This is a genomic window from Streptomyces misionensis (genome assembly GCF_007896895.1).
Lineage (GTDB): Bacteria > Actinomycetota > Actinomycetes > Streptomycetales > Streptomycetaceae > Streptomyces > Streptomyces misionensis_A.
In genome coordinates, this window is sequence record NZ_VOGW01000191.1 from 50,442 (window position 1) to 102,156 (window position 51,715).

Annotated in this window: 47 protein-coding genes; 10 read left to right on the plus strand and 37 right to left on the minus strand. The window is 72.7% G+C overall.

The genetic code is table 11. From position 1 onward, the window contains the following. Positions 1 to 153 precede the first annotated feature (153 nt). From rpsD to FRZ03_RS34755, 5 genes are all read right to left on the minus strand, one after another. A complete protein-coding gene (rpsD, locus tag FRZ03_RS34735) occupies positions 154 to 768 on the minus strand; it encodes a 30S ribosomal protein S4 (RefSeq protein WP_146469036.1) in 615 nt (204 codons plus the stop codon). A 305-nt stretch (positions 769 to 1,073) separates the two neighbouring features. Then, the gene (locus tag FRZ03_RS34740) at positions 1,074 to 2,429 is read right to left on the minus strand and encodes a replication-associated recombination protein A (RefSeq protein WP_146469037.1); all 1,356 of its coding nucleotides are present in this window, start codon (positions 2,427 to 2,429) and stop codon (positions 1,074 to 1,076) included. Positions 2,430 to 2,514: 85 nt separating this feature from the next. Further along, a complete protein-coding gene (locus FRZ03_RS34745; RefSeq protein ID WP_146469038.1) occupies positions 2,515 to 3,171 on the minus strand; it encodes a vitamin K epoxide reductase family protein in 657 nt (218 codons plus the stop codon). 543 nt (positions 3,172 to 3,714) lie between these two features. Beyond that, the gene (gene hisS / locus FRZ03_RS34750; RefSeq protein ID WP_146469039.1) at positions 3,715 to 4,977 is read right to left on the minus strand and encodes a histidine--tRNA ligase; all 1,263 of its coding nucleotides are present in this window, start codon (positions 4,975 to 4,977) and stop codon (positions 3,715 to 3,717) included. Positions 4,978 to 4,990: 13 nt separating this feature from the next. Then, positions 4,991 to 5,698: an MBL fold metallo-hydrolase gene (locus FRZ03_RS34755; RefSeq protein WP_146469040.1), complete on the minus strand. Its 708-nt coding sequence runs from the start codon at positions 5,696 to 5,698 to the stop codon at positions 4,991 to 4,993. A gap of 181 nt (positions 5,699 to 5,879) precedes the next feature. Between FRZ03_RS34755 and FRZ03_RS34760 the strand changes: the two genes are divergently transcribed. Both FRZ03_RS34760 and FRZ03_RS34765 read left to right on the plus strand, forming a co-directional pair. Then, positions 5,880 to 6,704: a peptidylprolyl isomerase gene (locus FRZ03_RS34760; protein ID WP_146469041.1), complete on the plus strand. Its 825-nt coding sequence runs from the start codon at positions 5,880 to 5,882 to the stop codon at positions 6,702 to 6,704. A gap of 142 nt (positions 6,705 to 6,846) precedes the next feature. After that, positions 6,847 to 8,076 (plus strand): DUF349 domain-containing protein, encoded by a 1,230-nt coding sequence (locus tag FRZ03_RS34765; RefSeq protein ID WP_146469042.1) that lies wholly within the window; start codon positions 6,847 to 6,849, stop codon positions 8,074 to 8,076. A 69-nt stretch (positions 8,077 to 8,145) separates the two neighbouring features. Here FRZ03_RS34765 and relA read toward each other — a convergent pair whose 3' ends face one another. The 15 genes from relA to pgsA form a co-directional block, all read right to left on the minus strand. Further along, positions 8,146 to 10,683: a GTP pyrophosphokinase gene (gene relA, locus FRZ03_RS34770; protein WP_146469043.1), complete on the minus strand. Its 2,538-nt coding sequence runs from the start codon at positions 10,681 to 10,683 to the stop codon at positions 8,146 to 8,148. A 251-nt stretch (positions 10,684 to 10,934) separates the two neighbouring features. Next, positions 10,935 to 11,474, minus strand: coding sequence for an adenine phosphoribosyltransferase (locus tag FRZ03_RS34780; RefSeq protein WP_146469045.1), 540 nt, complete (start codon positions 11,472 to 11,474; stop codon positions 10,935 to 10,937). Beyond that, a complete protein-coding gene (gene secF, locus FRZ03_RS34785; RefSeq protein ID WP_146469046.1) occupies positions 11,471 to 12,568 on the minus strand; it encodes a protein translocase subunit SecF in 1,098 nt (365 codons plus the stop codon). Before secF ends, FRZ03_RS34780 begins: the two co-directional genes overlap by 4 nt. 3 nt (positions 12,569 to 12,571) lie before the next feature. Beyond that, complete coding sequence (secD, locus tag FRZ03_RS34790) at positions 12,572 to 14,371, minus strand: protein translocase subunit SecD (protein ID WP_186785789.1); 1,800 nt, start codon at positions 14,369 to 14,371, stop codon at positions 12,572 to 12,574. Positions 14,372 to 14,516: 145 nt separating this feature from the next. Next, positions 14,517 to 15,023 carry a preprotein translocase subunit YajC gene (yajC, locus tag FRZ03_RS34800; protein ID WP_146469049.1) on the minus strand — a complete coding sequence of 169 codons (507 nt, stop codon included), beginning with the start codon at positions 15,021 to 15,023 and terminating at the stop codon, positions 14,517 to 14,519. A 193-nt stretch (positions 15,024 to 15,216) separates the two neighbouring features. Beyond that, on the minus strand, positions 15,217 to 16,284 hold the full coding sequence (ruvB, locus tag FRZ03_RS34805; protein WP_146469050.1) for a Holliday junction branch migration DNA helicase RuvB: 1,068 nt from the start codon (positions 16,282 to 16,284) through the stop codon (positions 15,217 to 15,219). A gap of 26 nt (positions 16,285 to 16,310) precedes the next feature. Continuing rightward, a complete protein-coding gene (gene ruvA, locus FRZ03_RS34810; RefSeq protein WP_146469051.1) occupies positions 16,311 to 16,919 on the minus strand; it encodes a Holliday junction branch migration protein RuvA in 609 nt (202 codons plus the stop codon). Next, positions 16,916 to 17,455 carry a crossover junction endodeoxyribonuclease RuvC gene (gene ruvC / locus FRZ03_RS34815; RefSeq protein ID WP_146469052.1) on the minus strand — a complete coding sequence of 180 codons (540 nt, stop codon included), beginning with the start codon at positions 17,453 to 17,455 and terminating at the stop codon, positions 16,916 to 16,918. Before ruvC ends, ruvA begins: the two co-directional genes overlap by 4 nt. A gap of 136 nt (positions 17,456 to 17,591) precedes the next feature. Continuing rightward, the gene (locus tag FRZ03_RS34820; RefSeq protein WP_070030082.1) at positions 17,592 to 18,344 is read right to left on the minus strand and encodes a YebC/PmpR family DNA-binding transcriptional regulator; all 753 of its coding nucleotides are present in this window, start codon (positions 18,342 to 18,344) and stop codon (positions 17,592 to 17,594) included. Between the two features lie 48 nt (positions 18,345 to 18,392). Then, positions 18,393 to 18,998, minus strand: coding sequence for a pyridoxal 5'-phosphate synthase glutaminase subunit PdxT (gene pdxT, locus FRZ03_RS34825; protein WP_146469053.1), 606 nt, complete (start codon positions 18,996 to 18,998; stop codon positions 18,393 to 18,395). Between the two features lie 43 nt (positions 18,999 to 19,041). Further along, positions 19,042 to 19,947, minus strand: coding sequence for a pyridoxal 5'-phosphate synthase lyase subunit PdxS (gene pdxS, locus FRZ03_RS34830; RefSeq protein ID WP_146469054.1), 906 nt, complete (start codon positions 19,945 to 19,947; stop codon positions 19,042 to 19,044). A gap of 126 nt (positions 19,948 to 20,073) precedes the next feature. Further along, on the minus strand, positions 20,074 to 20,616 hold the full coding sequence (locus tag FRZ03_RS34835) for a LemA family protein (protein ID WP_146469055.1): 543 nt from the start codon (positions 20,614 to 20,616) through the stop codon (positions 20,074 to 20,076). A gap of 127 nt (positions 20,617 to 20,743) precedes the next feature. Further along, on the minus strand, positions 20,744 to 21,907 hold the full coding sequence (locus tag FRZ03_RS34840) for a glycosyltransferase family 4 protein (RefSeq protein ID WP_146469056.1): 1,164 nt from the start codon (positions 21,905 to 21,907) through the stop codon (positions 20,744 to 20,746). Further along, the gene (locus tag FRZ03_RS34845) at positions 21,904 to 22,812 is read right to left on the minus strand and encodes a phosphatidylinositol mannoside acyltransferase (protein WP_146469057.1); all 909 of its coding nucleotides are present in this window, start codon (positions 22,810 to 22,812) and stop codon (positions 21,904 to 21,906) included. The genes FRZ03_RS34840 and FRZ03_RS34845 overlap by 4 nt, the downstream gene beginning before the upstream one ends. Continuing rightward, positions 22,809 to 23,528 carry a phosphatidylinositol phosphate synthase gene (pgsA, locus tag FRZ03_RS34850; RefSeq protein ID WP_146469058.1) on the minus strand — a complete coding sequence of 240 codons (720 nt, stop codon included), beginning with the start codon at positions 23,526 to 23,528 and terminating at the stop codon, positions 22,809 to 22,811. The genes FRZ03_RS34845 and pgsA overlap by 4 nt, the downstream gene beginning before the upstream one ends. A 216-nt stretch (positions 23,529 to 23,744) precedes the next feature. On the opposite strand from pgsA, the gene FRZ03_RS34855 reads away from it, so the two are divergent. Together FRZ03_RS34855 and FRZ03_RS34860 are read left to right on the plus strand one after the other, a co-directional pair. Next, complete coding sequence (locus FRZ03_RS34855) at positions 23,745 to 25,943, plus strand: elongation factor G-like protein EF-G2 (protein ID WP_146469059.1); 2,199 nt, start codon at positions 23,745 to 23,747, stop codon at positions 25,941 to 25,943. Between the two features lie 338 nt (positions 25,944 to 26,281). Continuing rightward, positions 26,282 to 27,928 carry a hypothetical protein gene (locus FRZ03_RS34860; RefSeq protein ID WP_146469060.1) on the plus strand — a complete coding sequence of 549 codons (1,647 nt, stop codon included), beginning with the start codon at positions 26,282 to 26,284 and terminating at the stop codon, positions 27,926 to 27,928. A gap of 75 nt (positions 27,929 to 28,003) precedes the next feature. Here FRZ03_RS34860 and FRZ03_RS34865 read toward each other — a convergent pair whose 3' ends face one another. From FRZ03_RS34865 to FRZ03_RS34885, 5 genes are all read right to left on the minus strand, one after another. After that, positions 28,004 to 28,564, minus strand: coding sequence for an HIT family protein (locus tag FRZ03_RS34865; RefSeq protein ID WP_146469061.1), 561 nt, complete (start codon positions 28,562 to 28,564; stop codon positions 28,004 to 28,006). 73 nt (positions 28,565 to 28,637) lie between these two features. After that, positions 28,638 to 30,614, minus strand: a complete 1,977-nt coding sequence (thrS, locus tag FRZ03_RS34870) for a threonine--tRNA ligase (RefSeq protein WP_146469062.1) — start codon at positions 30,612 to 30,614, stop codon at positions 28,638 to 28,640. Between the two features lie 113 nt (positions 30,615 to 30,727). Next, a complete protein-coding gene (locus FRZ03_RS34875; RefSeq protein WP_398661901.1) occupies positions 30,728 to 31,882 on the minus strand; it encodes a hypothetical protein in 1,155 nt (384 codons plus the stop codon). Positions 31,883 to 31,950: 68 nt separating this feature from the next. Next, positions 31,951 to 32,748, minus strand: coding sequence for a COG4705 family protein (locus tag FRZ03_RS34880; protein WP_146469063.1), 798 nt, complete (start codon positions 32,746 to 32,748; stop codon positions 31,951 to 31,953). Positions 32,749 to 32,915: 167 nt separating this feature from the next. Further along, the gene (locus FRZ03_RS34885; protein ID WP_146469064.1) at positions 32,916 to 33,353 is read right to left on the minus strand and encodes a hypothetical protein; all 438 of its coding nucleotides are present in this window, start codon (positions 33,351 to 33,353) and stop codon (positions 32,916 to 32,918) included. Positions 33,354 to 33,536: 183 nt separating this feature from the next. On the opposite strand from FRZ03_RS34885, the gene FRZ03_RS34890 reads away from it, so the two are divergent. Next, complete coding sequence (locus tag FRZ03_RS34890) at positions 33,537 to 35,651, plus strand: ATP-binding protein (protein ID WP_146469065.1); 2,115 nt, start codon at positions 33,537 to 33,539, stop codon at positions 35,649 to 35,651. On the opposite strand, the gene FRZ03_RS34895 is transcribed toward FRZ03_RS34890, so the two are convergent. The 6 genes from FRZ03_RS34895 to FRZ03_RS34920 all read right to left on the minus strand — a co-directional run bounded on the left by FRZ03_RS34895 (position 35,609) and on the right by FRZ03_RS34920 (position 41,493). Next, positions 35,609 to 36,151, minus strand: a complete 543-nt coding sequence (locus FRZ03_RS34895; RefSeq protein ID WP_146469066.1) for a hypothetical protein — start codon at positions 36,149 to 36,151, stop codon at positions 35,609 to 35,611. The genes FRZ03_RS34890 and FRZ03_RS34895 overlap by 43 nt on opposite strands. Next, a complete protein-coding gene (locus FRZ03_RS34900) occupies positions 36,148 to 37,368 on the minus strand; it encodes a hypothetical protein (protein WP_186785790.1) in 1,221 nt (406 codons plus the stop codon). Before FRZ03_RS34900 ends, FRZ03_RS34895 begins: the two co-directional genes overlap by 4 nt. A gap of 156 nt (positions 37,369 to 37,524) precedes the next feature. After that, positions 37,525 to 38,052, minus strand: coding sequence for an NUDIX hydrolase family protein (locus FRZ03_RS34905; protein WP_070029604.1), 528 nt, complete (start codon positions 38,050 to 38,052; stop codon positions 37,525 to 37,527). 16 nt (positions 38,053 to 38,068) lie between these two features. Then, on the minus strand, positions 38,069 to 39,244 hold the full coding sequence (locus FRZ03_RS34910; protein WP_146469067.1) for an amidohydrolase family protein: 1,176 nt from the start codon (positions 39,242 to 39,244) through the stop codon (positions 38,069 to 38,071). Between the two features lie 2 nt (positions 39,245 to 39,246). Beyond that, a complete protein-coding gene (locus FRZ03_RS34915) occupies positions 39,247 to 40,650 on the minus strand; it encodes a type I glutamate--ammonia ligase (RefSeq protein WP_146469068.1) in 1,404 nt (467 codons plus the stop codon). A gap of 33 nt (positions 40,651 to 40,683) precedes the next feature. Next, a complete protein-coding gene (locus FRZ03_RS34920; protein WP_261399474.1) occupies positions 40,684 to 41,493 on the minus strand; it encodes an SAM-dependent methyltransferase in 810 nt (269 codons plus the stop codon). A 164-nt stretch (positions 41,494 to 41,657) separates the two neighbouring features. Here FRZ03_RS34920 and FRZ03_RS34925 point away from each other — a divergent pair, with 164 nt between their 5' ends. Continuing rightward, positions 41,658 to 42,515 (plus strand): Cof-type HAD-IIB family hydrolase, encoded by an 858-nt coding sequence (locus FRZ03_RS34925; protein WP_146469084.1) that lies wholly within the window; start codon positions 41,658 to 41,660, stop codon positions 42,513 to 42,515. Positions 42,516 to 42,566: 51 nt separating this feature from the next. Here FRZ03_RS34925 and FRZ03_RS34930 read toward each other — a convergent pair whose 3' ends face one another. From FRZ03_RS34930 to FRZ03_RS34945, 4 genes are all read right to left on the minus strand, one after another. Further along, positions 42,567 to 43,214: an endonuclease gene (locus FRZ03_RS34930; RefSeq protein ID WP_146469070.1), complete on the minus strand. Its 648-nt coding sequence runs from the start codon at positions 43,212 to 43,214 to the stop codon at positions 42,567 to 42,569. Beyond that, positions 43,211 to 43,561, minus strand: coding sequence for a DUF3140 domain-containing protein (locus FRZ03_RS34935; protein WP_146469071.1), 351 nt, complete (start codon positions 43,559 to 43,561; stop codon positions 43,211 to 43,213). Before FRZ03_RS34935 ends, FRZ03_RS34930 begins: the two co-directional genes overlap by 4 nt. A gap of 42 nt (positions 43,562 to 43,603) precedes the next feature. Next, a complete protein-coding gene (locus FRZ03_RS34940; RefSeq protein ID WP_146469072.1) occupies positions 43,604 to 44,080 on the minus strand; it encodes a Dps family protein in 477 nt (158 codons plus the stop codon). Between the two features lie 105 nt (positions 44,081 to 44,185). Further along, on the minus strand, positions 44,186 to 44,995 hold the full coding sequence (locus FRZ03_RS34945; protein ID WP_146469073.1) for an alpha/beta hydrolase: 810 nt from the start codon (positions 44,993 to 44,995) through the stop codon (positions 44,186 to 44,188). Positions 44,996 to 45,137: 142 nt separating this feature from the next. On the opposite strand from FRZ03_RS34945, the gene FRZ03_RS34950 reads away from it, so the two are divergent. The 3 genes from FRZ03_RS34950 (at position 45,138) to FRZ03_RS34960 (ending at position 48,817) form a co-directional block, all read left to right on the plus strand. Continuing rightward, positions 45,138 to 46,325: a thiolase family protein gene (locus tag FRZ03_RS34950; protein ID WP_146469074.1), complete on the plus strand. Its 1,188-nt coding sequence runs from the start codon at positions 45,138 to 45,140 to the stop codon at positions 46,323 to 46,325. 139 nt (positions 46,326 to 46,464) lie between these two features. Beyond that, entirely contained in the window at positions 46,465 to 47,973 is a 1,509-nt protein-coding gene (locus FRZ03_RS34955; RefSeq protein WP_146469075.1) for a long-chain-fatty-acid--CoA ligase, read from the plus strand. Between the two features lie 64 nt (positions 47,974 to 48,037). Next, complete coding sequence (locus tag FRZ03_RS34960; RefSeq protein WP_146469076.1) at positions 48,038 to 48,817, plus strand: sulfite exporter TauE/SafE family protein; 780 nt, start codon at positions 48,038 to 48,040, stop codon at positions 48,815 to 48,817. Between the two features lie 126 nt (positions 48,818 to 48,943). Here the strand turns inward: FRZ03_RS34960 and FRZ03_RS34965 are convergent, their stop codons facing one another. Continuing rightward, entirely contained in the window at positions 48,944 to 49,786 is an 843-nt protein-coding gene (locus FRZ03_RS34965; protein ID WP_186785791.1) for an HAD-IIA family hydrolase, read from the minus strand. A gap of 196 nt (positions 49,787 to 49,982) precedes the next feature. Here FRZ03_RS34965 and FRZ03_RS34970 point away from each other — a divergent pair, with 196 nt between their 5' ends. Beyond that, a complete protein-coding gene (locus tag FRZ03_RS34970) occupies positions 49,983 to 50,819 on the plus strand; it encodes a cobalt-precorrin-6A reductase (RefSeq protein ID WP_146469077.1) in 837 nt (278 codons plus the stop codon). 9 nt (positions 50,820 to 50,828) lie between these two features. Here FRZ03_RS34970 and cobF read toward each other — a convergent pair whose 3' ends face one another. Then, entirely contained in the window at positions 50,829 to 51,602 is a 774-nt protein-coding gene (cobF, locus tag FRZ03_RS34975; RefSeq protein WP_146469078.1) for a precorrin-6A synthase (deacetylating), read from the minus strand. Positions 51,603 to 51,715 lie beyond the last annotated feature (113 nt).

Here is a 51,715-nt window from a genome sequence, read left to right on the forward strand (position 1 = left end):
CCCCGCAGCGGAGCGCGGTGGGCACGAGACGGCGCGAGGGCGGCCGGTAGGCCGCGGGCGCCCGGACCCGGGAAACACGGGACCCGCCGGCTCGCCCGCCCGGAAGGGCGGGGAGACGGCGGGTCCGAGTGCGGTGTTACGCGCGCGCCGGGATCAGCGGGCGTAGTACTCGACGACGAGCTGCTCGTCGCAGATCACCGGGATCTCCTTGCGGTTCGGCTCGCGGTCCAGGCGGAACGCCAGGGCCTTGAGGTTCACCTGGAGGTAGCGCGGGGTCTCGCCGTCCGCGGCGAAGCCACCCTCGCGGGCGATCTGGAAGAGCGTCTTGTCCTTGGAGCGGTCGCGGACCTGCACGACGTCGTCCGGACGGACGCGGAAGGACGGCTTGTCGACCTTCTGGCCGTTGACCTGGATGTGGCCGTGGACGACCATCTGGCGGGCCTGGTAGATCGTGCGGGCGAGACCCGAGCGCAGGACCAGCGCGTCGAGGCGGCGCTCCAGCTCCACGATCAGGGCCTCACCGGTCTTGCCCTGGACCTTGGAGGCACGCTCGTAGGCGCGCACCAGCTGGCGCTCGGAGACGTCGTACTGAGCGCGCAGGCGCTGCTTCTCCAGCAGACGGACCTTGTAGTCCGAGTTCTGCTTGCGGCCGCGGCCGTGCTCACCCGGCGGGTAGGGGCGGGCCTCGAAGTACTTGACGGCCTTCGGGGTCAGCGCGATGCCGAGGGCACGCGACTTCTTGACCTTGGGGCGGGACTGGTTCGCCACTGTCTCAATCTCGTTTCGTAGTGTTCGGCTTGCCAGGGTTTCGGGAGGTCGCATCCGCAGCCGGGAAAACCCGCCGGTCCACGAGGAACCTGCCGGGCAGCCGCTTCCCTGGTCTGGGCACATACGTGCAGCACGCGAGTGGCCCACCGACCGCTCCCGGGCTCCGGGGTGGTGGTGGGCTGCCCGCGACACCGATCGACGGTGCGCGACGCTCCTGGAGGCCGTCCGCGAGGGACGGTACCTCCGGCCCGCTGTCCCGCTCTGACGGCACGGGACTGGGCGCTTCGCAGCAGTCTACAGGCTGCTCAGCTCCGCCTGCGACCGAGGTGCTTGCGGGTCCATTCGACCGCGTCCGCGTACCGCGCCTCGGCGCCGTGCCTTCCCGGTGTGTAGTACTCGCGGTCCTTGAGGGCGTCCGGGGCGTACTGCTGCCGGGCGATGCCCTCGGGCAGGTCGTGCGGGTACACGTACCCCTGGGCGTGGCCGAGCTTGGCGGCGCCCTTGTAGTGGCCGTCGCGCAGATGCGGCGGCACCGCCCCCGCCAGGCCCTTGCGCACGTCCTCCAGAGCGGCGCCTATCGCGGTCGTCGCGGAGTTGGACTTGGGGGCGAGCGCGAGCGCGATGGTGGCGTGGCTGAGGGTCAGGGCCGCCTCGGGGAAGCCGATCATGGCGACGGCCTGGGCGGCGGCGACCGCGATGGGCAGCGCGTTGGGGTCGGCCAGGCCGATGTCCTCGCTGGCGGAGATCATCAGCCGGCGGGCGATGAAGCGGGGGTCCTCGCCGGCCTCGATCATGCGGGCCAGGTAGTGCAGGGCGGCGTCGACGTCGGAGCCGCGGATGGACTTGATGAGGGCGCTGGCGACGTCGTAGTGCTGGTCGCCGTCGCGGTCGTACTTCACCGCCGCCCGGTCGACGGTCTGCTCCAGGGTGGCGAGGGTGATCTCGCCCTCGCCCTGGTCGAGGGCGGCCCCGGCGGCGGCCTCCAGGGCGGTCAGGGCGCGGCGGGCGTCGCCGCCGGCGATGCGCAGCAGGTGTTCCTCGGTGTCCTCGGGGAGGGCGACCGCGCCCTTGAGGCCGCGTTCGTCGGCGAGGGCGCGGCGCAGCAGGCCGCGGACGTCGTCGTCGGTGAGGGGTTCGAGGGTGAGCAGCAGCGAGCGGGACAGCAGCGGGGAGATCACCGAGAAGTAGGGGTTCTCGGTGGTGGCCGCGATCAGGGTCACCCAGCGGTTCTCGACCGCGGGGAGCAGGGAGTCCTGCTGGGCCTTGCTGAAACGGTGGATCTCGTCCAGGAACAGGACGGTCTCGGTGCCGAAGCCGCCGGCGGCGCGGCGGGCGCCGTCGATGACCGCGCGCACCTCCTTGACGCCCGCGGTGATCGCGGACAGCTCCACGAAGCGCTTGTTGGTGGCCCTGGAGACGACGTAGGCGAGGGTGGTCTTGCCGGTGCCGGGCGGGCCCCACAGGATCACCGAGGAGACACCGGCGGGGCCGCCGGAGCCCTCGCCGACCAGGCGGCGCAGGGGCGAGCCGGGCTTGAGCAGGTGCTGCTGGCCCACGACCTCGTCGAGCGTGCGCGGGCGCATGCGCACCGCCAGGGGGCTGGCCGACGGGTCCTTCTCCTGGCGTTCTTCTGCTGCGGCGGTGAAGAGGTCGGGTTCCACCCTGAAACCCTAAGACACGCCGCTGACAAAGCCGCCCGGCCCCGGTCCGGGGCGGGCGGCAGGCGGGCGGTGTGCGGGGGGGGGCTCAGGCCCAGAGCTGGCTGCCCCAGCGGGTGAGGATCAGCATGGCGATGATGCCGCAGTGGGTGACCGGCAGCACCCAGGTGAACTCGCCGAAGAAGGAGCGCAGCCAGCGCGGGGCGGGCAGGAACCCGTTGCGGACGTTGGACGAGGTGACGTACCAGAACATGGTGATCGTGGCGACCCAGGCCAGCGAGCACCACAGGCACAGCGCGTTGATCCGGTACAGGGACTCGAACTGGAGCCAGGTGACGAAGCAGACGCCGAAGAGGGTGCCGAAGTTGAAGGTCAGCCAATACCAGCGCGGGAAGCGGACCCGGGTCAGCAGGCTCATGCCGACGCAGATCACGATGCCGTAGCAGACCAGGCCCAGCATCGGGTTGGGGAAGCCGAAGACGGCGGCCTGCTTGCTCTCCATCACGCTGCCGCAGGAGACCACCGGGTTGACGCTGCACCCGGGGGTGAACGTCTTGCCCGCGACCTTGGCTTCGAGGATCTTGAACTTGTCGAGCGTGATCACCCAGGCCGCCAGCAGCCCGGCCGCGCCGGTGATCACCAGCAGCAGGGCGAAGGCCCGGCTGCCGCCCACCGTGCGGGGCGCGTCGGCCGGGTGGTCGGGACCGGACACCGCGGAGACGTCGTTGACTGTCGTCTTGCTCATCACGCCGATTCCGTCACTTGAGAGTTGGACCATCTTCGGGCACCGGCCATTGTGCCGCACCCCGCTGTGTGTCCACCGTCCGACGGAGACAAGCGGCTCCGCCCGGCGATCACGGACCGTACGGTTCTGGCCGCGGGTCCGGGTCCATCACAGCACACGCGGCCGAAGCTCGCGCCGGGCGATCGGGGACGCGCCCGCGGCCGGCGGCCTCGGCACCGGCTTCCGGGGCGACGAGGCGTCCGGCCTGCTCGGACCCGATGGCGCGGCGGGCGCACCGCGGCGGGGGCACGCCTGGGATCGCGGTCCCGGTCGACGGCGGGGCCTCGCCCCCGGCACGGGCGCGGCGCCGGGCAACCGCACGCGAAGACCCCGTACCGGAAACGCCCGACGGGACGAACCGGCACCCGCCGGGTTGACGCATCTGGCCGGTTCCGTGCACCGGCGCCGGCGGTCCGGGCGGTGGTCCGGGCCGGACGGCGCGGACCGGAAGCAGGGAAAAGGGCGCCGGGTGTTGCTCCCCGGCGCCCTCCTGAGCCTCACCGGCTAGCCCAGCCGGGACTCCAGCTCGGCCACGATCTCGTTGACGCCGATCGCGGTCTGCTCGCCGGACTCCATGTCCTTGAGCTGGACGACGCCCTCGGCGAGGTCGCGCTCACCGGCGACCAGCGCGTACCGCGCGCCCGAGCGGTTGGCGTTCTTCATCGCGCCCTTGAGGCCCTTGCCCCCGTACGAGAAGTCCGCCGCGATGCCGACCTTGCGCAGCTCGGTGATCTTGGCGAACAGCACGCGGCGCGCCTCCTCGCCGAGCGGGACGGCGTAGACGGAGGTGGTGGCGGGCAGATCCAGCCGGATACTCTCCGCCTCCAGCGCGAGGACCGTGCGGTCCACGCCGAGGGCCCAGCCGACCGAGGGCAGTGCGGGGCCGCCGATCATCTCGGACAGGCCGTCGTACCGGCCGCCGCCGCCCACCGCGGACTGCGAGCCGAGGCCGTCGTGCACGAACTCGAAGGTGGTGCGGGTGTAGTAGTCCAGGCCGCGCACCAGCTTCGGGTCGTCCTCGAAGACCACGCCCGCCGCCGTGATCAGGTCGCGCACCTCCTCGTGGTACGCCTTGCAGCCGTCGCACAGGTAGTCGCGCAGCAGCGGGGCACCGGTCAGCTGCGCCTGGACCGACTCGCGCTTGTCGTCCAGGACGCGCAGCGGGTTGATCTCGGCACGCCGGCGCGTGTCCTCGTCCAGGTCCAGGCCGCGCAGGAAGTCCTGGAGCGCCGCCCGGTACACCGGCCGGCACTCCTTGTCGCCCAGGCTGTTGAGCAGGATGCGGAAGTCGCGCAGCCCAAGCGAGCGGTACGCCTGGTCGGCCAGGATGATCAGCTCGGCGTCCAGCGCCGGGTCCTCCGCGCCGATCGCCTCCGCGCCGACCTGGGAGAAGTGGCGGTAACGGCCCTTCTGCGGGCGCTCGTAGCGGTAGTACGAGCCCGAGTACCAGAGCTTCACGGGCAGGTTGCCCGACTTGTGCAGGTTCGCCTCCAGGGCCGCGCGCAGCACGGAGGCCGTGCCCTCGGGGCGCAGGGCGAGCTTGTCGCCGCCCTTGGTCTCGAAGGCGTACATCTCCTTGGTCACGATGTCGGTGGACTCGCCGACGCCGCGCGCGAACAGCTCGACGCTCTCGAAACCGGGGGTCTCGATGTAGCCGTAGCCGGAGTTGCGCAGCGGGGCGGCGATCGCCTCGCGGACCGCCAGGTACGTGGCCGAGTCCGGGGGGATCAGGTCGTAGGTGCCCTTGGGGGCCTTGAACGCGCTCACGGAAGCTCTCTCGTCACATTCCTCGTCGGGGAGCCGGGGAGGCTCCCTGGCCGGCGGCCACGTCCCGCAGATAGGGGTTGGTGGCGCGCTCGCGGCCGATGGTCGTCTGGGGGCCGTGGCCGGACAGGACCACGGTGGAGTCGTCGAGCGGCAGGCACACACGCCCCAGCGACTCCAGCATGTCCGTCATGGACCCGCCCGGCAGGTCGGTGCGTCCGATGGAGCCGGCGAACAGCAGATCCCCGGAGAAGAACACCGACGGCACGTCGGCGCTCTCGGGCATCCGGAAGGTCACCGACCCCTTGGTATGGCCCGGCGCGTGCGCGACGGAGAACTCCAGCCCGGCCAGCTCCAGCTTCGCGCCGTCGGCCAGCTCCCTGACGTCCTCCGGCTCGCCCACGGTCAGCTCCCCCATCAGCGGCATCCCGATGGAGCGGCCGAGCGCCTTCTCGGGGTCGCTCATCATGTACCGGTCCGAGGGGTGGATCCAGGCGGGCACGTCATGGGCGCCGCACACCGGGACGACCGAGGCCACGTGGTCGATGTGGCCATGGGTGAGGACGACGGCGACGGGCTTGAGCCGATGCTTCTTCAGTGCGTCCTCGACTCCTTCGGTGGCCTGGTGGCCCGGGTCGATGATCACGCACTCCTCACCGGCGGCGGGGGCGACGAGGTAGCAGTTCGTCCCCCAGGCCCCGGCGGGGAACCCGGCAATGAGCACGATCGTCCTTCGTTTTCGTCGGTGACAGTCGGCGACTGGGCGGCTTCGGCCGCACTCAGAGCCTACCGGCGCTGCCGTTTCCTCAGCGAACCCATATACGGTACGGGGCTACACGCAGTGGTCGGCCCACGAGGACGCACGCGTACCGCTCGACACACGACACGCATGAGGAGAGAACCCGGTGGTCAGCCAGGAGCAGCGGCGGCGTCAGCTCGCCCGGGAGAAGTTCTTGCGGCAGCAGCAGCGGCGCACCGAGGCGCGGCGCAAGGCCCGCGTGCGCAACTCCGCGATCGCGTCGGTACTGGGCGTGATCGTGATCGGCGCGGTGGCGCTGTACACGACCCATGTGCTGGGGGACGGCGACAAGAAGACCGACGCCGGCGCCAAGACCACGCCGAGTGCGTCCGCCTCTCCCAGCAAGGCCCCGGACCCGTGCCGGAAGCCGGCGGCCGGCTCGGTGAAGAAGCTCAGCTGGAAGAAGGAGCCGGCGATGTCGATCGACACGTCGGCGAAGTACACGCTGGACCTGGCGACGACGTGCGGTGACATCCCCATCGCGCTGAAGACGTCGGCGGCCCCGCACACGGTCAACTCCTTCGACTTCCTCGCGGGCAAGGGCTACTTCGACCACACCAAGTGCCACCGGCTGACCACGCAGGGCATCTACGTGCTCCAGTGCGGCGATCCGCAGGGCACCGGCATGGGCGGTCCCGGCTACACGCTGCCGGACGAGAACCTGAAGGACGCCGGCCTGAAGAAGAACACCTACCCGGCGGGCACGGTGGCGATGGCCAACACCGGCCAGAAGCACACCGGCGGCAGCCAGTTCTTCCTGGTGTACAAGGACAGTCCGCTGCCGCCGCAGTACACGCCGTTCGGCACGATCGACGCGGCCGGCCTGAAGGTGCTGGACAAGATCGCCAAGGCGGGCGAGAGCACCGGCCAGGGCGACGGGGCCCCGAACGCGACCGTCGTGATCAACAAGGCGACCGTCACCAAGTCCTGAGGACGACGAGGCTGCCGGCGGAATTCGCTCGCGCTGGATGCGGACAGGGAACCCGCTGGTCGCCTATGTTGGCCGTGACGAAACTGTGGTCGATGCCCGGGGGCGCTGAGGCACCCCGCAGGCATCATGTGGAGGAGGCGCTGTGAGCAGCGACCCGTGGGGCCGCGTCGACGAGACGGGGACCGTGTACGTGCGTACGGCCGACGGCGAGCAGGTCGTCGGATCCTGGGCGGCCGGCTCCCCTGAGGAGGCGCTGGCCTACTTCGAGCGCAAGTACGAGGGCCTGGTTGTCGAGATCGGCCTCCTCGAGAAGCGAGTGCGCACCACCGATCTGTCGGCGAAGGACGCCCAGGCCGCCATCGGTCATCTGCGCGAGCAGGTGGACGCGCACCACGCGGTCGGCGACCTGGACGCGCTGCGCGGCCGGCTGGACAAGCTCGTGGAGACGGTCGAGGCCCGCCGTGAGGAGCGCAAGGCCCAGCGGGCCAAGCAGTCCGACGAGGCCCGCAAGGCCAAGGAGGACCTGGTCGCCGAGGCCGAGCAGCTGGCGCAGTCCGACCAGTGGCGGGCCGCGGGTGAGCGGCTGCGGGCGCTGGTGGACACCTGGAAGGGGCTGCCGCGGCTGGACCGCAAGTCCGACGACGAGCTGTGGCACCGCTTCTCGCACGCCCGGTCGGCGTTCTCCAAGCGCCGCAAGGCGCACTTCGCGCAGTTGGACGCGCAGCGCGAGGAGGCCCGCCGGACCAAGGAACGGCTGGTCGCCGAGGCCGAGGCGCTGTCCGGTTCCACGGACTGGGGTCCGACGGCGGCCCGTTACCGCGAGCTGATGGCGGAGTGGAAGGCCGCGGGCCGCGCCCAGCGCGAGCACGAGGACGACCTGTGGAACCGCTTCCGCGGCGCCCAGGACGTCTTCTTCGCCGCGCGCAGCTCGGTGTTCGCGGAGCGGGACGCGGAGCAGGCGGAGAACCTGAAGCTGAAGGAGGAGCTGGCCGAGGAGGCCGAGAAGCTCCTGCCGATCGGCGAACTCAAGGCCGCGCGCGCCGCCTTCCGTTCGATCAACGAGCGGTGGGAGGCCATCGGTCACGTCCCGCGGGACGCGCGGCCGAAGGTCGAGGGACGGATGCACGCGGTCGAGCGGGCGCTCCAGGAGGCCGAGGAGGCCGAGTGGCGCCGGACGAACCCGGAGGCGCGGGCGCGCGCCGAGGGGCTGACCGGTCAGCTCCAGGCCGCCGTGGACAAGCTGCGGGCGCAGATCGAGCAGGCTCGCGCCCAGGGCAACAACGCCAGGGCCGACAAGCTGGAGAAGGAGCTGGAGGGCCGCCAGGCACTGCTGGACCAGGCTCTGAAGGGCCTCCAGGAGTTCGGCGGCTGATCCCCCACTGCCGATGTGAGAGGGCCCCGTACGCGCGTACGGGGCCCTTTTCGCTGTCCGGGGCGGCGGTTACGAGCGGCTGCGGCCCGAGGTCACGCGGTAGACGTCGTACACGCCCTCCACACCCCGGACGGCCTTCAGGACGTGGCCGAGGTGCTTGGGGTCGCCCATCTCGAAGGTGAAGCGCGAGGTGGCCACGCGGTCGCGCGAGGTCTGCACGGCGGCCGACAGGATGTTGACGTGCTGGTCGGACAGGACGCGGGTGACGTCCGACAGCAGCCGGGAGCGGTCCAGGGCCTCGACCTGGATGGCGACCAGGAAGACCGAGGACTGGGTGGGCGCCCACTCGACGTCGAGGATGCGCTCCGGCTCCCGGGACAGCGAGTCCACGTTGACGCAGTCGTTGCGGTGCACGGAGACGCCGCTGCCGCGGGTGACGAAGCCGATGACGGGGTCGCCGGGCACGGGCGTGCAGCAGCGGGCCAGCTTGACCCACACGTCCTCGACGCCCTTGACCACGACGCCGGGGTCGGCACTGGAGCGGCGCTTGCGGCCGCGGCCGCGGGACGGCGGGACCGACTCGTCGATCTCCTCGGTGGCCGCCTCCTCGCCGCCGAGTGCCTGCACCAGCTTCTGCACGATGTTCTGCGCGGAGACATGGCCCTCGCCTATCGCCGCGTAGAGCGCGGAGATGTCCGAGTAGCGCATCTCGTGGGCGAGGGTGATCAGGGAGTCGCCGTTGAGGATGCGCTGGATCGGCAGGTTCTGCTTGCGCATGGCCCGCACGATGGCGTCCTTGCCCTGCTCGATCGCCTCGTCCCGGCGCTCCTTGGAGAACCAGGCGCGGATCTTGTTGCGGGCGCGCGGTGACTTGACGAAGCCGAGCCAGTCGCGCGAGGGTCCGGCGCCGGCCGCCTTGGAGGTGAAGACCTCCACCAAGTCGCCGTTGTCCAGGGTGGATTCGAGCGGTACGAGCCTGCCGTTGACCCGCGCTCCTATGGTGCGGTGGCCGACCTCGGTGTGCACGGCGTAGGCGAAGTCGACGGGGGTGGCGCCGGCCGGGAGCGCTATGACGTCGCCCTTGGGCGTGAAGACGAAGACCTCGTTGCGGGACAGGTCGAAGCGCAGGGACTCCAGGAACTCGCCCGGGTCCTCGGTCTCCTTCTGCCAGTCGAGCAACTGCCGCAGCCACGCCATGTCGTTGATGGCGTCCTTGTCCTTCGCGGACGTCCTGGGCGCGTCGGTGCGGACCTTGGAGGCGCCGGCGACGGCCTCCTGCTTGTACTTCCAGTGCGCCGCGATGCCGTACTCGGCCCGGCGGTGCATGTCGAAGGTGCGGATCTGGAGTTCGACCGGCTTGCCGTTGGGACCGATCACCGTGGTGTGCAGCGACTGGTACATGTTGAACTTGGGCATCGCGATGTAGTCCTTGAACCGGCCGGGGACCGGGTTCCATCGCGCGTGCACGGTGCCGAGGGCGGCGTAGCAGTCGCGGACGGTGTCGACCAGGACGCGGATGCCCACCAGGTCGTAGATCTCCGCGAAGTCACGGCCGCGGACGATCATCTTCTGGTAGACGCTGTAGTAGTGCTTCGGGCGGCCGGTGACGGTCGCCTTGATGCGGGCGGCGCGCAGGTCGGCCTGGACCTCGTCGGTCACTATGGCCAGGTACTCGTCGCGCTTGGGCGCGCGTTCGGCCACCAGCCGGACGATCTCGTCGTACATCTTGGGGTAGAGGATCGCGAAGGCGAGGTCCTCCAGCTCCCACTTGATGGTGTTCATGCCCAGGCGGTGGGCGAGCGGCGCGTAGATCTCCAGGGTCTCGCGCGCCTTCTTCTCCTGCTTCTCCCGCTTGAGGTAGCGCATGGTGCGCATGTTGTGCAGGCGGTCGGCGAGCTTGATGACCAGGACGCGGGGGTCCTTGGCCATGGCGACGACCATCTTGCGCACGGTCTCGGCCTGCGCGGCCTCGCCGAACTTGACCTTGTCCAGCTTGGTGACGCCGTCGACGAGCAGGGCGACCACGTCGCCGAAGTCACGGCGCAGGTCCTCCAGGCCGTACTCGGTGTCCTCGACCGTGTCGTGCAGCAGCCCGGCCATCAGCGTGGCCGGATCCATGCCCAGCTCGGCGAGGATGGTGGTGACCGCGAGCGGGTGGGTGATGTACGGGTCGCCGCTCTTGCGCTTCTGGCCGCGGTGCCAGCGCTCGGCGACCTGGTAGGCGCGCTCGATCTGGCGCAGGGTGGAGTTCTCGATCTTGGGATCGTTGCTGCGCACTATCCGCAGCAGGGGCTCCAGGACCGGGTTGTACGGGTTGGCGCGCTGGACGCCGAGGCGGGCCAGGCGGGCGCGGACGCGGTTGGAGGAGCCGGTGCGGCCGGGCTGCACGGCGGGCGGGCGCACCACCGGGGGCTGGACCGGGCGTTCGGCGGGAGCCGGTTTGGGACGCGCGGACTCGGCGGACTTCTCGACGGGAGCGGACGGGGCGTGCTCTACCGCCCCGCGGGTGTCGTTCTTCGCGGAAGACACGTTCGGCGCGGGTTTCGCCGCGGGCGCCGAGGCGGGCTCGGGCTTGGCGGCGGTCAGTGGCTGGGCCTCGTCTGGCAAGAGGGCTCCTCGTGCACGTTCCGGGTCCCCCGGTCAGGCTCCGGAGACCCCATGGTAGCGATCCCGCGCCCGCACATCGCCTGCGGCGACCGGTGAGGACCGTCTACCCCTGCAACGCCTGGGGTGCACGTGCCATTCCGGCAGGTGGACAGGAGGTGTCCGCGCGGTGTCCGGCGCAACGCCGTGCGAACGCGCGACGGCCGCCCCGGCGGGGTGCCGGGGCGGCCGTACGACGGGTGGGCTGGGCCCGGTCAGACCTGGAGGAGGGCCTCCAGGGGCGCTCCGGCGAGGGCCGGTTCCAGACGGGCGCGGGCACCGAGGAAGCCCAGCTCCATCAGGACGGCGAGGCCGCAGACCTCGGCGCCGGCGCGCTGGATGAGGTGGATCGCCGCCTCCGCGGTGCCCCCGGTGGCCAGCACGTCGTCCACGATCAGGACGCGGTCGCCGGAGGTCAGGTCCTCGGCGTGCACCTCGATCTCGGCCGAGCCGTACTCCAGGTCGTAGGCCTGGCGCAGGGTGGCGCCGGGCAGCTTGCCGGCCTTGCGGACCGGGATGAAGCCCAGGCCGGCGCGGAGCGAGACGGGGGCGCCGAGGATGAAGCCCCGGGCCTCCAGTCCGACGACCTTGGTGGCGCCGGTGCTCTCGGCGATGGCGGCGAGCGCGTCGGTGAGGGCGGTGAAGGCGGCCGGGTCCGCCAGGAGCGGGGTGATGTCCTTGAACATCACCCCCGGCTCCGGGTAGTCGGCCACGTCACGGATGCGGCTGAGCAGCAGCTCCTGGATGTCGGTCATCGGCGCTTCCCCGCCTGTCGGCCGCGGCCGCGGCCGCGGGCGGGCTGGTTGCGCGGGCCGACCACGGCGGGCGCGGCGTCCTCGGGGTCGGCGTCCGCGGTGCCCGCGAGCCCTTCCTCCGCGGCGGCCTGGGCCCGCTTGGCCATGACCCGCTTGGTGAGCGTCCGCAGCGCGGGCTCGCGCTCCTTGAGGTCGGCGACCAGCGGGGTCGCGATGAAGATCGAGGAGTACGCGCCGGCCGCGAGGCCGACGAACAGCGACAGCGAGATGTCGTTCAGATCGCCGGCGCCGAGGAAGCCGCCGCCGATGAAGAGCAGACCGGCGACCGGCAGCAGGGCGACGACCGTGGTGTTGATGGAGCGGACCAGGGTGCCGTTGATCGACCGGTTGGCGATCTCGCTGTAGGTGAAGCGGGTCTGCTTGGTGATGTCCTTGGTCTGCTCCTTGAGGCTGTCGAAGACGACGACCGTGTCGTAGAGCGAGTAACCGAGGATGGTCAGCAGACCGATGATGGTGCCGGGCGACACCTCGAAGCCGACCAGGGCGTAGATGCCGGTCGTGATGGTGATGTCGTGGATCAGCGCGACCAGGGCCGCGACGGCCATGCGCCACTCGAAGGCGATGGCCAGGTAGATCACCACGAGGACCATGAAGATCGCCAGGCCCTCCCAGGCCTTGTTGGCGATCTGCTGGCCCCAGCTCGGACCGACCAGGTCGGCGGCGAGCTTCTCGGGGTTGATCTTCAGATCCTTGGCCAGGGTCTGCTTGACCTCGTCCGACTTGGCCGTGTCGAGGCCGGCGACCTGGATGCGCAGGCTGCCGTTGCCGAGCTTCTGCACGACGGCCTCGTGACCGGAGGCGTCCTTGGCGTACTCCTCCGCCTGGGCCACCGACGTGCTCATGCTGGTCGGCGTGGTGAAGACGGCGCCGCCCTGGAAGTCGATGCTCATGTTCAGGCCGCGCACCGCCAGGCCGAGGATGGCCGTGATGGTGATCAGGATGGAGACGCCGTACCAGATCTTGCGCTTGCCGATGAAGTCGTAGCTGATCTCGCCGCGGTGCAGCTTGGCGCCGATGTTGCCGAGTTTCGACATCGCTCACGCCTCCTTCGGGTCGACAGGGCCGGCGGCGGGACCGGCGGTACGGCGAGTGCGGCGCAGCGGCGGCTTGACGCCGAGGCTCTTCGGGTCGAGGCCGGACCACTTGTGGCCGTTCGCGAAGAACCTGCGGCGGGCGAGCAGCGTCATCAGCGGCTTGGTGAACAGGAAGACGACGACCACGTCGAGCAGGGTGGTCAGACCCAGCGTGAACGCGAAGCCCTGGACCTTGCCGACCGTCACGATGAACAGGACGGCGGCGGCGAGGAACGACACGAAGTCGGAGACCAGGACGGTGCGCCGGGCGCGCGGCCAGGCCCGCTCGACGGCGGGGCGCAGCGAGCGGCCCTCGCGGATCTCGTCCCGGATGCGTTCGAAGTACACGATGAACGAGTCGGCGGTGATGCCGATGGCGACGATGGCACCGCAGACGGCCGGCAGGTTCAGCGCGAAGCCGATGGTCGGGCCGAGCAGCGACATGATCACGTAGGTGAGGATCGCGGAGACCACCAGGGACGCCATGGCGACCAGCGACAGACCGCGGTAGTAGATCACCAGGTAGAGCACGACCAGGGCGAGGCCGATGGCGCCGGCGAGCAGACCGGCGTGCAGCTGCTGGCCGCCGAGCGCGGCGGTCACGGTGGTGACGGACTGCTCCTGGAAGGAGAGCGGCAGGGCGCCGTAGGACAGCATGTTGGCGAGGCTCTGCGCGTCCTGCTGCGTGAAGCTGCCGGAGATCTCGGCCTGGCCGCCGGTGATGGCCAGGCTGACGTACGGGCTGGAGACGACCTCACCGTCGAGGACGATGCCGAACTCGTTCTGCGGGGCCTGGTTCTTGGCCAGCTCGCCGGTGATGTCGGCGAACTTCTTGGCGCCCGTGGAGTTGAAGGTCATCTGGACCTGCCAGCCGGAGGCGCCCTGGGTGTCGAAGACCGCCTGGGCCTTCTTCACCTCGGTGCCGTCCACGGCGGCGGGGCCGAGCAGGTACTTGTAGTAGTTCTTGCCGACCTTGCCGCAGGCGACGGTGGGGGCGCCGGGCTTGGCGTTGTTGCCGGCCTTGGCGCGGTCGTCGGGCTTGGTGCAGTCCAGGGCGGAGTACTGGGCCTGGAGCTTGGCGGTGTCCGTGCCGCCGGCCGAGGCCGAGGGCGACGGGGAGGCCTTGGACGAGGAGCCGCCGGTGGGGGTGGCGCTCGGCGAGGGGGTGGAACCGGCCTTCAGCGCGTCGGTGACGGCGCGGCCCTGGGTGGTCGCGGAGGCCGTCGGGGACGTGGAGGACGACGAGGAGGCCTTCTGCCCGGTGGAGGCGCTCGCGGAGGGGCTGGAGCCCGGCTTGGGCGAGGAGCCCGCGGTCGGGGAACCGCTCGGGGAGCCGCTCGGCGAGGGGCTGGCCGCGGCACCGCTGGGCTCACTCGCCAGGACGGGGCGGAAGTAGAGCTTGGCGGTGGTGCCGACCTGCTGCTGGGCCTCCTTGGAGTTGGTGCCCCGCGGGATGTTGACGATGATGTTGTCGTTTCCCTGGGTCTGCACCTCCGCCTCGGAGACGCCGAGACCGTTGACACGGCGGTTCATGATGTCGACCGCGGTGTCCATGTTGGCCTTGTTGATCGCGGACCCCTGGTCGGCCTTCGCCTTGAGCGTGATGCTCGTACCGCCGGCGAGGTCGATGCCGAGACGCGGAGTGGTGTGCCCGGAGGCGAACATCCCTCCGGTGAGCGCCACGATGGCGATCAGGATGAGGGCCAGCGAGCGCCCTGGTTTGCTCTGGGCGCTCGCGCTCCGGCCCTTCTTAGGTGCTGCCACCTTCTCGTACTCCCTCTCGAGCCGCTCGGCGTCCGGTCGGCGCTCGGCGGCCATGACATGGTGTCGGGCTCCCCGTACGGGAAACAGACGCGCCCGGTGGTGCGCGGGGCGTGATTATGCCGCCTCGCGCACCACCGGGGCATGACTACTTCACGTCGGAGTCGCCGTCGGTCTTCTTCGGCTGGTCCTCCGTCCGGGCCTCGGCGGCCTCGGACGCGTCGGCGGCGTCTTCGTCGGCGTCCTTCTTACCGAGGTCGATCTTGTCGTCGGAGGCGGCGGCAGCGGCGGCAGGTCCGTCGGTCTCGTCGGTCTCGGTGAGGGAGGAGGCGTCGTCCGGGACGATGTCGGCGTCGGACTTCAGGTCGTGCTCGATGCCGTGCACGATGCGGTTGTACTCGTCGTCGCTGAGGACGGCGCCGATCGCGTTCTTCGCGAAGAGGAGGTCGACGCCGGGGCCGGCGTCCAGGAGGACGGTGTCCTCGTTGATCTCCTTGACCGTCGCGTACATTCCCCCGATCGTGCGGACACCGGAGCCGGGCTGCAATTCGTTGCGCATCTGCGCGGCCTGCTGCTGCTTCTTCTTGGCAGAGCGCGTCATCAGGAACATGGCCGCGATGAGCACGATGAACGGGAGAAGGGTATACGGATTCACGGGACGGATTTCCTTCGCGCGACCGCGACGGAGAGCGGCCTTTTATCGGGATGGGGGTGTGGTCGGCGCCACCTGTACAGGCGGCATCGGCGGAGTCTAAGCGAGTCCGCGCACATGGAACAACGCTCAGCATGGCACCTGGGTTCCTGCCCGTGCCAATGCCCGGCCCGCCGGGAGCCCGCTGCCGGAGGCGTCACGCCCCGAACAGGTCTCCTTGTCCGTTTCCCGGCGTGGCCGACCGGGGCGGGGTGAGACCGAGGTGCGCCCAGGCGGCGGGCGTGGCGACCCGGCCGCGCGGGGTGCGGGCCAGCAGGCCCTCGCGGACCAGGAACGGTTCGGCCACCTCTTCCACGGTCTCACGCTCCTCCCCCACCGCGACGGCGAGAGTGGACAGGCCCACCGGGCCGCCGCCGAACAGCTTCAGCAGGGCCTCCAGGACGGCGCGGTCCAGCCGGTCCAGGCCACGCCCGTCGACCTCGTAGACGGCGAGGGCGGCCGCGGCGATCTCCCGGGTGATCACGCCGTCCGCCTTGACCTGCGCGTAGTCGCGGACGCGGCGCAGCAGGCGGTTGGCGATGCGGGGCGTGCCGCGGGAGCGGCCGGCGATCTCGGCGGCGCCGTCCGGCTCTATGCCGACGTCCAGCAGCTGCGCCGAGCGGTGCACGACCCGCTCCAGTTCGCGTGGCTCGTAGAACTCCATGTGCGCGGTGAAGCCGAAGCGGTCGCGCAGCGGGGGCGGCAGCAGTCCGGCCCGGGTGGTGGCGCCGACCAGGGTGAACGGGGGCAGTTCCAGGGGGATGGCGGTGGCGCCGGGGCCCTTGCCGACGATGACGTCGACGCGGAAGTCCTCCATGGCCATGTACAGCATCTCCTCGGCGGGCCGGGACATGCGGTGGATCTCGTCCAGGAAGAGCACCTCGCCCTCCTGGAGGGAGGAGAGGATCGCGGCGAGGTCGCCGGCGTGCTGGATGGCGGGGCCGGAGGTGATGCGGATGGGGGCGCCCATCTCGGCCGCGATGATCATCGACAGGGTGGTCTTGCCGAGGCCGGGGGCGCCGGAGAGCAGCACGTGGTCGGCGGTGGCGCCGCGCGCGCGGGCCGCCCGCAGCACCAGGTCGAGCTGTTCGCGGACCTTCTCCTGGCCGATGAACTCGCCGAGGTCCTTGGGGCGCAGGGCGGCCTCGACGGCCTGGTCCTCGCGGTCGGCGGCGGAGTCCACCAGCCGCTCGGCGGGGGTGTCGGCCGTGTCGTCCCAGTTCATGTGGTGTGCCTCAAAGGGGGTGGGGGTCAGCGGGCGCGGTTCAGGGTCTGCAGGGCGGCCTTCAGCAGCTGTCCGACCTGCGGGGTGCCGCCCGCCGCCTCGGCCTGGGGCGTGACGGCGGCCACGGCCTCGTCGGCCTCGCGGGTGGCGTAGCCGAGGCCGATGAGGGCCGCGTGCAGCTGGTCGCGCCAGCCCTGGGTGACGGGGGCGCCGACCGCGGGGGCGGCGCCGACGGGCGCGCCGAGGCGGTCCTTGAGCTCCAAAAGCAGCTTCTGGGCGCCCTTCTTGCCGATGCCGGGGACCGCGGTGAGGGCCTTCTCGTCGCCGGTGGCGACGGCGCGGCGCAGCGCGTCCGGGGTGTGCACGGCGAGCATGGCCTGGGCGAGGCGGGGGCCGACGCCGCTGGCGGTCTGGAGCAGTTCGAAGACCTGGCGGGCGTCGTCCTCGGCGAAGCCGTACAGGGTCAGCGAGTCCTCGCGCACGACCAGGGAGGTGTACAGCTTGGCGCCCTGGCCGACGCGGAGCGTGGCCAGGGTGTCGGGGGTGCACTGGACGGCCATGCCGACGCCGCCGACCTCCACCACCGCGGAGTCGGGGGCGAGCGCGGCGACCGTGCCGCTGAGGAAGGCGATCATGCCGTACGGCCTTTCGTCGGGTGGGAGGTGTGCAGGGCGACGGCCTGCCGGAGCCGGTTCTGGGCGGGGGCCCGCCAGATGTGGCAGATGGCGAGGGCGAGGGCGTCGGCGGCGTCGGCGGGCTTCGGGGGCGCGGCGAGCCGCAGCAGCCGGGTGACCATGGCGCCGACCTGTGCCTTGTCGGCGCGCCCCGATCCGGTGACGGCGGCCTTGACCTCGCTGGGGGTGTGCAGCGCGACGGGGATGCCGCGGCGGGCGGCGCACAGCATGGCGACGGCGCTGGCCTGGGCGGTGCCCATCACGGTGCGCACGTTGTGCTGGCTGAAGACGCGCTCCACGGCGACGAACTCGGGCCGGTGTTCGTCCAGCCACCGCTCGATGCCCTGCTCGACGGCGAGCAGCCGGTGGCTCAGCTCGGCGTCCGCCGGAGTGCGCACGACGCCGACGCCGACCATCGTCAGCGGGCGGCCCGCGACCCCCTCGACCACGCCGACCCCGCACCGGGTCAGTCCCGGGTCCACCCCCAGCACCCGCACGGGGCGCCTCCCTCCGACCGCTCGATCACCTGTTTGTGCAGGCTATCGGGTGGCACTGACAACGCCGCGCACCGACGCCCGGCAACGCGACGGGCCGACGGGGTGTCCCGTCGGCCCGGTCGGACAGTCGTGCGCGCTACGCGTCGACCTTCTCCATGATCTCGTCGCTCACGTCGAAGTTGGCGAAGACGTTCTGCACGTCGTCGCTGTCCTCCAGCGCGTCGATCAGCTTGAAGATCTTCTTGGCGCCCTCCTCGTCCAGCTCGACCTGCATGGTCGGGACGAAGTTGGCCTCCGCGGAGTCGTAGTCGATGCCGGCCTCCTGGAGGGCGGTGCGGACCGCGACCAGGTCGGTGGCCTCGCTGAGCACCTCGAAGGACTCGCCGAGGTCGTTGACCTCCTCGGCACCGGCGTCCAGGACGGCACCGAGCACGTCGTCCTCGGTCAGCTCGCCCTTGGGGACGATGACGACGCCCTTGCGGTTGAACAGGTACGACACCGAACCGGGGTCGGCCATGGAGCCGCCGTTGCGGGTCATGGCGACACGCACGTCGGAGGCGGCGCGGTTGCGGTTGTCGGTGAGGCACTCGATGAGCACCGCGACACCGTTGGGGCCGTAGCCCTCGTACATGATCGTCTCGTAGTCGGCGCCGCCGGCCTCGAGACCGCCGCCGCGCTTGATCGCGGAGTCGATGTTCTTGTTCGGGACCGACTGCTTCTTGGCCTTCTGGACGGCGTCGTAGAGCGTCGGGTTGCCGTCGAGGTCGACGCCGCCCATCCGCGCCGCGACCTCGATGTTCTTGATCAGCTTCGCGAAGAGCTTGCCGCGCTTGGCGTCGATCACGGCCTTCTTGTGCTTCGTCGTAGCCCATTTAGAGTGGCCGGACATCTGCCTGTCTCCTTCGCGTAACCCATCTATGAACGAACGCCAGAGATCCTACAAGGACTCGGGGGCGGCGTCGGCGCGCACCATGTCCACGAACAGGGCGTGCACCCGGTGGTCACCGGTCAGTTCCGGGTGGAACGACGTGGCGAGCGCGTTGCCCTGGCGGACGGCGACGATGTGGCCGTCGTGCTCGGCGAGCACCTCGGCGTCCGCGCCCACGGACTCCACCCAGGGGGCGCGGATGAAGACGCCCTCCACAGGATCGCCCGCGACGCCCTGCACGGCGACCGCGGCCTCGAAGGACTCGTTCTGCCGCCCGAAGGCGTTGCGGCGCACGATCATGTCGATGCCGCCGACGGTCTCCTGGCCCGAGCGCGGGTCGAGGATCTTGTCGGCCAGCATGATCATGCCGGCGCAGGTGCCGTAGACGGGCATGCCGTCGCGCACCCGGGCGCGCAGCGGCTCCATCACGCCGAAGAGGACTGCCAGCTTGGAGATGGTGGTGGATTCACCGCCGGGCAGGACGAGACCGTCGACCTCGGCGAGTTCCTCGGGGCGCCGCACCGGCCTGGCCACGGCGTCCGCCGCGGCCAGGGCGATGAGGTGCTCCCGTACGTCGCCCTGGAGGGCCAGGACGCCGATGACAGGAGTGTTCATGGGGTGTCGTACCTGTGCCTGTGCCTGTGCCTGAGGGCCCGGCTCACCAGCCGCGATTCGCGTAGCGCTCGGCCTCGGGGAGGGTGTCGCAGTTGATGCCGACCATGGCCTCGCCGAGGTTGCGGGACGCGTCCGCGATGATCTTCGGGTCGTCGTAGAAGGTGGTCGCCTTGACGATGGCGGCGGCGCGCTTGGCGGGGTCGCCGGACTTGAAGATGCCGGAGCCGACGAACACGCCCTCGGCACCGAGCTGGCGCATCAGGGCCGCGTCGGCCGGGGTGGCCACGCCGCCGGCGGAGAACAGCACCACGGGGAGCTTGCCCAGCTCGGCGACCTCCTTGACCAGCTCGTAGGGGGCGCGCAGCTCCTTGGCGGCGGCGTACAGCTCGTTGTTGTCGCAGCCGCGCAGCTTGGCGATCTCGCCCTTGATCTGGCGCAGGTGGCGCACGGCCTCGACGACGTTGCCGGTGCCGGCCTCGCCCTTGGAGCGGATCATCGCGGCGCCCTCGGCGATGCGGCGCAGGGCCTCGCCCAGGTTGGTGGCGCCGCAGACGAACGGGGTGGTGAAGGCCCACTTGTCGGAGTGGTTGACCTCGTCGGCCGGGGTCAGCACCTCGGACTCGTCGATGTAGTCCACGCCGAGGGACTGCAGGACCTGGGCCTCGACGAAGTGGCCGATGCGGGACTTGGCCATGACCGGGATCGAGACGGCGTCGATGATGCCCTCGATCATGTCCGGGTCGGACATGCGCGCCACGCCGCCGTCCTTGCGGATGTCGGCCGGGACCCGCTCCAGGGCCATGACGGCCACGGCGCCCGCGTCCTCGGCGATCTTCGCCTGCTCCGGGGTGACGACGTCCATGATGACGCCCCCCTTGAGCTGCTCGGCCATGCCGCGCTTCACACGGGCGGTGCCGGTCTCGGGAGCCTGGTTCTCGGTGGTGGACACGGATGACCTCGCTGAAGTGAAAGAGGGTTTCTGCTGACCCGAGGAAACGCGAGGGAACCAGGCCACAGCAAGGGCCAATGGAAAGGCGGTGGCTCCTTTTCGCTGTGAATGACAGGCGTACGGCCGTCAGGCGACCCTTTCCACCAGGGCCGCGGGGGGTTCGTCGTCCATTTCGAAGGCCAGCGGGAAGGGCGCGTGACCGGCCAGCCGGAACCAGCGGACCTTGCGGTGCTCGCGCAGCCGGCGGGCGGCGCCGACCGCGTCATTGTGGAAGCGGCGGGCCATCGGCACCCGGCGCACGCTCTCGGCCAGTTCACGGGCCGCGTCCTCGCCGCCGGGGGCCTCGCGCAGCGCCTCCACCTGGGCCGGCTCCCCGAACACCGCGCGCAGGGCCTGGCTCAGCTCGCTCTCGGCGACCTCCCGCTGCTCCTCCTCGGCCTGCCGGGCGGCGTGCGCGGCCTCGTACAGCACGATCGAGGCGGCCGGGTCCAGCACGCCCGAGGTGGCGAGTTCCTGGGCCACCGAGGCCCGGCGCAGCAACTGGGCGTCGAGCGCGGCCCGGGCGGCGTCCATCCGTACGTGCAGCCGGTCCAGCCGGCCGGCGGTCCAGCTCAGGTAGACGCCGATCGCGAGCAGGGCGACGAGGATCCAGATGAGGGTTGCGGTCACGCCGGAAGGCTATCGGTCCCGGCGCGGGGCCCCGGAGGCCGTCGCGGCCTCCTCGCCGGCGAACGCCGCCGCACCGGGGCGGCGCCCGCAGGCGCACACCGGCCGGCCGTGGAGGGCCGCCCCCGTCTCAGTCGCGGGCCAGTCCGAAGCGGGCCCGCAGACCCGTGGTGCGTTCGTCCGCGGCGACCGCGGTCGTGCCGTCGGTGACCGTCTCGTAGACGGACAGGATGTCCGCGCCGACGGTGGACCAGTCGAAGCGGCGGACGTGCGCGCTGCCGCGCTCGCGCAGCGCGGCCCGGCGTTCCGGGTCGGCCAGCAGCCGGACGGCGGCGTCGGCGAGCGCGTCCGCGTCCTCGTTGGCGAACACCTCGCCGGCCCGGCCCTGGTCGAGGACCTGGACGAAGGCGTCGAGGTCCGAGGCGAGCACGGGGGCGCCCGCGGACATGGCCTCGACCAGGATGATCCCGAAGCTCTCGCCGCCGGTGTTGGGCGCGAGGTACAGGTCGACGCTGCGCAGCAGCCGGGCCTTGTCCTCGTCGCTGACCATGCCCAGGAACTCCACACGGGAGCGCAACTGCCGCGGCAGGCTCTCGACGGCGGCCTCCTCGTCACCCCGGCCCGCGACCAGGAGGCGCGCGCCGGGCCGGGCGGCCAGGATCTTCGGCAGGGCCTTCATCAGGACGGGCAGGCCCTTGCGCGGCTCGTCGATGCGGCCGATGAAGCCGATGGTCTCCCCCTGCCACTCCGGCTTGGGCTCGGCCTCGGCGAAGAAGTCGACGTCGACCCCGTTGGGGATGACCACCGCGTCCCCGCCCAGGTGCTCGACCAGGGTGCGGCGGGCGTACTCGCTCACCGCGATCCGGGCGCTGATCTTCTCCAGCGCGGCCTGGAGGATCGAGTAGGCGGCGATCATCGCCCGGGAGCGCGGGTTGGAGGTGTGGAACGTGGCCACGATCGGGCCCTGCGCGGCCCAGCAGGTGAGCAGGCCCAGCGAGGGCGAGGTCGGCTCGTGGATGTGGACCACGTCGAAGGCGCCGTCGTGCAGCCAGCGCCGCACCCGCGCGGCCGACAGGAAGCCGAAGTTCAGCCGGGCCACCGAGCCGTTGTACGGGACCGGGACCGCGCGCCCGGCGGAGACGACGTACGGCGGCAGCGGGGTGTCGTCGTCGGCCGGGGCGAGCACGGAGACCTCGTGGCCGACGCGGAGGAAGTACTCGGCGAGGTCGCGGATGTGGAACTGGACGCCGCCGGGCACGTCCCAGGAGTACGGGCAGACGATCCCGATTCTCACGAGGGTCCCTTCGCGGGGTCGAGGTCGGCGAGCCACAGCCGTTGGAGCATGTGCCAGTCCTCCGGGTGCTCGGCGATCCCGGTGGCGAAGGCGTCGGCCAGGGCCTGTGTCATGACGGACGTCTTCTCGGCCCGGGTGCCCGACTCCGGTACCTCGATCGCCGGATGCACCTGCCCGCGCATGACGGGCGAGTCGTCGTACCAGAGGGTCACCGGCAGCAGCAGGGCGCCGGTGTGCTGGGCGAGCAGCGCGGGGCCCGCGGGCATCCGGGCCCGCTCGCCGAAGAAGTCGACCTCCACGCCGGAGGCGGACAGGTCGCGGTCGGCGACCAGGCAGACCAGGCCGCCGTCGCGCAGCCGCCGGGCCAGGGTGCCGAAGGCGGAGCCGCCGCTGTGCGGCAGCACCTCCATGCCGAGGCCCTCGCGGTAGGCGACGAAGCGGTCGTAGAGCGTCTCGGGCTTGAGGCGCTCGGCGACCGTGGTGAACGGGGTGCGCAGCGCCGTGGTGACCCAGGCGCCGGCCAGGTCCCAGTTGGCCAGGTGCGGCAGGGCGAGGATCACGCCCTTGCCGGCGTCGAGGCCCTCGGTCAGGTGGTGGACGTCCTTGGGGTCGAAGCCCGTCCGGATCCGCTCGGCGCTCCACGCGGGCAGCCGGAAGGACTCCATCCAGTAGCGCAGGTAGGAGCGCATGCCCGCGCGGGACAGCTCGGCCAGCCGCTCGGGACCGGCGCCGGGCACCACCCGCGCGTAGTTCGACTCCAGGCGCAGTACGCCCTTGCCGCGCCGTTTCCAGGCGATGTCGGCGACGGTCCGCCCGAGGCGGGCCGCGGCCGGCTCCGGAAGCTTCTTGACCGTGCTCCAGCCCGCGCCGTACAGCGCGTCGGTCAGCCGGTCCGCGGTGTTCACTGGGCCGCCCCGCTGTCCTGCCGGGCCGCCGCCTCCGCCTCGGCGGACTCGCGGCGCACGGTGACGACACGCTGGACCAGGGTGACCAGGCTGCCCGCGGCGACGACCCACAGAGCGATCGGCAGCAGCCACTGGATGCCCGGCACACCGAACGTGTGCAGGCCCGCGAAACCGGCCGCCACCAGGGAGATCACCAGGCGCTCGGCCCGCTCGACCAGACCGTTGACGGCGACCGGGAGGCCGATCGACTCGCCGCGCGCCTTGGTGTACGACACCACCTGGCCGCTGGCCAGGCAGAAGATCGACACCGCGCACAGCACATCGTTGTTCCCGTGGCCCGCGTACCAGAGCGCGAAGCCGCCGAAGATCGCGCCGTCGGCGACCCGGTCCAGGGTGGAGTCCAGGAAGGCCCCCCAGCGGCTGGAGCGGCCCAGCTGCCGGGCCATGTTGCCGTCGACCAGGTCGGAGAAGACGAACAGGGTGATCACGACCGTGCCCCAGAAGAACTCGCCCCGGGGGTAGAAGACCAGCGCGCCCGCCACCACACCCGCCGTGCCGATCAGCGTGACCGTGTCGGGGCTCACCCCCCGCCGGATGAGAAACGCGGCGAACGGTGTGAGGACACGCGTGAAGAATGCACGCGCGTACTTGTTCAGCATGGCCTTCCCGACGGTCGGTGTCGCGCCGCGGCCCGTGATGGCCGCCGGCTGGCCCATCGTAGCCACGCGCGCGTACGCGTGGCGGGCGGGCACCCGCAGCCCGTGCGCACAAGCGGTGCGCGCGCCCGCCCCCGGCGGGATCGGGCCCGCCGTATGGACGCGAGGTGACGGGAGTGGAAAGCTCGAATAACCGCGGGCGTCGCCGAAGCCGCCACAGCACGCGGTTCGCGTGTCCGCGCCCCGATGACCTCACCGTGTACGGGAGGCAGGATCATGGGCGACAAGACTCAGACACACCCCGGGGCCGCCGGCAGGGCTCTGGCGGCCGACCAACCCGCGTCCGTACGGAATGTGGTGCTGGTCGGCCACTCCGGATCGGGCAAGACCACGCTCGTGGAGGCCCTCGCGCTGACCGCGGGGGCGGTGAACCGGGCGGGCCGCGTGGAGGACGGCGGCACCGTCTCCGACTACGACGAGATAGAGCACCGGCAGCAGCGCTCGGTGCAGCTGTCCCTGGTGCCGGTCGAGTGGGACGGCATCAAGATCAACCTTCTCGACACCCCCGGCTACGCGGACTTCGTCGGGGAGCTGCGGGCCGGTCTGCGCGCCGCGGACGCGGCCCTCTTCGTCGTCTCGGCCTCGGACGGGGTGGACGGCTCGACCCGCATGGTGTGGGAGGAGTGCGCGGCCGTCGGCATGCCCCGCGCCATCGTGGTCACGCACCTGGAGGCGGCCCGCGCCGACTTCGAGGAGATGACCCGGATCTGCGCGCAGGCCTTCGGCGGGGACGACCCCGACGCGGTGCTGCCGCTGTACCTGCCGCTGCGCGGCCCCGAGGGCCCCGACGGGCACGCCCCCGTGACCGGACTGGTGGGGCTGCTCACCCGCAGGCTGTTCGACTACTCGACCGGCGAGCGCAAGGAGTCCGAACCCGGCGCGGACCAGCTGCCGGACCTGGACGAGGCCCGCAACCGGCTCATCGAGGGGATCATCGCCGAGAGCGAGGACGAGACCCTGATGGACCGCTACCTCGGCGGCGAGCAGGTCGAGGTCAAGACCCTGATCCAGGACCTGGAACGGGCCGTGGCGCGCGGCAGCTTCTTCCCGGTGCTGGCCGCCGCCCCCGCCGCGGAGGGCGCCCGCCAGGGCCTGGGCACGGTGGAACTGCTGGACCTGATCACCGGCGGCTTCCCCACCCCCTTCGAGCACCCGGTGCCCGGCGTGACCAGCGTCGACGGCACCCCGCGCACGCTCGCGCCCTGCGACACCGAGGGACCGCTGGTCGCCGAGGTCGTCCGGACCGCCTCCGATCCGTACGTCGGCCGGATCTCGCTGGTCCGCGTGTTCTCCGGCACGCTGCGTCCCGACCGGACGGTGCACGTCTCCGGGCACGGTCTGACCGACCGGGGCCACGAGGACCACGACGTGGACGAGAAGATCGGCGCCCTGTCCATGGCCTTCGGCAAACAGCAGCGGCCGGTCACCCACGCGGTCGCCGGCGACCTGGTGTGCGTGGCCAAGCTCACCCGCGCCGAGACCGGCGACACGCTCTCCGCGAAGGACGACCCGCTCCTGATGGAGCCCTGGCAGATGCCCGATCCGCTGCTCCCGGTCGCCATCCGGGCGCACAGCAAGGCCGACGAGGACAAGCTGTCACAGGGCCTGTCCCGGCTGGTCGCCGAGGACCCCACGATGCGCCTGGAGCAGAACCAGGACACCCACCAGGTGGTGCTGTGGTGCCTGGGCGAGGCGCACGCGGACGTCGCGCTGGAACGGCTGCGCAGCCGCTACGGCGTCCAGGTCGACGTCGTCCCGCACAAGGTCTCGCTGCGGGAGACGTTCGCGACCAGGGCGACCGGGCGCGGCCGGCACGTCAAGCAGTCCGGTGGGCACGGCCAGTACGCCATCTGCGAGATCGAGGTGGAGCCGCTGCCGGGCGGCTCGGGCATCGAGTTCGTGGACAAGGTGGTCGGCGGCGCGGTGCCGCGCCAGTTCATCCCGTCCGTGGAGAAGGGCGTGCGGGCCCAGGCCGCCAAGGGCGTCGCCGCCGGACATCCGCTCGTGGACGTACGGGTCACGCTGCTCGACGGCAAGGCGCACTCGGTGGACTCCTCCGACGCCGCCTTCCAGACCGCGGGCGCGCTCGCCCTGCGCGAGGCCGCCGCCGACGCGAAGATCCATCTGCTGGAGCCGGTCGCCGAGGTGAGCGTGCTGGTGGGCGACGACTACGTGGGCGCCGTGATGAGCGATCTGTCGGGCCGGCGCGGCCGGCTCCTCGGCACCGAACAGGTGGGTTCCGGGCGCACCCTGATCCGCGCCGAGGTGCCCGAGTTCGAGATCGGCCGGTGCGCCGTCGACCTGCGCTCGCTGTCGCACGGCACGGCCCGCTTCGACCGGGCGTACGCGCGGCACGAGCCGATGCCGCCGCAGATCGCCGAACGGATTCGCGAACAGGGCGGGGACGAGGGCTAGGGTCTTCCGTTTGGATCAGGCCGGATCAGGGAGCGGGCTCTGGTGCCGTGCATCGCAAGGCGGAGGAGGGCGCCATGGCAACCGACGACAACGCGGCGAGGCGCGATGCCAGGGCCCGCGAGCCCGGCATGATCCGAACGAGAGGCCCTGGTTCCCCGCTCCGGGCGGGCGGCTTCGGTCGTCCGCCCCTCGTGTGTCGGTGGTGACGGATACCCTGGCCACCTGGGCACCTCGTGCGCGGGCCGACCGGTTTTCGGCATGTGTACGGGCCCAACAGGTGTGCGGGGCAGGGAAGTCGGGAAGGCCGCAGAGCGACACCGGCGGCGATGGGGGCGGGAATGTCGTTTGGAACGGAGTGGGACGGGCCCCAGGTGCCCGTCTCGGGCGACGGCCAGCAGGCGGCGACGGCCGCCCTGGCCTCCGCGGCCTACCGGGACGACCAGGTCGACAAGATCAAGGAAGCGGACAACGAGTGGCATCAGTCCACCGTCAAGCCCGGCAGGATGCGGCTGTTCCGGCCCAATCTCGGCGAGGCGTTCTCGCGGGCCGTCGTGGACCGCATGCTCGGCCCGGGCCGTAAGCCGCTCATCCAGTCCTTCGGGTCCGAGCCCCAGTTCGTGGTGGAGCACTGCCTGGCGGCCAACAACATCCGCCGCGAGCGCGACAACCGGCTGACCGCGGTGACGGTGCTGTGCGGCCTGCTCTTCCTGCCGGGCCTGATCGCCTGGCTGCTCGTCTTCCAGCTGCGGGCGTTCGTCGCCAAGCGGGACGACAAGCGGGCCGGCACCCTGGCCACCGTGCTGCTGCTCGGCGTGGCCGTGCTCGCCGTGCTGTTCCTGATCAGGACGCCGTTCAGCGGCTTCTGGGCGTGGTACGCGCGGGCGGCCGTGGTGCTGCCGGTGATCGGCTGGTACGTGGCCAAGGTGATCTGCGAGCGCACCGCCAAGGACCTGCGGGCCCGCTGGGACGGCCTGCTGTCGGGCAGCAGCGTCGGCATCAAGGTCCCCGAGGCCGTGCCGCGCGGCCCGAACCAGACCGCGGCCGACGCGCTGCGCGAGTCCCTGGCCCGGCTCACCGCCGAGCAGCAGTCCAACTCGGTCTTCTACGCCGGTCCCAAGGGCATACTCGGCATGGGCACCCGCTGGGGCTCCTGGCAGCTCGCCGAGGACCTGGTGCCCGCCGACCCCGCCCGTGAGATCCACCCCTTCCGCAGCTGGGACGTGATCCGCGCGATCCACGACCAGCTGACCCTGCTGGAGCGCGGTCCGCTGAACACCGGGGGCTTCCCCAAGCCGTCGGTCAAGCACTGGATCGTCACCCCGATCGCCGAGAAGGCCGGGGCGGTGTCCCGGCCGGAGGGCACCGATGTGGAGGCCTTCCAGGTCAAGCCGCACGCCATACAGGAGATCTGCAACAAGCAGCAGTTCGGCAAGGGCGACCGGCACTACCTGGGCGTGCAGTGGACGCTGTGGGACGGCCAGCTGGTGATCACCATGATGATCACGGTGACCGTGCTGCACGAGACGCTGCGCATCGAGGTCACCGGGCATGCGCTCGGCCCGGTCAACGGGCTGTTCTGGAGCAAGCCGGAGGCGCCCACCAAGGAGGTCACCAAGACCTTCAAGCCCTGGGAGACCCGCAAGGTGAACCTGCCCCTGATGACCACCGACGAGGTCGTACGGCTCGCCGTGCGCGCCCCGCTGACCTGGTACCCGCCGCTGCTCAACTGGCTCGGCGGCTCGCTGGGCCTGCCGGAGCCGTTCGGACTGCGGCACGCGTGGGCCGACCAGCCGTGGCGGCACCGCTTCATGGCCGACGACGCGCTGCGCGCGGCCACCCCGGTGCTGCGGGTGGTGCACTCGGCCGCGATCAAGGTCCTCGCGGAGCACGGCGTGGACACGGACAAGTTCGGCAGCCGGTCGTCGGCGCTCAGCGGCGCGATCCAGGACCCGTCGCCGAAGAAGGCGGACCTGTACGACGCGTGACGCGCACCCCCGGACCCGGCGAGGGCGCCCCCTTCGGCAAGGGGGCGCCCTCGGCGTATCGGCGTCCGGCCCGCGCTACGCCGACGGCCACGCCCGCGCCAGCATCGCGCGGGTGTCGGCCAGCAGCTGCGGCAGCACCTTGGTGTGCCCGACCACCGGCATGAAGTTGGTGTCGCCGCCCCAGCGGGGCACGATGTGCTGGTGCAGGTGGGCGGCGATGCCGGCGCCCGCGACCGTGCCCTGGTTCATGCCGATGTTGAAGCCGTGCGCCCCGGAGGCGGTGCGCAGCGCGGTCATCGCCTGCTTGGTCAGCTCGGCCAGCTCGGCGGTCTCCGGTCCGGTCAGCTCCGTGTAGTCGGCCACGTGCCGGTAGGGCACGGTCATCAGGTGGCCGCCGTTGTACGGGTAGAGGTTGAGGACCGCGTAGACGTGCTCGCCCCGGCGGACGACGAGCCCGTCCTCGTCGGACTTCGCCGGTATCGAGCAGAAGGGACAGCCGTCGTCGGCCCCCGGGCCGCTCGGCTTGTTCTCACCCTGGATGTACGCCATCCGATGGGGCGTCCACAGACGCTGGAACGCGTCCTGCGTCCCGACCCCGATCTGCTGCTCCGGCTCACTCGTCATGCTAGGCAGCATATGGCGTGCGGCCCCGGTACAGGCCAGGGCCCCCGGCGACCGAAGTCCGCCGGGGGCCCCGTCCCGTCCGGGATCAGATCTGGGCGCGCTCCGCCACGACCTTGGCGATCTTGGCGATGGCCTCGTCGACCGGGATGCCGTTCTCCTGGGAGCCGTCGCGGTAGCGGAAGGACACCGAGCCGTTGGCCATGTCCTCGTCGCCCGCGATGACCATGAACGGCACCTTCTGCTTCTGCGCGTTCCTGATCTTCTTCTGCATGCGGTCCGAGGAGGCGTCCACCTCGACGCGCAGCCCCTGCTTGCGGGCCGCCGCGGCGAACTTCTCCAGGTACTCGACGTGGGCGTCGCCGATCGGGATGCCGAGCGCCTGCACCGGCGCCAGCCACGCCGGGAAGGCGCCCGCGTAGTGCTCCAGCAGGACCGCGAAGAAGCGCTCGATGGAACCGAACAGCGCGCGGTGGATCATGACCGGGCGCTGCTTGGAGCCGTCAGGACCGGTGAACTCCAGGTTGAACCGCTCGGGCAGGTTGAAGTCGAGCTGGATGGTCGACATCTGCCAGGTGCGGCCGATGGCGTCCTTGGCCTGCACCGAGATCTTCGGGCCGTAGAAGGCCGCGCCGCCCGGGTCCGGGACGAGGGGCAGCCCCTGCTTCTCGGCGACCTGGCGCAGGGTCTCGGTCGCCTCCTCCCAGGCCTCGTCCGAGCCGACGAACTTCTCCGGGTCCTTGGTGGACAGCTCCAGGTAGAAGTCGGTCAGACCGTAGTCCCGCAGCAGCCCCAGGACGAAGGTGAGCGTCCGGTCCAGCTCCTCGGACATCTGCTCACGGGTGCAGTAGATGTGCGCGTCGTCCTGCGTGAAGCCGCGGGCGCGGGTCAGGCCGTGCACGACGCCCGACTTCTCGTACCGGTACACGGTCCCGAACTCGAACAGGCGCAACGGCAGTTCGCGGTAGGAGCGGCCGCGCGCGTCGAAGATCAGGTTGTGCATCGGGCAGTTCATGGGCTTGAGGTAGTAGTCCACGCCCTCGTCGAGCTGCATGGGCGGGTACATGCCGTCGGCGTACCAGTCCAGGTGGCCCGAGGTCTCGAAGAGCTTCCCCTTCGTCGCGTGCGGGGTGTAGACGAACTCGTAGCCCTCCTCCTCGTGGCGGCGGCGCGAGTAGTCCTCCATGACCCGGCGGATGATGCCGCCCTTGGGGTGGAAGACGGCGAGGCCGGAGCCGATCTGCTCGGGGATGGAGAAGAGGTCAAGCTCGGCGCCGAGCTTGCGGTGGTCGCGCTTCTCGGCCTCGGCGAGGAACTCCAGGTACGCCTTCAGCTCGTCCTTGGACGGCCAGGCGGTGCCGTAGATCCGCTGGAGCATCGGGTTCTTCTCGCTGCCGCGCCAGTAGGCGGCCGCGTTGCGCATCAGCTTGAACGCCGGGATGAGCCGGGTGGAGGGCAGGTGGGGACCCCGGCAGAGGTCCTTCCAGCACAGCTCGCCGGTCTTGGCGTCCAGGTTGTCGTAGATCGTCAGCTCACCGGCGCCGACCTCGACGTCCGCGCCGTCGTCGTGCGACGCGGAGCCCTTGAGGCCGATCAGCTCCAGCTTGTACGGCTCGTCGGCCAGCTCCTCGCGGGCGGCCTCGTCGGTGACCACGCGGCGGGCGAACTTCTGCCCGCGCTTCTGGATCTCCTGCATCTTCTTCTCGATGGCCTTGAGATCCTCGGGCGTGAACGGCTTCTCGACGTCGAAGTCGTAGTAGAAGCCGTCCTTGACCGGCGGGCCGATGCCCAGCTTGGCCTCCGGGAACAGCTCCTGCACGGCCTGCGCCATGACGTGCGCGGTGGAGTGGCGCAGGATGTTGAGGCCGTCCTCGGACGTGATCTCCACGCCCTCGACCTCGTCGCCGTCGGCCAGTTCGTATGCGAGGTCCTTCAGCTCGCCGCCCACGCGCGCGGCGATGATCGAGCGCTCGCCCGCGAAGAGGTCGGCGGCCGTAGTGCCCGTCGTCACCACGCGTTCTTCCCGCTCGGAATCGCGTTGGATGATCACACGGACGTCTGACACCGGTCTCTCCTGCCTGAAGGTGGGTGCGGCGCCATACCAGGAGCGCGCGCACAGGCGATCGTACCGACCCGAGGGCGCCGACCGCGAAACGGTCACCGTCGGTCCCCGTCCGCTCACGCCTCCCCGGGGGCCTCCTCGAAGAAGCCGAGGTTCTCCTGGAGGGATTTCAGCAGCCGGTCCCGTTCGGCCTCGTCCACCTGGACGGGGACGACGCCGGAGACGGCGGTGAGCCTGCGGAAGCCGCCGCGCCGCTCCAGCCGGCCGTGCACCCGCACCGGGAGGCCGACGAGATGGGCGTGGCCGGCGATGCGGTAGTCCTCCTCGTCGAGGGTGACCCGCACATGCGTCACCTCGGCGCCGGCGAGGACGCGCAGCCGTACGGTGCCCTCGCCGCGGGGCCCCGAGCGGCGCAGGCGCACGACGGTGCCGGTGATCCGCACCGGCACGGAGGCCTCCGCGCCGAGATAGCGGGCGGCGGCCTCGCGCAGTGCGGGCAGGTCGCCCGGGGAGAACTCGACGGGTTCGGCGGCGGGGGCGCAGCCCTCGGGGACGCCGGCGGCGGGCGCCCAGGCGACGGCGACCCTGGCCCCCTCGGTGCCGCGCACCAGCGCGGTGAGCGCCTCGGTCAGCTCGCGGCTGACGCCGGCCTCGACGGCGCCGTCGAAGGCGTCCATGCCGCCGGTGGCGCGCCGGTAGTCGATGGCCTCGCGGGCGGCGTACAGGGCCTGGTGGAGGCGGACGGCGAGGGGGCGGCCCGCGGGCACGGGCACGAAGGCGGTCAGCGGGCGGTCCTCGGCGGCGGGCCCGACGAGGACGTCCTGGAGGAGTTCCGCGGCCGAGCGGCGGTGCCGGGTGCCGTGGTACCCGGCCCGGGCACGGGTGGCGAGCGCGGCGGCGAGCAGCATCTGCCGTGCGGCGCCGCGCAGTTGCTCGTCGCGGCCCCAGGGCGCGGCACCGGCCGGTGCGTCCGGGACGTCGCGCCACCAGCGGATCTCGTCACTGGGCCGGGCGAGGGCGATCAGCACGTCGCGGGCGGCGGGGGTGTCGCTGCGGGCGAGGGCGTCCAGGGCCTCGCCGAGCAGGTCGTCGCTGTCGGGGAAGGCGCGGCTCTCGGGGACCAGGAGGCTGGTGGCGGCGCCCGGGCCCGGCGGGGTCCAGCGGCCCTCGCCTCCGGCGGCCCCCCCGCCCTCCCCCCGCCCCCCGCGCCGCGGCCGCACCCCCGCAGGCCAACCGGCGCTTCCGCCCCGGCGCGTCGCGCTGATCCGCACCGCACAGCGGCAGGGCCCCGTGGGGTCACGTCCCACGGGGCCCTGCCGCCCGGCGTCGCCGGAAGAGGTCAGAGGGCGGTGCGGCTGTCCCGGCGGGACACCGCGAGGAACGCCACGAAGGCGACGATCGCCACGGTCCACGACAGGGTGACCGGGCCCAGCCCCCAGCCGAGGCCGCCGCGGCCCGTCGGCAGGGCCATCCAGTCGGCGAGCGAGGCACCCAGCGGGCGGGTGATGACGTAGGCGGTCCAGAAGGCCGCCACCGCACCGAGGAGACCACCGCGATGGGCGACCGCCGGTACGCAGATGGCCACCGCGAACAGCACCACCGAACCCAGGTACCCGAGGCCGATGCTCGCGGTGAGGTCGCCGGCCGCGGTGCCCAGGGCGAAGGTGGCGAGCACGGCCGCCCAGTAGAAGCACTCGCGGCGGCGGGTGCGCACGGTGTGGATCGACAGGGTCCGCTCGCTCGCGTACCAGAGCGCGAAGACGGCGGCCAGGGCGACGAGGAAGAGCGGGGTGGACAGGGTGTACGGCACGCCGAGGCCCACATGGAGCACGTCCGCGGCCATGGTGCCGAACACGCTGACCATGACGATGGCCGTCCAGTAGATCCAGGCCACGTACCGGCGGACGGCGAACTGGAGCACGAGCGCGGCGACGAAGGCGAGGCCGCCGAGGCCGACCGCGGGGATCGGGCCCAGCACCCGTGCCAGGAGATCGGAGGCGGTCTCGCCCATGCCGGTGGTGAGGACCTTGACGATCCAGAAGTAGATGGTGACCTCCGGCACTTTGCTCGCGCTCTCGCGTATGCGCGCGCGTGCGTGCCCGGCGGGCCGCCGGTCGAGGACGTGCTCTGTGCTCATGCCCCGCACCTTCGCACGCGCGAGTGCCCTGGCCCCAGCCCCCTTTGCCATTGTTTTGGGGCTTCTGGTGCAGCCGTTGCCCCGGCGCCCCGCCAACCTGAACACAACCTGAAAGCCGCGCTGAAACCCCTGGTCAGCCAGGTGTGCGCCTGGTAGAGATCGTGGGTTCAGCCGTCGGCCGGGTCCTGCTTCGGAGCCGGTGCGCCGAAGGTCATGCCGGAGAAGTCGCGCCCCTGGAACACCGGCGCCGAGAACGTGCCCCCGGAGATGGAGTTGTGGACGTGCTCCGACCGCAGGCTGATCCGCTGGGCGGACTCGCTCCACCGCCGCAGCAGCTCCCCGAACTCGGCGTCGGCGTCGGCGCGTGCGGCGAGCGCGGCGCCGAGCGCCCGGGCGGCCGCCGGATCGCGCGGGTCCTCGGCCAGCCGGGCCAGTTCCGCCTCCCCGGAGGCCGCCGCCACGGGGTCCGGGGCGGCGGCCGGTCCGCCGGTCCGCCGGAACGGGCGCCGCACGAGTTCGCCGAGCCCCGCCCACGCCTGCCGGCCCAGCTCCCCGCCGGGTCCCCCCGCCAACGCCGTCAGCAGCCCCACCGACACCGGATCCATGCGCAACGCCTCCCCCGTACCGTCGCCCGATCCCTTCACTGTGCGCGGTGGGCCCGCCTCCCACAAGAGCGCCTGGGAGTGGCCGAATCGGCCGCCATGTTGACGGCGCGTCGAATGCCCGGCGCCGTGATAGGGGTAAGGCTGGGTGACAGGTGAATATGACAAAGCACGGGGGAGAAGTGGATGGGAGCGACAGGGGACGGCGGCCGGGACAGCGCGGTCAGCAACAGCATCTCGGGCTCGGCGCGCTTCTACGGGCCCACCGTCCAGGCCCGCGACGTCAGCGGCGGCGTCCATGTGCACATGGCCGCCGAGCAGTCCCCGCCGGTTCCCCGGCAACTCCTGCCGGTACCGCACCACTTCACCGACCGTACCGACGAATTCGCCGCGCTCGACGAGCTGCTGGCCCAGGGAGAGAGCCCGGACACCGGACCTTTGCTGATCGTGGTCAACGGACCCGCGGGCATCGGCAAGACCGCCCTGGTCTCCCGCTGGCTGCGCACCCGTGAAGCGGCCTTCCCCGACGGCCAGTTGTACGCCGACCTGTACGGCCACGCCGCCGAGGGACCGGCCGATCCGGCCGAGGTTCTCGGACAGTTCCTGCGGGCGTTCGGCATCGCCTCCCCGCCCGTGGGACTGGCCGAGCAGTCCTCGCTGTGGCGGTCGGTCACGGCCGGGCTGCGCCTCGCCGTCATGCTGGACAGCGCCTTCACCGCGGCACAGATCCGGCCGTTGCTGCCCGGCGGCTCCGACGCCCTCGTGGTCGTCACCAGCAGACAGCGGCTCACCGGACTGCGCCTGGACGGAGCCGCGTTCTTCCGGCTGGACGCGCTCGGTCCGGACGCCGGCCTCGAACTGCTCACGCGGGGCATCGGCGAGGAACGGGTGGCCGGTGAGCGCTCCGCGGTGCGACAGGTGGTGGAGCTGTGCGCCGGCGTCCCCCTGGCGGTGTGCCTGGCGGCGGCGCGCCTCGCCTCGCGCCCCCGGCAGCCCGTCGCCGCCCTCGCCGACTCCCTCGCGCCGGACGCCGACCGTCTGGCCGCACTGGAAGTGGAAGGAGAGATCACGGTGAGCAAAGCCCTCGACGCGTCGTACGCGGTGCTGGACCCCTCGGCCGCCCGTCTCTACCGCACCCTGGGCACACTGCCCCTGCCCACCTTCGACATCCGCACGGCGGCCGTCGGCTGCGCCGAGGACGAGCCGTGGGCGCAACGCCGCATCGACGAACTGGTCGAGGCCAACCTGGTCGAGGACATCGGCCCGGACACCTTCCGCTTCCACGACCTCGTACGGGTGCACGCCCGCGCCTGCGCCGAGACCCACGACGGCGAGGACGGCCGCGCCGCGGCGCTGCGGCGGGTGGCCGACTGGTACCTGCACACCGCCACCGCCGCCGAACAGCTCATCACTCCGGCCCAGTTCACCCTCCCGCGGACCTACGCCCACCGGCCGCCGCCCGCGCCGTTCGCCGCGGAGAAGGACGCCCTCGACTGGCTCGACGCCCACCGCAACCACCTCATGGCCGTGCTGCGCACCGCCGCGGCCCGGGGCTGGCACGCCACCGCCTGGCAACTGGTGGACGCCATGTGGCCGTTGTTCCTCCGGCTGCGCTACTACGAACTGTGGGCCGAGGCGCACACCATCGGCCTGGCCGCGGCCCGCGCCGACGGGCACACCGAGGCCGAACGCCAGATGCTCAACTCCGGCGCCATCGGCCTGTCCGCCGCCGGCCGCACCGAGGAGGCCGCCGACTGGTACGCCCAGTCCCTGCGCGCCGCCCGTGAGGCCGGGGACGTCCGCGACGAGGGCCAGGCACACCTCGGGCTCGGCGGCTGCCATCTCGCCGGGGGCCGCACCGAGGAGGCACTGCGCCACCTCGGCCTCGCCGTGCGCGCCTGGGAGGAGTGCGGGTACCGCCGCGGCGTGGCCCTGGCGTACATCTCGCTCGGCGAGATCGCCCTGAGCCGACGGGAACCCGACCGGGCGGTCCCGCTCTTCGCGCAGGCCCGGCGCATCCTCGTCGAGGTGGCCGACCCGCACGACGCGACCCGGGCCCTGGCCTTCCTCGGCCGGGCCCATGCCCAGGGCGGCGAACACTCCCTGGGCATGGGGGAGTTGCGCGAGGCGCTGGCGGCGTTCGGCGCCTCGGGCGCCCTGCACTGGCAGGCCCGCACCCTGGAGATGCTGGGGCACAGCGCCCGGGAGCACGGCGACGAGGCCGAGGCCCGCGAACACCTCGCGCAGGCCCGCTCCCGCTACGAGCTCACCAGCCCCGCCGACGCGCGCCGCCTGGAGTGAGGCCGTACGGGCCGCACGTACGCCAGCTCGGCGAGCGAGCGGCCCTGGACCAGCCACGCGTGCAGACACGACGCCAGCAGCGGCTGGTCCGGCCCGACCGCCCGGGCCACCGGCGTCGGCCCGCCGCCGCGCCCGCCGCCCGCGAGGGCCAGCCAGCCGCCACCGGTGACGGGCGCCGCGGCCAGCGCGCACCCCGGATACCGCGCCGACATCTCGGCCAGCCAGCGCACCGCCGCGCCCCGGGGCCGCGGCCGCACCGTGTACAACACATCGGCGCAGGCCGGGCGGCGGTGTTCGGCGACCGTCCCGGCGTCCACGGCGCAGTGCTCGTCCGCCGCGCCCCGCGCCGAGGCCGCCCCGGGCCGCACCCGGGCGGCCTCGGCGACCACCTCCGCACCGGCCGTCCCCAGGCGCAGCCGCAGGACCGGCCCCGGCCCCGCGGCGGGGAGCCACCGCTCCTCGCCCGCGGGCAGCAGCCGTACGACGACCAGGCCGCTCACACCGCCACCCCCTGTCCCGCCGCGGGCCGGGAGGCGGGCGGCGGCACCGGCAGCGGGGCGGTGACCGGCACATGGGCGGGCTGCCCGAGCCCGAGCGTGCGGTACAGCAGGCGCCGCATGTTGCGGTGGAACCGCCCCGGTTCGGAGGTGATGCGCGCGCTGATCGCCGCGTACTCCTCCCGCCGGTACTCGGCCGCCGCGTACTGGAGCTGGTCCACCAGCGGGTGCACCGGGGACAGGGCGGGCGCCGTCAGCGCCAGCGCGGCGGCCGGGGAGGCGGGGTTGATGTCCGCCGCCGGTGAGGACGCCAGCAGGATCGGGGCCGGGGTGAGCGTCCCGTACAGGGTGACCGAGCCGTGGTCGCCGATGATCCAGTCGGCGGCGATCAGCACACTGCGCCAGTCCTCCTCCGGCGGCAGCAGGCCGATGCCGAGCCGGGCGCAGCGCTTCAGCCAGGTCCTGATCTGCCAGGCGCCGTGCCCGGACCACACGTTCGGGTGAGCCAGCACGACACAGCGGTACTCGTCGCCGGGCAGTTCGGACAGCAGCCGGGGCAGCAGCGCCTCGAACCGCCCGAACGACGAACGGGCACCCCAGGTGGAGGAGACGACCACCAGCTTCTCGCCGTCGCGCAGCCCGAGGGCCTGCCGGTAGCGGGCGCGCAGCGGCAGGCTCACGGACATCCGGTCGTACACCGGGTCCCCGACCACCCGGGCCAGCGGCACCGCCTCGGGGCAGTTGCGCGCCAGTTCCGCGAGGTCGGCGTGGTGCGGCAGCACGATCGCGGCGGGCAGCCTGCCGCCGGGGGCGACGTCCTGCCGGCGCAGCCCGGCCACCCCGGGCTCGGCGGGCGCCGTGACGACCTTGAGGTAGGCGGCCCCGTGCGGCAGCGTGATCAGGGGTGCCCGGAGCCGTTCCACGCCCTTCGGGCCGGCCGCGACGGCCACGTCGAAGGGCATCCGGACGGCCTCCTCCCACGGCAGCACCGCGCAGCCGAGCCGGTCCAGGAACCGCGGCACCTCGTCGCCGAAGACGTGCGGCGGCGCGGTGAACGCCACCTGGACGCGGAAGTCGTCGTCCACCAGCGACAGGATGTCGACCAGTCGTTTCGCATAGGTGATGGTGTGCGCGACGGTCAGGACCGTCTTGCGCCCGAGCAGTGTGCGCCATTCCCGGCCGGTGGCCGACGGATCAGCTTGTGAACCCAACGCCGACACGGTGTACCCCCCGATGTCTCTCGCGAGTGCCCTGCGGGCCGTTGCCCAGGGCTCTGCCCGGGCCGGCGGACGGAAGGCTTGCCGACGCCTTGCAGAAACCTTGCGGGGACGGGGGAGCGGGTGCCGGACCGGGTGGGCGGCCCGGCACCGGCGGCGTCAGAACGCCAGACCCACGTGGGCCAGCGCCTGCTTCAGCAGCACGCCGTGACCGCCCGGCATCTCGTTCTGCACGGCGGCCGACGCCGCCTCCTGGGGGCTGAACCAGACCAGGTCCAGGGCGTCCTGACGCGGACGGCAGTCACCGGTGACCGGGACCACGTAGGCGAGGGACACGGCGTGCTGGCGCGGGTCGTGGTAGGGGGTGATGCCCGCCGTCGGGAAGTACTCGGCGACCGTGAACGGCTGGAGCGAGGCGGGCACCCGGGGCAGGGCCACCGGGCCGAGGTCCTTCTCCAGGTGGCGCAGCAGCGCGTCGCGGACCCGCTCGTGGTGCAGCACCCGCCCGGAGACCAGGGTCCGGCTGACCGTACCGTCCGGGCCGATGCGCAACAGCAGCCCGATGCTGGTGACTTCGCCGCTGTCGTCCACCCGTACGGGCACGGCCTCGACGTACAGGATCGGCATCCGGGCCCTGGCCATCTCCAGCTCGTCCGTGGTCAGCCAGCCGGGTGTGGTCTCGGTCATGTCAGACATTGCTTGATCATACTTTCCGGGTGGGGCGGCCGCGGGGAACGCGGGCCGGTTCGGACACGGGCGGTCCATAGATCCTGCGGGCGTTGTCGCGGCCCGTCCAGGACGCGATCCGCAAGGCGTCGGTGAGAGTCAACTCATCGGCGTCCACCCGGCCTTGCAGCAGCTCGGCCAGGCCATGACGGAAGCAGAGGGCGCCCAGGTGGTGGAACTCGGCCACCCCGTACGCGTCGGAGCTGTACAGCAGTTTGCGGAACGGGGTGATCTCCAGGGCCTCCTCCAGCACCGCCCGCGCCCGCGCCGGGCCGGTGTGGTGCAGGGCCAGTCCCACGTCCAGGTACACCCCCTCGAACACCGCGGCGAGGTAGGCGGCTTGGCGCTGGTACGGCCAGCAGTGCAGCAGCAGGACCGGGACGGTGCCGGCGACGCGGTGCAGCCAGTCGGTGAGCAGCGCGGGGTCCGCCCGGTGCAGCCGTACGTCCGCGTCCCCGAAGCCGGTGTGCAGTTGCAGGGGCAGGCCCAGGTCGACGGCGGTCCACAGCAGGTGGCGGACCAGGACCGGGTCCGTCAGCCGGCCGCCGGTGGCGAGCCAGCGGGCGGCCGCGTCGGTCACCTCGGCGTCCGCCGGCCGCCGGGGATCGAGGGCGAACCCGGTGCGGTAGGCGGCGACCGACTTCACCGCCACCACTCCGGGCCGCCGCACCGCCTCCTCGGCCGCCGCGCGGAGGACGGCCGGGTACTCCCCGGCCTCCACGCCCCGCGCGGCCACCGCCTCGGCGAGCTGCTCCAGCCGTACCACCTCGCACGCCACCGCGCCCGCCGCGCGGGCCAGTTGGGCGGGGGAGGTGATCGGCTGCGGGGTGTAGCCGGTGTCCACGCAGAACGTCCCGACGCCCGCGGCGGACAGGAACCGCCGGTTCACCTCCTGCCAGCCGAGTTCCGCGCGCCGGGCCACGTACGCGTCCGGCGGCGCGTGCCGGGGGAGGTCCAGCAGCGGTGCCGAGTGCCGTCGTACGGCGATGCCCACCGGGCTGTCGAAGGGCGAGACGCCGGGCCAGGACTCGCCCTCGGTGAGCAGGGACTCGAACTCGTGGAAGGTGAGGTCGGCGGTCACCGCGCCGTGGCAGTGGTGGTCCACCAACTCCAGTGCGGCCAGCGCCTCGTGGACCGCTCCGGTGGGCGTCATGCTCAGTACGTCCAGCGGTAGGCCGCCGCCACGCGCGCGTCGTCCAGGCCCTCGACGGCCGCCGCCTCGCCGAGCCGTACGGCGCTCACCGCGTCCGCGAGGACCGGGCCGAGCGCGGCCCGCAGCACCTCGTCGCCCCGGAACTCCCGCACCGCCTCGGGCAGCGACGCGGGCAGCCGCCGCACCCCGAGCGCCGCCGCCTCGTCCGCGCCGTAGCGGGCCGGGTCGCCGGTGATCTCCTCGGGGAGCCGCAGGCCGGCCGCGAGCCCGTCGAGTCCGGCGGCGAGCAGGCAACCGAGCGCCAGATGGGGGTTGGCGGCCAGATCGACCGGCTTCACCTCCAGGTTGGCGTCCTGGTGCCGGCGGCCCGTGGTGCCGGTGACCAGGCGCAGTGCCGCCTCCCGGGTCTCACGGCCCCAGGCGGTGAACACCCCGGCCCACTGGGAGGGGCGCAGCCGCAGATAGCTGGCCGGGCTGGGCGCGGTGACCGCCGTCAGCGCGGGCAGCCGGGCGAGGATCCCGGCCGCGAAGGACTCCGCGTCGGGCGTCAGGCCGTACCGGCGCTCGCCGCCCGCGTGCAGGTTCGCCCCGTCGCGCCAGCAGGACAGGTGCACGTGGCCGCCGTTGCCGACGCTCCCGGCGAGGACCGCCGGGGAGAACGACACCCGCAGGCCGTGCCGCCCGGCCACCGCCCGGATCGTCTGCCGCACCAGCACGCTGCGGTCGGCCGCCGCCACCGGGTCCAGCGCGCCCGTGGACAGCTCGAACTGCCCGGCCGCGTACTCGGGATGGACCTGGTCGACGTCCACGTCCTGGGCGGCGAGCGCGGCCAGCAGATCGGCGAGGTAGTCGCTCAGCTCCACCTGCCGGATCGCCCCGTACGCCGGTCCGGACGCCGCCGGCACGAACTCCCCGGCGGGCGCCGAGCCGAGCCCGACCGCCCACTCGATCTCGATCGCCGCCTTGAAGCCGAGCCCGTGCCGGTCGGCCGCCTCCGTGACGGTACGGCGCAGGAAGGTGCGGGCGCAGCCGGGGTGCCGGTCGCCCTCCTGGGTGATCCGGTCCACCGGCGCCCACGCCCAGCCGGGCTGTCCGGCCAGCACCACCAGGTGATCGAGGTCCGGGTAGAGCCGCAGGTCGCCGTCGGGGGAGCCGAGGACGTCGGTGGTGACGATCGAGTCGTCGGCGAGGAAGGTGTCGAACACCGGGGACATCCCGACGCCCCAGGAGACGGCGGCCTCCAGCCGGGCCGTCGGGATCGTCTTCACCCGGGTGACGCCGGCCGTGTCCACATAGGCCAGGACGATGCCGCGCACCCCCTGGGCGGCCAGGGCGGCGGTGAGCGGGGCGACCCGGCACAGGTCGGCGGGGCGCCCGCCGGGCACGGGGTCGGCAAGCGTGGTCATGCGTCTCCTCCGCGGGCTCGGCCCGGTGGGGCGTCAGGGTTTCACGGCGACCGCGCCGAGCTGCGGCACCGCTTCGGCGTCCGGCCCGGCGCGCCACTGCGAGCAGGGCACCAGTCCCGGCTCCAGCACGTCGAGGCCGTCCAGGAAGGAGGCGATCTCGGCGCGGCTCCGGGCGGTGATCGGCGGGGTGGCGTGGGCGTTCCAGAACTCCATCGCGGCGGTGTTGCCCGCGCCGCCCGCTCCGGGGTCGGTGGTGGGGTGGGTGAGCACCAGATGGCTGCCGGAGGGCAGCGCCGCCAGCAGCCGCCGCACGATGTCCCGGGCCTCGTCGGTGTCCAGGACGAAGTTCAGGATGCCCAGCATCATCAGCGCGACCGGCCGCTCCAGGTCCAGGGTGTCGGCGGCGCGCCGCACGATGGCGTCCGGGTCGTGCACATCGGCGTCCACGTAGTCCGTGACGCCTTCGGGGGAGCTGGTCAGCAGTGAGCGGGCGTGCACCAGCACGATCGGGTCGTTGTCGACGTACACCACCCGCGACTCGGGGGCGACGCGCTGCGCGATCTCGTGGGTGTTCGCCACGGTGGGCAGGCCGGTGCCCACGTCCAGGAACTGCCGTATGCCCCGCTCGGCGGTGACGAAGCGCACCGCCCGCGCCAGGAACTCCCGGTCCGCGCGGGCCACCCCCCGGATCACCGGGAACATCCCCGCGACCTGCTCGCCGACCCGCTGGTCCACCTCGTAGTGGTCCTTGCCGCCGATCCAGTAGTTCCACACCCGGGCGTTGTGCGCCACGGAGGTGTCCAGTCGCGCCGGTCCGGTCGTCACGGCTTCCCCGTCGGTCACGTCATTCGCCCCTCTCCCGTGCGGATGGCCCGCCGTCATTGTGCCGCCCGGTGATCGCGCTGTCCCGGGAACCGCGCACGGTCGGCGGTTCGGGGCGGTCCCGGGACGTTCCGGCCCATGAGGGACACTGGGTGGGTACCCTGACCCCCGCCCGGAAGCAGGCCATGCCCGTCACGCCCACGCCCCTCCTCGACACCTCCCGCTCGTCGGCCGGTCCCGTGGACATCCGCCTCGTCGTCACCGACATGGACGGAACCCTGCTGGACGACGCCAAGCGGATACCGGACGGCCTGTGGCCGATGCTCGTCGAACTGCGCCGGCGCGGGGTGCTGTTCAGCCCGGCGAGCGGGCGCCAGTACGCCACGCTCGCGCGGCAGTTCGAGGACGTCGCCGAGGGCATGGTGTTCATCGCGGAGAACGGCGCCTATGTCGTGCGCGACGGCGCCGAACTGAGCTCCGACCCGCTCGACCGCTCCGTCGCGGCCGGGGTCGCCCGGGCGGTCCGGCGCCTGGCCGCGGACGGCGGGGACGCGGGCGCCGTCGTCTGCGGCAAGCGGGCGGCGTACGTGGAGCGGACCGACGAGGCGTTCCTGGCGGAGGTGCGCCGCTACTACGTCGAGCACCGCGTCGTCGACGACGTCACCGCGGTGGACGACGACTTCGTCAAGGTCGCCGTCTTCGACTTCGGCTCCGCCGAACGCTCCACCGCCCCCGCGCTCGCCCCCTTCGCCGCCACCCACCAGGTGGTCGTCTCCGGCGAGCACTGGGTGGACGTCATGAACCCGACCGCGAACAAGGGCACCGCCCTGCGCGGTCTCCAGCGCGCCCTCGGCGTCAGCCCCGCCCAGACCATGGTCTTCGGCGACTACCTCAACGACCTGGAGATGCTCGACGCCGCCGACTGGTCCTTCGCCATGGCCAACGCCCACCCGGAGGTCATCCGCCGGGCTCGCCACGTGGCGCCGTCGAACAACGACAACGGGGTGCTGCGGACGATCGCCCGGGTGCTGGGGCTGGACTGAACGGGCTCGCGCCTCGTCGCGCGGCCGCACGCGGGCGGCGGCGCGGCGGGGTCAGGAGGCTCGTCGCAGGCAGTCCTCCGCCACGCCCTTGTCGAGTGCCGCCCGCACCAACGCGGCGGCCAGGACGGCGGGTTCGGTGTCCTTCGCGAGTTCCGTGAGCTTGGCGGGGTCCTTCGGCAGGCCGAGGCGTTCGGCGCCGGAGAGGGCCTTGCCGTCCAGGTAGGGGCCCAGCTCCGGCCAGACGCGCTGGGCCTCGCGCAGGAAGATGTCGGCGCCGGCCGGGCCGATGCCGGGCTCCTCCTGGAGCAGCCGCTTCAGCTCCCCGGTGTCGCCGTGCGCCTCCTCGTGCAGCCGGCGCAGATCGCCGCCCCAGCGCTCGTCCAGCAGCTCGGCGCCGTCCCCGAGCTGGGTCGCCGTGCGCTCGTCGTAGCGCCGGTAGCCGCCCCGGCCCAGCGCGTCCACCCGCTGCTGCCAGTCCGCGGCGGCCATCCGGCGCGGACTGTCCAGCCGGTCCTCGTGCAGGGCGCGGGCGGCGGCCACCGCCACCGAGGCCCGGATGCGGGCGCTGAGCAGGAGCGACAGCACCAGCAGCCGGTACAGCGGCTGCGGGGTGTCCGCGAGCCGGATGCCCGCCTCCTCGGCGTACGTCCGCCCGTACGCGGACACCAGCTCCCGCACCACCCGCTCGTCGCGGTTCACGGCCCCGGCTTGAGCGGATCGTGGCCCAGTGTCATCAGCCGGTGCCTGCGGCGGGTGTCCTCGGGCGCCCGCTCGGGCTCCGGCTCGTCCTCCATGTCCACCAGGTCACCGACGGTGTCGACGACCTCGTACATCACGCGGACGTCGTCGTCGGTGAGGTCGGTGCGGCGCTTCTGGAGGATCGCGAGCACATGCCGCCCGGTCGCGGTGCCGGCCTCGTCGGGCAGCGGCTCCGCCGCCTCCTCGGCGTCCCGGACCCTGAGCCAGGCCGCGAGCTCCGCCGAGGTCATGTTGACCGCGCGGTGGAAGTCCTCCCACAGCGCCTCGGTCTCCAGGGAATCGGCCATGGGGCTCCCCTTTCGTACGAGAACTGCCGGTGGTGGGATCCGTCAGCGCGGGTGGTTCTCCGCCTCGAACATCCAGCGCTCCTTCTCCAGGTCGGCGGTGATCGAGATCAGCAGGTCCTGGGTCACCGGGTCCGCCTCGTCGGTCGCCGTGATCCGCTCGCGCAGCCGGACGATGGCCGCCTCCAGCGCCGAGACCATCAGCTCGACCACCTCGGTGTCGCGCAGCCAGCCCTCCTTCGTGCCGGGCAGCGCGAAGGCGGCCGCGATCGTCTCGGGCCGGCCGTCCGGCGGCACGCCCAGCGCGGCGGCCCGCTCGGCGACCGTGTCGGAGTGGGTACGGGCCGTCGCGACGACCTCGTCCAGCTGGAGGTGGATCGAGCGGAACCGGGGACCGACGATGTTCCAGTGCGCCTGCTTCCCGATCAGCGACAGGCCCAGCAGATCGACCAGGGTGTCCTGGAGTGCGGGCCCGGTGATCCCGAGCGCCTTCTCGGACAGCGTGCTCTTCACCACGGTCATGGTGCCTGCGTCCCCTTTCATCAGTGTCGTACGGCTTTCGACTCCTCCGTACGATCTCGTCCGAAAGGGCGGGTGCCCAGCGTCGGGGCGCGCAAACGGCCCAGCTCAGCGGGGCAGTACCCGGTCCAGGAAGCGGAGGGTCTCGGCGAAGGCCTCGTCCTTCACCGTCTCGTGGAAGACCTCGTGCCGCGCGCCGGGGAAGATCCGCTCGGTCAGGTCGCCGCCGCTGAGCCGCTCGACGCCGGTGCGGCTGCCGGGCAGCGGCACCAGCCGGTCGTCGTCCCCGTGCAGCCACAGCAGTGGCAGCCCGCCGACGTCACCGCCCTCGGCGACGGCGTCCAGGGTCCGGACGAACGCCTGGAGGGTGGGCCGCTTCATCGGGCCGTGCCACACCAGGGGATCGGCGGCGTACGCGGCGCCCACCGCCGGGTCGCGGGAGAGCGCGGACGGGCTGACCGGGGTGTCCGGGATCTCGGGCAGCGCCAGCAGGCGGCCGGGCAGCTCCCAGGCGCCGATCACCGGGCCGGACAGGATCAGCGCGCGCAGTCCGGCGCGGTACCGCTGGGCGTAGCGGGCCGCGATCAGGCCGCCCATGGAGTGGCCGACCAGGACCAGCGGCAGCCCCGGGTGGGCGGCCCCGGCCAGCTCGGCCACCGCGTGCAGATCGGTGACCACGTCCTCGAAGTCCTCGATCAGCACCCGCTCGCCGGCCGACCGGCCGTGTCCCATGTGGTCGGGCGCGTACACGGCGGCCCCGTGCCCGGTGAGCACCGCGGCGAGCGCGTCGTAGCGGCCCGCGTGCTCGCCGTAGCCGTGCGCCAGCAGGGCGAGGAAGCGCGGTGCGGGGTGGGGCCACTCGCGGACGGCCAGCTCCCCACGGGTGCCGTCGAGGGTGTGCGCGCGAACGTGGGGCATCTCTCCTCCTGCTGCCTCGGTGCGTCTGCGGAGGATCTTCCCAGGGGGCCGCCCGGGGGTCTATAGTCCAAAACTAGCAGTGCTAATTAAGTGTTGTCCGGTCCGTGCTGATCCACAGCGTCGTAGGTCAGGAGTCGAACCCGTGCGTCCCGTCCACTTCGCGGCCGCCCGCCGCACCCCCATCGGCAAGCTGCGCGGCGCCCTGTCGTCCGTGCGGCCCGACGACCTCGCCGCGACCGTCATCCGCCATCTGGTCGCCGAGGTGCCCGCGCTCGATCCCGCCCGCATCGACGACGTCTACTGGGGCGCGGCCAACCAGGCGGGCGAGGACAACCGCAACGTCGCCCGGATGGCCGTCCTGCTCGCCGGGCTGCCCGAGTCCGTGCCCGGCGCCACCGTCAACCGGCTGTGCGCCTCCGGCCTGGAAGCCGTCACCGCCGCCGCCCGCACCATCGCCGCGGGCGAGGCCGACATCGTGATCGCCGGCGGCTCCGAGTCGATGAGCCGCGCCCCCTTCGTGCTGCCCCGCCCCGACGAGGCCCTGCCACAGCGCATCGAGACCTACGACACCCGGCTCGGCTGGCGCCTGGTCAACCCCGCCATGAAGGAGCTGCACGGACTGCTCGCCATGGGCGAGACCGCCGAGGAGGTCGCCGAACGTCACGGCATCTCCCGGGCCCGGCAGGACGAGTTCGCGCTGCGCAGCCATCAACTCGCCGCCGCCGCACGCAAGAACGGCCACTTCGACCGCGAACTCCTGCCCGTCGAACGGCCCGACGGCGTCGTGGTCGAGCAGGACGAGTGCGTCCGCGAGGACACCTCGCTGGAGAAGCTGTCCCGTCTCAAGCCGGTCTTCCGCGCCGGCGGCACGGTCACCGCGGGCAACGCCTCCCCGATGAACGACGGCGCCGCCGGTCTGCTGCTGGTCAGCGAGGAGGCGCTTTCGGAGCTGGGCCTGGAGTCCCTCGGCCGCTACGTCGCCGGCGCCTCCGCGGGCGTCCAACCCGATGTGATGGGCCTCGGCCCGGTCCCCGCCACCCGCAAGGCCCTGACCCGGGCCGGCTGGGCGACCGGCGACCTCCAGGAGGCCGAGTTCAACGAGGCGTTCGCCGCCCAGGCCCTCGCCTGCGTCGACCAGCTCGGCATCGACCCCGGCCTGGTCAACCCCACCGGCGGCGCCATCGCCCTCGGCCACCCCCTCGGCTGCTCGGGCGCCCGCATCCTGACCACCCTGCTGCACCGCATGCGCCGCACCGGCGCCCGGCGCGGGCTCGCCACCATGTGCGTGGGCGTGGGGCAGGGCACCGCGATGCTGGTCGAGCGGGACTAGCGCTGCGACCGGAAAGGTCCACCGGCTCGCGACGCCCGGCAGACCTTTTCGGCCACTGCACCAGCAAGCCACGCTTCCCGTCAAGGGATCGGTACCACCGTCGGCCCCCGGGCCGCAGCAAGGAACGGAGCAGCACCCCATGGCAACCCTGTCCGTCGCCGCCATCCTGGCCGAGAACGCCAGGCGCCGCCCCGCCAAGACCGCCCTCGTGGAAGGGGAGAGGCGGCTGAGTTTCGGCGCGGCCTGGCGGACGGCGCTGGCCCAGGCGGGTGCGCTCACCGGCCTCGGCATACGGCCGGGCGACCGGGTCGCCCTCATGGCCCCCAACACCGCGGAGTTCCCGCTCGCCTACTACGCGATCGCCGCGGCCGGCGGTGTCGTCGTCCCGGTGCACCTGCTGCTGTCGGCCGGCGAGGTCGAGCACGTGCTGAGGGACAGCGGGGCCTCCCTGCTCCTCGTCCACCCGGCGCAGGCCGGGACCGGACGCGCCGCCGCCGACGCCGTCGGCGTCCAGGTGGTCACCCTGGGCGACGAGTTCGACCGGCTCGCCACCGACGCCGAACCGCTGACCTCGTACGTCACCCGGGCCGCCGACGACCCGGCCGTGATCCTCTACACCAGCGGCACCACCGGCGTTCCCAAGGGCGCCGTGCTCAGCCACTTCAACCTGGTGATGAACGCGACCGTGTGCGCCTTCGACGCCAACGACATCCGCCCCGACGACATCGCCCTCGGCGCGCTGCCCCTGTTCCACGCCTTCGGCCAGACCGTCTCGCTCAACTCCACCTGGCGGGCGGGCGCCACGCTCGTGCTGCTGCCCCGCTTCGACGCGGCCCGCGCCATCGAGCTGATGGTGAAGGAGGACGTCAACACCTTCCACGGCGTGCCCACCATGTTCGTCGCGCTCGCGGGCGCCGCGGCCGACACCGACGTGCTGCCCGCACTGCGGGTGTGCATCTCCGGCGGGGCCTCGCTGCCCGTCGCCGTCCTGGAGCGGTTCGAGGCCGCGTTCGGCGCGCGGATCTACGAGGGGTACGGGCTGTCGGAGACCTCGCCGACCGCCACCGTCAACCAGCCGGTGTTCGGCACCAAGGTCGGCACCATCGGCCACCCGCTGTGGGGCGTCGACGCGGAGATCGCGCGCGCCGAGGTGGAGGGCCGGATCGAACTGCTGCCGCCCGGCGAGCTGGGCGAGGTCGTCATCCGCGGCCACAACGTCTTCTCCGGCTACCTCGGCCGCCCGGAGGCCACCGAAGAGGCCCTGGTCGACGGCTGGTTCCGCACCGGCGACCTCGGCACCAAGGACGAGCAGGGCTTCCTCAGGATCGTCGACCGCAAGAAGGACGTCATCATCCGCGGCGGCTACAACGTCTATCCGCGCGAGGTGGAGGAGGTCCTGGTGCGCCACCCCGGCGTCGCCCAGGTCGCCGTCATCGGCCTGCCCGACGAACTGCACGGCGAGGAGGTCTGCGCGGTCGTCGTCCCGGCACCGGGCAGCGCCCCCGACGCCGCCGCCCTCACCGAGTGGTCCAAGGAACACCTCGGCCGCCACAAGTACCCGCGGCGCGTGGAGTTCACCGACGAACTGCCGCTCGGCCCGAGCATGAAGGTCCTCAAGCGGGAACTGCGGACGCGCTTCACGGGCTGACGACCGGCCCCCGCCGGAATTCGCCGACGCGGGACCGATGCATGCGCCTAGCATCGGTCTCCGCATGAACATGATGACGCTCTGGCACCTGTCCGGCTGGGAGTTCGCCGCCCTGGCCCTCGCCGCCCTGCTCGTCGGCTTCTCCAAGACCGCGGTCAGCGGGGCCAACACGGTCAGCCTCGCCGTCTTCGCCGCGATCCTGCCGGCCCGCGCCTCCACCGGCATCCTGCTGCCGGTCCTGATCGCCGGCGATGTGCTCGCCGTCCTCACCTACCGGCGCCACGCCCACTGGCCCACCCTGGGGCGGCTGTTCCCGGCCGTCGCGGTCGGCGTGGTGGTCGGCACGCTGTTCCTGCTGTGGGCGGGCGACGGGATCGTACGGACCTCGATCGGCGCGATCCTGCTGCTGATGGCCGGGGTCACGCTGTGGCGACGGCGCGGGGCGGACGGCGGGGCGGGGCAGGCGCCGGACGCGGTGACGACCCGCTCCGGCCGGCTCAAGGCCCGCTCCTACGGCGTGCTCGGCGGGTTCACCACGATGGTCGCCAACGCGGGCGGACCCGTGATGTCGCTGTACCTCCTCTCCGCGGGCTTCCGGAAACTGGGCTTCCTCGGCACCTCGGCGTTCTTCTTCCTGATCGTGAACGTCTCCAAGGTCCCCTTCAGCGCCGGACTCGGCCTGATCGACGGCCACTCGCTGCTCCTCGACGCCGCCCTCGTGCCCTTCGTCGTGCCCGGCGCCCTGTTCGGCAAGTGGGCCGTCCACCGGATCGACCAACGGCTCTTCGAACAACTGGTGATCGCGGCGACGGTCGTCGGCGGCGTGCAACTGCTGGTGCGCTAGTGCTGTGGCCGGAAGCCGCGAGCCGGTGAACCTTTCCGGTCGCAGCACCAGGGTCCTTCGTTCGACGACAGCGCGGCGAGGCCCGGTGCCGGGCCCGCGAGCCCGGGATGATCCGGACGAGAGGTCCTAACGCCCGTCCGCGCCGTCCCCGAGCCCCAGCAGCGCGGGTACGTCCGCGAAGGAGTCCACCACGTGGTCGGGCGTGCCGCTCGCCCGCTCCAGGACCTCCTGCTGGAACTTGCCCGTCCGTACCAGCACCCCGGTGAGTCCCGCCCGCTGTGCCGCGAGGACGTCCGTCTCGACGTCGTCGCCCACCATCAGCGCGTGCCGCGCCGGGACGCCGAGCCGGGACAGCGCCGCCGCGAAGAAGGCCCCGGACGGCTTGCCCGTGACCTCGGCCTCGACACGGGCGGCCCGTTCGAGTCCGAGGAGGAACGCCCCCGAGTCGAGCTGGAGGCCGGCGTCGGTGCGCCAGTACAGGTTGCGGTGCATGGCGATCAGCCGGGCACCGTGCTGGAGATGCCCGAAGGCCCGGTTGAGCGCGGTGTAGTCGAACTCCGGCCCGGCCCCGCCGAGTACGACCACCTCGGGATCGTCCTCCACCAGGGTGACGCCCGCCAGATCCGCCGCGATGTCCCCGCTGTTGAGGAGCAGACAGCGGGCGCCGGGCCGGTGCTCGGCGAGATGGGCGGCGGTGACGGCCGGCGCGGTGAGCACGTCCCGCTCGTCCACCGCGAACCCGGCCGCCGCCAGCGTCCCGGCGACGGACGCCCGGGTCCGCGACGTCGTATTGGTGACCAGGAGCACCTCCAGCCCGGCCGCCCGCACCCGGCGCAGCGCCGCCACGGCACCCGGCAGCGGCCGCCAGGACACGGTGAGCACACCGTCGATGTCGACCAGCAGGGCCCGCACGGAGGCGAGGGACCCGGCCCCGGCCTCCGCGGCCCGCGCGGACTCCTCGGACTGCATGCCTCGACGGTAACGGCCCGACGGCCGGGCCGCTCCCTGCCGTCTCGTGGCAGCGGTCCATGGCCCGACGGGCCCTTGCGGCCTCGTCGGCGGTCTGCGATCCGGCGGTCCGGCGGTCGGGCGGGCCCTTGCCACCCGGAGGGCGGGTTGTGGCCCGGCGGTCCGGTGGCCCCCGCCACCTCGTAGGCTCACCCCCATGTCCTCGCAGCCCACCGAACCGCGGCCCGGGCCGCCCGCCCCGTCCGCCGGGCGGTCACCGGCCCCGGGAGCCGCGCCGGGCGGGCCGCCCCGGCACGTCCTCGTCCTCGGCGGCACCGCCGAGGCCCGCCGGCTCGCGGCCGGGCTGGCGGCGCACCCCGGCGGGGTGCGCGTGACGACCTCCCTGGCCGGCCGGACCACCCGGCCCTGGACGCCGGCGGGGGAGGTGCGCACCGGCGGCTTCGGCGGGGCCGACGGACTCGCCGACTGGCTGCGGGCCCACCACGTGGACGCCCTGGTCGACGCCACCCACCCCTTCGCCGAGTCGATCACGGTTCACGCGGCCCGCGCGGCGGCGGCCACCGGGGTGCCGGCGGTCGTGCTGCGCCGCCCCGGCTGGCGACCGGTCCCCGGCGACCGCTGGTACGACGTCCCGTCCCTGGCCGGGGCCGCCGAGGCGCTGCCCGCCCTCGGCCGCCGGGTGTTCCTCACCACCGGGCGCCTGGGCCTGGCCGCCTTCGCGCACCTGACGGACCACCACTTCCTGGTGCGCTCGGTGGAGCCCCCGGACCCGCCACTGCCCCCGGACACCGAAGTGCTCCTGGCCCGCGGCCCGTTCACCCTTCCCGACGAACGCGACCTGCTGCGCGCGCACCGCGTCGACGTCCTGGTGACCAAGGACAGCGGCGGCGAGGCCACGGCCGCGAAACTCACGGCCGCACGCGAACTGGGCCTGCCGGTCGTCGTCGTACGCCGCCCGCCGCTGCCGCCGGGTGTGGCGGCGGTCGCGGACGTACCGGCCGTACTGCACCGGCTGGGCCTGGGCCAGGAGTGAGCGGTCCGCCTACCGCCGGCCGGGGTTCCTCCGCAGCAGGTAGGTGTCCATGATCCACCCCTTGCGCTCCCGGGCCTCGGCCCGCACCCGCTCGATCTCCGGTGCGGCCTCGGCGAGCGGCCCGGAGACGAGGATCTCGTCCGGGGTGCCGATGTAGGCGCCCCAGTAGATGTCGATGTCCTCGTCCGCGTACCGCCGGAAGGTCTGGTGGGCGTCGAGCATCACGACCACGTCGTCCACCCCCTCCGGGAAGCCCTCGGCGAGCCGGCGCCCGGTGGTGATCTGCACGGGCCGGGCGACCCGGTTCAGTCCCGTGCGGTGCCGGGCGACCAGCGCGGAGACGCTGCTCACCCCCGGCACCACGTCGTACTCGAACGCGACCGCGCACCGCTCCAGCACCTCCTCCAGGATGCCCAGCGTGCTGTCGTAGAGCGCCGGGTCCCCCCACACCAGGAAGGCGCCGGTCTCGTCCTCGCCCAACTCCTCGGCGATCATGCGCTCGTAGATGCCGGCGCGGGCGCTGCGCCAGTCCCCGACGGCCGGCGAGTACGCCGAACCGCCCGCCGCGCGGTCCCGCTCCGGGTCCCGGGCCTCGACCACCCGGTACGCACCCGCGGGCAGATGCGCGTCCAGCATGTCCCGGCGCAGCTGGGTGAGATCGCTCTTCGCCTCGCCCTTGTCGAGCAGGAAGAACACGTCCGTGCCGCGCAGCGCACCGACCGCCTGCAAGGTCAGCTGCCGGGGGTCGCCCGAACCGATACCGATGACATGAATCTTTCGCACGCCACCGAGTCTGCCGTATGCCACCGGCCGCGCGTCCCCCGCCTCCGGGCGCCGCGCCTCAGGGGCCGAGCCGGGGCGCCTCGACCACGGCGTCCACGGGCCCGGCGCCCCCC

Excerpts from the sequence above, each read along its gene's own strand:
- FRZ03_RS34745 (WP_146469038.1), bottom strand. The coding sequence starts at position 3,171 with ATGAGCAAGACGACAGTCAACGACGTCTCCGCGGTGTCCGGTCCCGAC.
- FRZ03_RS34780 (WP_146469045.1), bottom strand. The coding sequence starts at position 11,474 with ATGACCGACATCCAGGAGCTGCTGCTCAGCCGCATCCGTGACGTGGCC.
- secF (WP_146469046.1), bottom strand. The coding sequence starts at position 12,568 with ATGTCGAAACTCGGCAACATCGGCGCCAAGCTGCACCGCGGCGAGATC.
- ruvB (WP_146469050.1), bottom strand. The coding sequence starts at position 16,284 with ATGAACTGGGACGACACGGCCGACACCCCCGCCGAGCGGCTGGTGGAC.
- ruvA (WP_146469051.1), bottom strand. The coding sequence starts at position 16,919 with ATGATCGCCTTCCTCAGCGGCACGGTCGCCGCGCTCGCCCCCGACTCC.
- FRZ03_RS34820 (WP_070030082.1), bottom strand. The coding sequence starts at position 18,344 with ATGTCCGGCCACTCTAAATGGGCTACGACGAAGCACAAGAAGGCCGTG.
- pdxT (WP_146469053.1), bottom strand. The coding sequence starts at position 18,998 with ATGAACACTCCTGTCATCGGCGTCCTGGCCCTCCAGGGCGACGTACGG.
- pgsA (WP_146469058.1), bottom strand. The coding sequence starts at position 23,528 with ATGGGCCAGCCGGCGGCCATCACGGGCCGCGGCGCGACACCGACCGTC.
- FRZ03_RS34855 (WP_146469059.1), top strand. The coding sequence starts at position 23,745 with ATGGGCGACAAGACTCAGACACACCCCGGGGCCGCCGGCAGGGCTCTG.
- FRZ03_RS34860 (WP_146469060.1), top strand. The coding sequence starts at position 26,282 with ATGTCGTTTGGAACGGAGTGGGACGGGCCCCAGGTGCCCGTCTCGGGC.
- FRZ03_RS34865 (WP_146469061.1), bottom strand. The coding sequence starts at position 28,564 with ATGCTGCCTAGCATGACGAGTGAGCCGGAGCAGCAGATCGGGGTCGGG.
- FRZ03_RS34880 (WP_146469063.1), bottom strand. The coding sequence starts at position 32,748 with ATGAGCACAGAGCACGTCCTCGACCGGCGGCCCGCCGGGCACGCACGC.
- FRZ03_RS34885 (WP_146469064.1), bottom strand. The coding sequence starts at position 33,353 with ATGGATCCGGTGTCGGTGGGGCTGCTGACGGCGTTGGCGGGGGGACCC.
- FRZ03_RS34890 (WP_146469065.1), top strand. The coding sequence starts at position 33,537 with ATGGGAGCGACAGGGGACGGCGGCCGGGACAGCGCGGTCAGCAACAGC.
- FRZ03_RS34905 (WP_070029604.1), bottom strand. The coding sequence starts at position 38,052 with ATGACCGAGACCACACCCGGCTGGCTGACCACGGACGAGCTGGAGATG.
- FRZ03_RS34910 (WP_146469067.1), bottom strand. The coding sequence starts at position 39,244 with ATGACGCCCACCGGAGCGGTCCACGAGGCGCTGGCCGCACTGGAGTTG.
- FRZ03_RS34915 (WP_146469068.1), bottom strand. The coding sequence starts at position 40,650 with ATGACCACGCTTGCCGACCCCGTGCCCGGCGGGCGCCCCGCCGACCTG.
- FRZ03_RS34925 (WP_146469084.1), top strand. The coding sequence starts at position 41,658 with ATGCCCGTCACGCCCACGCCCCTCCTCGACACCTCCCGCTCGTCGGCC.
- FRZ03_RS34935 (WP_146469071.1), bottom strand. The coding sequence starts at position 43,561 with ATGGCCGATTCCCTGGAGACCGAGGCGCTGTGGGAGGACTTCCACCGC.
- FRZ03_RS34940 (WP_146469072.1), bottom strand. The coding sequence starts at position 44,080 with ATGACCGTGGTGAAGAGCACGCTGTCCGAGAAGGCGCTCGGGATCACC.
- FRZ03_RS34945 (WP_146469073.1), bottom strand. The coding sequence starts at position 44,995 with ATGCCCCACGTTCGCGCGCACACCCTCGACGGCACCCGTGGGGAGCTG.
- FRZ03_RS34955 (WP_146469075.1), top strand. The coding sequence starts at position 46,465 with ATGGCAACCCTGTCCGTCGCCGCCATCCTGGCCGAGAACGCCAGGCGC.
- FRZ03_RS34960 (WP_146469076.1), top strand. The coding sequence starts at position 48,038 with ATGAACATGATGACGCTCTGGCACCTGTCCGGCTGGGAGTTCGCCGCC.
- FRZ03_RS34965 (WP_186785791.1), bottom strand. The coding sequence starts at position 49,786 with ATGCAGTCCGAGGAGTCCGCGCGGGCCGCGGAGGCCGGGGCCGGGTCC.
- FRZ03_RS34970 (WP_146469077.1), top strand. The coding sequence starts at position 49,983 with ATGTCCTCGCAGCCCACCGAACCGCGGCCCGGGCCGCCCGCCCCGTCC.